Source organism: Nonomuraea sp. NPDC003707, assembly GCF_053587055.1.
This window is the reverse complement of sequence record NZ_JBSFNK010000035.1, coordinates 1-57,671: the sequence shown is the minus strand read 5'-3', so window position 1 is coordinate 57,671 and position 57,671 is coordinate 1. Positions and strand designations below refer to the sequence as shown.

The 57,671-nt window shown below is 67.9% G+C and carries 40 protein-coding genes (1 of these 40 running past the window's edge); 26 read left to right on the top strand and 14 right to left on the bottom strand.

Annotated elements, in window-relative coordinates; genetic code table 11:
* The 3 genes from ACWDRB_RS52845 to ACWDRB_RS52835 form a co-directional block, all read left to right on the top strand.
* Window positions 1-39: the 3' end of a TetR/AcrR family transcriptional regulator gene (locus ACWDRB_RS52845; protein ID WP_449907982.1), read on the top strand. It extends 456 nt beyond the left edge of the window; 39 of the gene's 495 nt are visible here — the last part of the coding sequence; its start codon lies off the left edge, out of view; it ends in the stop codon at window positions 37-39.
* A 642-nt stretch (window positions 40-681) separates the two neighbouring features.
* On the top strand, window positions 682-1,797 hold the full coding sequence (locus ACWDRB_RS52840) for a lectin (protein WP_449907980.1): 1,116 nt from the start codon (window positions 682-684) through the stop codon (window positions 1,795-1,797).
* A gap of 64 nt (window positions 1,798-1,861) precedes the next feature.
* A complete protein-coding gene (locus ACWDRB_RS52835; RefSeq protein ID WP_449907978.1) occupies window positions 1,862-3,433 on the top strand; it encodes an RICIN domain-containing protein in 1,572 nt (523 codons plus the stop codon).
* Between the two features lie 244 nt (window positions 3,434-3,677).
* Here the strand turns inward: ACWDRB_RS52835 and ACWDRB_RS52830 are convergent, their stop codons facing one another.
* The 3 genes from ACWDRB_RS52830 to ACWDRB_RS52820 form a co-directional block, all read right to left on the bottom strand.
* The gene (locus ACWDRB_RS52830) at window positions 3,678-4,739 is read right to left on the bottom strand and encodes a glycoside hydrolase family 43 protein (protein WP_449907976.1); all 1,062 of its coding nucleotides are present in this window, start codon (window positions 4,737-4,739) and stop codon (window positions 3,678-3,680) included.
* Window positions 4,740-5,009: 270 nt separating this feature from the next.
* Window positions 5,010-7,433 (bottom strand): glycoside hydrolase family 2 TIM barrel-domain containing protein, encoded by a 2,424-nt coding sequence (locus ACWDRB_RS52825; protein ID WP_449907974.1) that lies wholly within the window; start codon window positions 7,431-7,433, stop codon window positions 5,010-5,012.
* A gap of 194 nt (window positions 7,434-7,627) precedes the next feature.
* A complete protein-coding gene (locus ACWDRB_RS52820; protein ID WP_355211352.1) occupies window positions 7,628-8,623 on the bottom strand; it encodes a LacI family DNA-binding transcriptional regulator in 996 nt (331 codons plus the stop codon).
* A 329-nt stretch (window positions 8,624-8,952) separates the two neighbouring features.
* On the opposite strand from ACWDRB_RS52820, the gene ACWDRB_RS52815 reads away from it, so the two are divergent.
* From ACWDRB_RS52815 to ACWDRB_RS52795, 5 genes are read left to right on the top strand one after another with little or no spacing between them, the layout of a single operon-like run.
* Window positions 8,953-11,952: a glycoside hydrolase family 2 TIM barrel-domain containing protein gene (locus tag ACWDRB_RS52815; protein ID WP_449907971.1), complete on the top strand. Its 3,000-nt coding sequence runs from the start codon at window positions 8,953-8,955 to the stop codon at window positions 11,950-11,952.
* 7 nt (window positions 11,953-11,959) lie between these two features.
* The gene (locus tag ACWDRB_RS52810; RefSeq protein ID WP_350737697.1) at window positions 11,960-12,871 is read left to right on the top strand and encodes an ABC transporter permease; all 912 of its coding nucleotides are present in this window, start codon (window positions 11,960-11,962) and stop codon (window positions 12,869-12,871) included.
* Between the two features lie 8 nt (window positions 12,872-12,879).
* Window positions 12,880-13,800: a carbohydrate ABC transporter permease gene (locus ACWDRB_RS52805; RefSeq protein WP_449907969.1), complete on the top strand. Its 921-nt coding sequence runs from the start codon at window positions 12,880-12,882 to the stop codon at window positions 13,798-13,800.
* A gap of 38 nt (window positions 13,801-13,838) precedes the next feature.
* A complete protein-coding gene (locus ACWDRB_RS52800) occupies window positions 13,839-15,500 on the top strand; it encodes a hypothetical protein (protein WP_449907967.1) in 1,662 nt (553 codons plus the stop codon).
* An 8-nt stretch (window positions 15,501-15,508) separates the two neighbouring features.
* Window positions 15,509-17,812, top strand: a complete 2,304-nt coding sequence (locus ACWDRB_RS52795; protein ID WP_449907965.1) for a glycoside hydrolase family 95 protein — start codon at window positions 15,509-15,511, stop codon at window positions 17,810-17,812.
* Here the strand turns inward: ACWDRB_RS52795 and ACWDRB_RS52790 are convergent.
* A complete protein-coding gene (locus ACWDRB_RS52790; protein WP_449907963.1) occupies window positions 17,794-18,246 on the bottom strand; it encodes a DUF1801 domain-containing protein in 453 nt (150 codons plus the stop codon). The genes ACWDRB_RS52795 and ACWDRB_RS52790 overlap by 19 nt on opposite strands.
* Window positions 18,247-18,764: 518 nt before the next feature.
* Window positions 18,765-19,118 (bottom strand): winged helix-turn-helix transcriptional regulator, encoded by a 354-nt coding sequence (locus ACWDRB_RS52785; RefSeq protein WP_449907961.1) that lies wholly within the window; start codon window positions 19,116-19,118, stop codon window positions 18,765-18,767.
* Between the two features lie 156 nt (window positions 19,119-19,274).
* Here ACWDRB_RS52785 and ACWDRB_RS52780 point away from each other — a divergent pair, with 156 nt between their 5' ends.
* Window positions 19,275-20,165 (top strand): NAD(P)-dependent oxidoreductase, encoded by an 891-nt coding sequence (locus ACWDRB_RS52780; RefSeq protein WP_449907959.1) that lies wholly within the window; start codon window positions 19,275-19,277, stop codon window positions 20,163-20,165.
* Between the two features lie 68 nt (window positions 20,166-20,233).
* On the opposite strand, the gene ACWDRB_RS52775 is transcribed toward ACWDRB_RS52780, so the two are convergent.
* On the bottom strand, window positions 20,234-20,815 hold the full coding sequence (locus tag ACWDRB_RS52775; protein WP_449907957.1) for a TetR/AcrR family transcriptional regulator: 582 nt from the start codon (window positions 20,813-20,815) through the stop codon (window positions 20,234-20,236).
* Between the two features lie 93 nt (window positions 20,816-20,908).
* Between ACWDRB_RS52775 and ACWDRB_RS52770 the strand changes: the two genes are divergently transcribed.
* On the top strand, window positions 20,909-21,769 hold the full coding sequence (locus tag ACWDRB_RS52770) for an NAD(P)-dependent oxidoreductase (protein WP_449907955.1): 861 nt from the start codon (window positions 20,909-20,911) through the stop codon (window positions 21,767-21,769).
* Window positions 21,770-21,848: 79 nt separating this feature from the next.
* Here ACWDRB_RS52770 and ACWDRB_RS52765 read toward each other — a convergent pair whose 3' ends face one another.
* Window positions 21,849-22,250, bottom strand: coding sequence for a cellulose binding domain-containing protein (locus ACWDRB_RS52765; RefSeq protein WP_449907953.1), 402 nt, complete (start codon window positions 22,248-22,250; stop codon window positions 21,849-21,851).
* Between the two features lie 9 nt (window positions 22,251-22,259).
* Between ACWDRB_RS52765 and ACWDRB_RS52760 the strand changes: the two genes are divergently transcribed.
* Window positions 22,260-22,586, top strand: coding sequence for a ricin-type beta-trefoil lectin domain protein (locus ACWDRB_RS52760; RefSeq protein WP_449907951.1), 327 nt, complete (start codon window positions 22,260-22,262; stop codon window positions 22,584-22,586).
* An 80-nt stretch (window positions 22,587-22,666) separates the two neighbouring features.
* On the opposite strand, the gene ACWDRB_RS52755 is transcribed toward ACWDRB_RS52760, so the two are convergent.
* Window positions 22,667-25,363 (bottom strand): glycoside hydrolase family 3 C-terminal domain-containing protein, encoded by a 2,697-nt coding sequence (locus ACWDRB_RS52755; protein WP_449907949.1) that lies wholly within the window; start codon window positions 25,361-25,363, stop codon window positions 22,667-22,669.
* 310 nt (window positions 25,364-25,673) lie between these two features.
* Between ACWDRB_RS52755 and ACWDRB_RS52750 the strand changes: the two genes are divergently transcribed.
* The 9 genes from ACWDRB_RS52750 (at window position 25,674) to ACWDRB_RS52710 (ending at window position 36,573) form a co-directional block, all read left to right on the top strand.
* The gene (locus ACWDRB_RS52750; RefSeq protein WP_449907947.1) at window positions 25,674-27,338 is read left to right on the top strand and encodes a hypothetical protein; all 1,665 of its coding nucleotides are present in this window, start codon (window positions 25,674-25,676) and stop codon (window positions 27,336-27,338) included.
* Window positions 27,335-28,252: an ABC transporter permease gene (locus ACWDRB_RS52745; protein ID WP_397375510.1), complete on the top strand. Its 918-nt coding sequence runs from the start codon at window positions 27,335-27,337 to the stop codon at window positions 28,250-28,252. The genes ACWDRB_RS52750 and ACWDRB_RS52745 overlap by 4 nt, the downstream gene beginning before the upstream one ends.
* Window positions 28,249-29,208, top strand: a complete 960-nt coding sequence (locus ACWDRB_RS52740; RefSeq protein ID WP_449907944.1) for a carbohydrate ABC transporter permease — start codon at window positions 28,249-28,251, stop codon at window positions 29,206-29,208. Before ACWDRB_RS52745 ends, ACWDRB_RS52740 begins: the two co-directional genes overlap by 4 nt.
* Before the next feature lie 5 nt (window positions 29,209-29,213).
* The gene (locus ACWDRB_RS52735; protein WP_449907943.1) at window positions 29,214-30,248 is read left to right on the top strand and encodes a LacI family DNA-binding transcriptional regulator; all 1,035 of its coding nucleotides are present in this window, start codon (window positions 29,214-29,216) and stop codon (window positions 30,246-30,248) included.
* Window positions 30,249-30,354: 106 nt separating this feature from the next.
* Entirely contained in the window at window positions 30,355-31,239 is an 885-nt protein-coding gene (locus tag ACWDRB_RS52730; RefSeq protein WP_449908120.1) for a beta-galactosidase, read from the top strand.
* 258 nt (window positions 31,240-31,497) lie between these two features.
* Window positions 31,498-32,943 (top strand): glycoside hydrolase family 43 protein, encoded by a 1,446-nt coding sequence (locus ACWDRB_RS52725; protein WP_449907942.1) that lies wholly within the window; start codon window positions 31,498-31,500, stop codon window positions 32,941-32,943.
* 90 nt (window positions 32,944-33,033) lie between these two features.
* Window positions 33,034-34,725: a cellulase family glycosylhydrolase gene (locus ACWDRB_RS52720; protein ID WP_449907940.1), complete on the top strand. Its 1,692-nt coding sequence runs from the start codon at window positions 33,034-33,036 to the stop codon at window positions 34,723-34,725.
* Between the two features lie 73 nt (window positions 34,726-34,798).
* A complete protein-coding gene (locus tag ACWDRB_RS52715; RefSeq protein WP_449907938.1) occupies window positions 34,799-35,155 on the top strand; it encodes a hypothetical protein in 357 nt (118 codons plus the stop codon).
* A gap of 371 nt (window positions 35,156-35,526) precedes the next feature.
* The gene (locus ACWDRB_RS52710) at window positions 35,527-36,573 is read left to right on the top strand and encodes a LacI family DNA-binding transcriptional regulator (protein WP_449907936.1); all 1,047 of its coding nucleotides are present in this window, start codon (window positions 35,527-35,529) and stop codon (window positions 36,571-36,573) included.
* A gap of 125 nt (window positions 36,574-36,698) precedes the next feature.
* On the opposite strand, the gene ACWDRB_RS52705 is transcribed toward ACWDRB_RS52710, so the two are convergent.
* The 4 genes from ACWDRB_RS52705 to ACWDRB_RS52690 all read right to left on the bottom strand — a co-directional run bounded on the left by ACWDRB_RS52705 (window position 36,699) and on the right by ACWDRB_RS52690 (window position 44,162).
* On the bottom strand, window positions 36,699-37,721 hold the full coding sequence (locus ACWDRB_RS52705; RefSeq protein WP_449907934.1) for a LacI family DNA-binding transcriptional regulator: 1,023 nt from the start codon (window positions 37,719-37,721) through the stop codon (window positions 36,699-36,701).
* A gap of 169 nt (window positions 37,722-37,890) precedes the next feature.
* Window positions 37,891-39,345: a non-reducing end alpha-L-arabinofuranosidase family hydrolase gene (locus ACWDRB_RS52700; protein ID WP_449907932.1), complete on the bottom strand. Its 1,455-nt coding sequence runs from the start codon at window positions 39,343-39,345 to the stop codon at window positions 37,891-37,893.
* 72 nt (window positions 39,346-39,417) lie between these two features.
* Entirely contained in the window at window positions 39,418-41,439 is a 2,022-nt protein-coding gene (locus ACWDRB_RS52695; RefSeq protein WP_449907931.1) for a family 43 glycosylhydrolase, read from the bottom strand.
* On the bottom strand, window positions 41,436-44,162 hold the full coding sequence (locus ACWDRB_RS52690; protein ID WP_449907929.1) for a beta-L-arabinofuranosidase domain-containing protein: 2,727 nt from the start codon (window positions 44,160-44,162) through the stop codon (window positions 41,436-41,438). Before ACWDRB_RS52690 ends, ACWDRB_RS52695 begins: the two co-directional genes overlap by 4 nt.
* 1,334 nt (window positions 44,163-45,496) lie before the next feature.
* Between ACWDRB_RS52690 and ACWDRB_RS52685 the strand changes: the two genes are divergently transcribed.
* A complete protein-coding gene (locus ACWDRB_RS52685) occupies window positions 45,497-46,831 on the top strand; it encodes an extracellular catalytic domain type 1 short-chain-length polyhydroxyalkanoate depolymerase (RefSeq protein ID WP_449907927.1) in 1,335 nt (444 codons plus the stop codon).
* A 31-nt stretch (window positions 46,832-46,862) separates the two neighbouring features.
* A complete protein-coding gene (locus ACWDRB_RS52680) occupies window positions 46,863-48,557 on the top strand; it encodes a glycoside hydrolase family 43 protein (protein ID WP_449907925.1) in 1,695 nt (564 codons plus the stop codon).
* A gap of 398 nt (window positions 48,558-48,955) precedes the next feature.
* On the opposite strand, the gene ACWDRB_RS52675 is transcribed toward ACWDRB_RS52680, so the two are convergent.
* Together ACWDRB_RS52675 and ACWDRB_RS52670 are read right to left on the bottom strand one after the other, a co-directional pair.
* The gene (locus tag ACWDRB_RS52675) at window positions 48,956-49,717 is read right to left on the bottom strand and encodes an FHA domain-containing protein (protein ID WP_449907923.1); all 762 of its coding nucleotides are present in this window, start codon (window positions 49,715-49,717) and stop codon (window positions 48,956-48,958) included.
* A 76-nt stretch (window positions 49,718-49,793) separates the two neighbouring features.
* Complete coding sequence (locus ACWDRB_RS52670) at window positions 49,794-51,638, bottom strand: serine/threonine-protein kinase (RefSeq protein ID WP_449907922.1); 1,845 nt, start codon at window positions 51,636-51,638, stop codon at window positions 49,794-49,796.
* A 708-nt stretch (window positions 51,639-52,346) separates the two neighbouring features.
* Between ACWDRB_RS52670 and ACWDRB_RS52665 the strand changes: the two genes are divergently transcribed.
* Genes ACWDRB_RS52665 through ACWDRB_RS52650 form a run of 4 tightly spaced genes read left to right on the top strand, consistent with a single transcriptional unit; the run spans window position 52,347 to window position 57,500 of the window.
* Window positions 52,347-52,670, top strand: a complete 324-nt coding sequence (locus tag ACWDRB_RS52665) for a hypothetical protein (RefSeq protein WP_397375343.1) — start codon at window positions 52,347-52,349, stop codon at window positions 52,668-52,670.
* Window positions 52,667-55,150, top strand: a complete 2,484-nt coding sequence (locus tag ACWDRB_RS52660) for an Hsp70 family protein (RefSeq protein WP_449907919.1) — start codon at window positions 52,667-52,669, stop codon at window positions 55,148-55,150. Before ACWDRB_RS52665 ends, ACWDRB_RS52660 begins: the two co-directional genes overlap by 4 nt.
* Window positions 55,151-55,161: 11 nt before the next feature.
* Window positions 55,162-56,037, top strand: a complete 876-nt coding sequence (locus ACWDRB_RS52655; RefSeq protein ID WP_449907917.1) for an OmpA family protein — start codon at window positions 55,162-55,164, stop codon at window positions 56,035-56,037.
* Window positions 56,034-57,500 carry a hypothetical protein gene (locus ACWDRB_RS52650; RefSeq protein WP_449907915.1) on the top strand — a complete coding sequence of 489 codons (1,467 nt, stop codon included), beginning with the start codon at window positions 56,034-56,036 and terminating at the stop codon, window positions 57,498-57,500. The genes ACWDRB_RS52655 and ACWDRB_RS52650 overlap by 4 nt, the downstream gene beginning before the upstream one ends.
* The last annotated feature ends 171 nt before the right edge of the window (window positions 57,501-57,671 follow it).

Genomic DNA, 57,671 nt, shown 5'->3' with positions numbered 1-57,671 from the left:
GAACCCGCCTGGACCGCGGGTTGCACGGCCTTCCAATGAGACATCGGGGGAGGCAGCCGCGATCCACGACCGGTCCATCGCCGGACGCGTCACAGTCGAGGACTCCTGCCGTTCACCACCGACTCCGGCAGGAGGTAGCCGCCTTGCGGACTCAGTGTGGAAACGGCTACGAAACATGTCAAGACGTAGGCGAATCGGTTCGATCGGTGGTCGGCGCCCAGGAGGCCTGTGCGCTGGCGCGTCCTGGTCATGCCGCGCCGCCGCCGGATGAACGTTTCATCAGCTCGCCCGCCGTGACAGTGTGACCGCGCCGGGTCAGCTCTGATCAGGCCGCTTCGGCACGCGGCGGAAGAGAGCGGGCCCTTGACGGATCTTCTCGCGTCATGTTTGCTCCGCCACACCACCACCTCAGCAGGCCGGTGTGGAAGGAGTCCCGGATTGACCAAAGCAATGTTAACGCTAACAACGATATCGGGAGCCGCCGCCGGCATGCCGAAGGGGACAGCACCCGACCGTGCCCACCGTGGGCCGGTTACGGCGACCACTCAGCACGATCCCAAGTTGCCGATCCACCAAAAGGAGGTCCTCGTGTCCACAACAAGTGGGCCGGAGCGCAAGTGCGTTGGCGTGAACATTGCTACTCGATTCGATCCGCTTCCTGACCGCCGCGAGGGATTGAGCATGCGTACGTGGGGGCGATGGTGCGCCGCCACGCTGATGGCCGTGGCCTTGGTGGTAGCGGGTGCGGCGATGGGGGCGGGGGTAGCCGCCGCGGAGTCCAACGGCGGGGTGCGGGTCATGCCGCTGGGCGACTCGATCACCGAGGGCACGCAGGTGCCGGGCGGGTACCGGATCGGGTTATGGCAGCGCCTGGCCGCCGGCCGCTACACGGTCGACTTCGTCGGGTCGCAGTTCAACGGGCCGGGCAGCCTGGGTGACCACGATCACGAGGGTCATCCCGGGTGGCGGATCGACCAGATCGACGCGAACATCACCGGCTGGCTGCGTACGTACACACCGCGCACGGTGCTGCTGCACATCGGCACCAACGATGTCCTGCAGAACTACAACGTGGCCGGTGCCCCGCAGCGGCTGTCCACGCTGATCGACCACATCACCACAGCCGTGCCCGACGCGGACGTCTTCGTCGCCACCATCATCCCGCTGTCCAACTCCGGCCAGGAGTCGGTCGCCCGCACTTTCAATGCGGCGATCCCCGGCATCGTCCAGAGCAAGGTGAACAGTGGCAAACGTGTCCACCTGGTCGACATGCACAGCAAGTTGACGACCTCCGACCTGATCGACGGCATCCACCCCACCGCCGGTGGTTACGACAAGATGGCCGCCGCCTGGTACGGCGCGCTTCAATCGGTATCGGGCAGCATCGGCCAGCCGGGGAGCGGCACACCTGGTGCGGGCGCGATCAGGGGTGTGGGGTCGGGCAGGTGTCTTGATGTCTCCGGCGCCTCGCAGGCGAACGGCGCGCAGGCGCAGATCTGGGACTGCAACGGCCAGGCCAACCAGCAGTGGACGCCGACCGCGAGCGGTGAGCTGCGGGTCTATGGCGGCAAGTGTCTGGACGTTTACGGCGCCGGCACCGCCGACGGCGCCAACGTCATCATCTGGGACTGCAACGGCCAGACCAACCAGCAGTGGCGCTTCAACTCCGACGGCACCATCACCGCCGTGGGCGCGAACAAGTGCCTGGACGTGCCGAACTACTCCACCGCCAACGGCGTGAAACTCCAGATCTGGTCCTGCGGCGGCGCCGCCAACCAGCGCTGGACCCGCTCTTGACGCCTGACATCCCGGTGGATCGCCCGGAGATCTCCCCCGACACCCCGGTAGGTAGAGGAATCAGATGCGCAGAATCCTTGGCTTAGCAGTGGCGGCGGTACTCGCGGCCGGCTCCGTCGTCGCGATCGGCAGTGAGACGTCGCCGGCCGCCGCGCTGGACAACGGCCTGGCCCGCACGCCCCAGATGGGCTGGAACGACTGGAACAGCTTCGGCTGCAACGTCAACGACTCCCTGATCCGTCAGACGGCTGACGCCATGGTCTCCAGCGGCATGGCGGCGGCGGGCTACACCTACGTCAACATCGACGACTGCTGGTCCACCAAGAACCGCAACTCCAACGGTGACCTGGTGCCGGATCCGCAGAAGTTCCCCAACGGCATCAAGGCCGTGGCCGACTACGTCCACTCCAAGGGACTCAAGCTCGGCATCTACTCCTCGGCCGGAACCACGACGTGCGCGGGGTACCCGGCCAGCCTGGGCAACGAGCGACGGGACGCGGCCCTGTGGGCGTCCTGGGGGATCGACTACCTGAAGTACGACAACTGCGGTGATCACCGGGGCCAGAACGGGCAGCAGCGGTACACGGCCATGCGGGACGCACTGGCCGCCACCGGGCGTCCGATCGTGTACAGCCTGTGCAACTGGGGCCAGGAGAGCGTGTGGACCTGGGGGATGCCGGTAGGCAACTCCTGGCGTAACACCGGCGACATCGCGGCCAACTGGAACTCGATCACGGGCATCCTGGACCAGCAGGTCGGGCTCGACGCGTACTCGGGCCCCGGCGGGTGGAACGACCCGGACATGCTGGAGGTGGGCGTCGGCGGGGTGACGGGGACCGAAGGCCGCGCGCACTTCAGCCTGTGGTCGCTGCTGAACGCGCCGCTCATCGCCGGAAACGACATCCGTACGATGAGCGCCGACACGCGTACGATCCTCACCAACACCGAGGTCATCGCGGTCAACCAGGACTGGGGCGGCAGACAGGGCCACAAGATCAGCGACAACGGCAACCTGGAGGTCTGGCGCAAGCCGATGTCGAACGGCTCGGTCGCGGTCGTTCTGCTCAACCGGGGCACCTCGACCTCGACGGTCTCCACCACCGCCGCCGCCCTGGGGCTGGGGTCCGCGTCCTCCTACTCGGTGCGCGACCTGTGGGCGCACACGACGTCCTCCTCGTCCGGGACGATCAGCGCGTCGGTCCCCGGACACGGGGCGGCCATGTATGTCGTGACCGGAGGGGGCATCGTCACGCCCCCGCCCACCGGGACGATCAGGGGCGTGGGGTCGGGCAGGTGTCTTGATGTCTCGCAGGCGAACGGCGCGCAGGCGCAGATCTGGGACTGCAACGGCCAGGCCGGCCAGCAGTGGACGGCGACCGAGGGCGGCGAGCTGCGGGTTTACGGCGGCAAGTGCCTGGATGTGTACAACCGGGGCACCGCCGACGGCACCAACGTCATCATCTGGGACTGCAACGGCCAGGACAACCAGAAGTGGCGCTTCAACTCCGACGGCACCATCACCGCCGTCGGGGCGAACAAGTGTCTTGACGTGCCGAACAACGCCACCGCCAACGGCACCAAGCTGACCATCTGGTCGTGCAACGGCGGCGCCAACCAACGCTGGAGCCGCGCCTGAGCCTGGCGAAGGCGCCCAGGCCACAACGCACGATCTGTCCCCCACGTCAACCGGCGGAGCACCGTCCACTCCGTCGACCGACGGCCCTGCGCCGCGACCTGCCGCACCACCGACCTGTGGTCCGGCGGCTACCAGGGCGAGGGTCACGGTGATGGCTGTGGCCTGTGCGCGACGACGCCATGAACGGCCGCGTTGGGTGCACCGCTGTGGCGGTGCGCCCAATGCGCCTTGTCCGCCTGGAACCTCAGCGCCACCATGACCGGCGCGTGGCAAGGGGGCGGAGAGGACTGTGGTCGATCGTGCGTGATCGGGAATCGCTCTCTTGGCCGCCGTAAGCACTCAGCAGCCGGTCGTACTCCGCCCGGGTGAGGGGGAGTACCGAGCCGTGCTTGGCTCCAGGGGGCAGTTGGTAGCTCGTCGAGGGCATCCATTTTCCGGAGTCGAGATCGGTGGTCTCGAACGGGACGTAGTTGCGCCTCCCGAATTCGTCGATGAACATGTACCACCTCTCTTCGGTGTTCGACTTGAACACGGCCGGGCCTTCGCCACGGTCGATCTCCCCGTCGCCGATGCGGTCGGCCACGAAGTCATAGGTGGTGGAGGTCAGTTCTCGGGACTTCTCGGCGGTGATGAGCTTGGCGCTGGGCACGGAAGGCGTCTGGTCCCGCTCGTCCTTGGTGTAACGGTAGTAGACGCCGTCGTGCTTGATCACGGCCGAGTCGATGACCGCATGCCCTGGATCGTGCCAGCCCTTGGGTTCGCTGAACTTGCGGAAGTCGGTGGTGGTGGCGTACATCATCCGGTTGTAGGTCGTTCCGGTGTGGTCTGGGTCGTCCTGGGCGTAGAGCTTCGAGGCCCAGAAGACGACGTACTTGCCGAGTTCTTCGGCGTAGCACGCCTTCGGTGCCCAGGTGTTGCCCGCGGTGTCGCCGGACACCTTGATGAGGCGCTGACCGGTCCAGTTGACCAGGTCTGTGGAATCCCAGACCACGATCGACTTGCTGCCGGTGCGCTCGGCTCTGTCCCAGATGAGCTGTACCGGGTCCTCGTCGCCGCCGGACGTCAGCAGATCCGTGGCGATCAGGTGGAACCTGTCGCCCTCGGGGGAGCGGATCAGGAAAGGGTCGCGCACTCCCTTGGTGCCGAGGTCGGAGGTCAGGATCGGCTTTCCGGCATTCAACTCCCGGTAGTGCAACGGATCGTTGCCGAGGCTGAGCGCCATCCGGATCCGTTCGTCGTCGGCGGCGGGGCTGCCGACGAAGTAGACGAGCAGGTAGCCGGCGTAGACCGGTTTCGGCTGATGCACAAATGCTCCTGAGCAGAGGGAAAGGACGGGTGCGCAGGGAAAGTCGCCACCACGAAGTGCGGCATATGGCCGCTCCGCGAAAACGCATCCCGGCCGCTCCAGCACCGCCACCGAGGACGACGGCGCCCACGCTACCCGCCGCTCCTCGTTCCAGGTCGCCGCCGCACGAGTCGTCGACGGCAGACTGTACTGCGACCGCGACGAGCCCGTCCGGCTCGATCTGCCCTCCATGGCCTGAAGCGTGTTGGAGAAGGCTGTGATCAGGGGTGGTCAGCGACCATGGACTCTCACCTCCTTGACCTCGGCCGGAGCCTCTGGGAACACGAGTTTCACCGTGTGCAGAGCGCGGCCTCGCAGGTCGAACGACATCCGCCGCTCGGTGGTGCCGGCGGCCACCTCCTCGGCGGCCTGTCCGTCGGAGACCTCCAGCCGGTACGGCACGGCGTCCGGCTCGCCGAGGAGCACCGTGACGGTGTCCACTCGCCACAGGCCCTCGAGGTCGACGCGGATCCAGGCGCCCGGTCGGTTCGTGGCGCTGATCCAGCCCTCGCCGGTGGAGTAGTCGGTGATCAGGTGCGCCGGACGGTCGGCCAGTGAGCCGCTGCTGAAGACGGGCCGTTTGGCCGACAGCAGGCGCGGGGTGTCGGGGGAGCGCATGAACGAGCGCGTGGGCGGGCCGGGGGCCAGGCGGCGAGGCCGGCCACGCCACGGTTCCCCGCCGACGGCCTCGATGGTCAGCTCCGCAGGGGCCAGCCCGTCCGCGCCGGCCCGCAGCGTGTTGGGGCCGGCGAAGTAGGAGCGGAACTCGATCGCGCCGATCCCGTCGAGCAGGCCGCGGTTTTCGGGGGACAGCGTGATCGAGGTTCCGGTGGGGAAGACGCCGCCGCCCTCGACGACCTCGATGCGCACAGGGCGTTCGTCGGCGACGACGTGACCTGACGCGTCGAGGAGTTCCACCATGATCCGGGTGTCGTCGGTGCCGTCGGTGGCGATCGTCATGCGGTCCGCGCTCAACCGCAGGCCCGTCGCGGTGCCCGGGAGCGGCCACGGGGGTGGTTCGATGCCCCGAAGCTCTTGGCGGTACCAGTACCAGGATCGCAGGGGAAGGCGGAAATAGTCGATGAAGCCCATCCGGCCCATGTCGGGCACGATGCTGCCGTGGTGGATGCCGCACCACAGGGCGATGCCCGACCGCCAGGGGTGCGGGGTTTCGACGCCGTGGGCGTATCGCGGGCCGTAGGCGCCGGGGCGGTCCTCGACGAGGCTGCCGTACTCGGAGACCAGATTGGGCCACGGTGGCTTGTGGTAGAGCGAGGCCCCGTCGCCGTTGTAGCCGGCCACATCCCCGAGTTCGTCGAAGCCACGGCGCTGGGCGCCGCCCACCGCGGCCGGCCGGGTGGGGTCGAGCTCGTGCACCAGGTCGACCAGGCGACGGGTCAGGTCCTTGGCTTGCGGGATCACCTCGTCGTCGCTGAAGAACACCTCGTTGCCGGTGCTCCACGCGATGATGCTGGGGTGATTGCGGTTGACGCGGATCATCTCCGTCATCGCGCGAAGGCAGCTGTCCTCGAATTCCGCGCGGTCGGCTTCGTGCGGTGGGTAGGCGCTGGCGGTCCAGAACCCTTCGGCGCTCTCTCCGCCGATGCCCCAGAAGCACAGCTCCGACCAGAACAGCACGCCCTGGCGGTCGCACTCGGCGGCGAACTGCTCGTGGTGGGGGTAGTGCGAGCCGCGGATGAAGTTCATGCCGCTCTCGCGGATGAGCGCCACATCGCGGCGGATGCCGCTGTGGGTCGCCGCGTCGCACCACCCGGCACGGTCCTGGTGCACGTTGGCGCCGTGGATCGGCAGGTGCTCGCCGTTCAGGAAGAAGCCCTTGTCGGCGGTGAACTCGACGGTGCGCACCCCGAAGGTGGTGACGGTCTGGTCCAGGCAGCGCTCGTCCTGGATCAGGCGCTGCTCCAGCGTGTAGAGGTGCGGCGTGTCGGGGTGCCACAGTCGCGCGCGAGGCAGGGTGAACTCCTGATGGCACGTGCTGGTGGCTCCGGCCGGCACCGACACGTTTTGGTGTAACCGCAGGGTCGGTTCTCCGGCCAGGCGGATCTCGGCGGTCAGGTCGCCCTCGAAGTCCGTGTCGCCGTCGTTGACCAGCTCGGTGGCCACGTCGATGACGGCGTCGCCGTCCAGCAGCGATCGAGTGATGACGAACGTGCCGTACCAGGCGATGCGGGTGCGCTCGGCCACGATCAGCGCGACGTCGCGGTAGATGCCGCCGTTGAACGTGTGCTCTCCGGCGCGGGGCGCAAGCCGCGGATTCCATTCGTTGCTGACCCGTACGGCGAGCTGGTTGGTCCCGGCGCGCACAGCGGTGGAGATGTCGATCGCGAAGGCCGTGTAGCCGCCGAGGTGCCGGCCCACCTGACTCCCGTTGACGTACGCCTCGGCATCCTGGAACACGCCCTGGAACTCCAGCGCGAGATACTTGCCGAGATCCTCGGGACGTATGTCGAGGACCCGCCGGTAGACGCCGCGGCCGACGTAGAAGCCGGTATCCATGAAATACGGGATGCCGAAGGAGTGCGGCAGGCCGACGTCGTAGAGGTCTCCGTCGTCGAAGTCCTCGGCGACCGCGCCGGCGGGGTCGCCGTAGGCGAACTTCCACGCCCTGTTGATGAGCTCCCGACGACGGGTCATGACGCGTCCGTCCCGGTCTTGACGGCGGTCAGGCGCACGTGCGGGAAAACCCGATGCGCGCGACGGACTGTGCTGTAGGGCAAGGGCACGATGAACAGCTCTCCAGGGGGGAATCATGGTGGCCGTGAACGTTCACGGCAACCGTGCGAAGCCTCACCGTAAAGATCGGGTGCCCATGTGTCAATGAGCGTGCGTCAAGCGGATTCGCGCCACAGCATGCGTGGGCGCACCGTACGCCGCATGGACGGCAGCTCGCCGAAGTCGGCGGCGGCCAGCGCGTCGGCGATGTCCAGTGCGTTGCTCACCAGCGCGTGGCGATCGATGGACATCGTCGTCAACGTCGGATGCACGGCCTCGCCCAGGGTGAGACCGTCGATGCCGCAGATCCGCACCTGGCCGGGGACGTCGATGCCGAGGGCGTGCGAGGCCTGCACCGCGCCGATCGCCATGAGGTCGTTGAAGACCAGTACCGCGTCCATCTCCGGATGGGCGCCGACGAGTTCGGCGAACGCCCGGCCGCCACCGGCCATCGACTCCTCGCCGATGACGATCATGTCCGCCGATTCGGCCCCGGCGAACTCCTCGAAGTACCCGCGCCGCGGGGAAGGCGCGTAGGTGGGGGAGAAGCGCAGGGAGTAGGCGGAATCGATCATGCCGATGCGCCGCGCTCCCTTGCCGCGCAGGGCCTCGATCGCTTCACGCACGCCTTCGCGGATGTCGACCTCGACGGAGTGCATGCCGGGCAGGCTGCCGGTCCGCTCCAGCATCACGAGCGGGATGCCGCGGCTGGTCTTGACGAGATCGTCGTCGTCCTGGCCGAAGTGCCCGACGAACAGGTCCACCTGGCCTGACAGCATGTCGAGCGCGCTCGCCTCGTCCTCCGTCTCCGTCGAGGCCATCACCACGTGCCAGCCGCGCTCGGCCGCGGTGTTGAGCAGGTCGCCGGCGATCTCGGTGAAGTACGGGTTGCGGAAGGAGGCCACCAAATAGCCCATCGCGCGGGTCTTCTTCCGCACGACCAGGTTGCGGGCGAACCGGCTCGGCCGGTATCCGAGCCGCTGGCAGGCTTCAAGCACGCGCTGCTTGGTCTGTTCGTTGATCTCCCCCATGTCGTTGATGGCCCGGGTCACGGTCTGCCGGGAGACCCCGGCGGCCTGGGCCACGTCGTTGATCGTCACGCGTTTCGCCATCGCCGTCCTAGGTTCGTTGCCTGGATCGATCGTACTGACGGGACAGGGCCACAAGCCGTCGTCGCTCGCGACAACCTGCGGAATCTGCCCGAATACCGACTATTGACAGCCAAACCACCGATGTTTAGGTTGTGTTTCACGCCAATGTCGTGAACGTTCACGGTACCTGCTTCGTGAACCTTCACGGCGCTGGTCCCGCCCCTGCAACCTGTGCCACGGCATCAAGACGAGACTGCGCCCCGGTGCTCTCCCCGCCCGAAAGGGTCGTTTACCAGGTAGCGGGCGAGCGTGCGGATCCCATCCATCATCTTTCATGGGCCGGTGGAACATTGTCCTTCAGCGAAGCAGACCGTAACGTCTCATCCTTCGAGCCAGGCGCAGGCCGACTGAAACCCCGCGCCAGCTCGGCCGGCAGCGCCCGCTCCATCCCCCTGGCCGGTTATTGGACATTTCACCTGGCTGCCCGCCTTCGGGAAATGAGTGACGGCTTCGAGAGTCCTGACTTCGACGATTCCGCCTGGGCCGCGCTGCGGGTGCCCGGGTCGTGGCAGATGGAAGGCCTCCGCGGTCCTGACGGCACCCTGCTGGAGCGCGGGCAGGCGCAATGGGGAAGACCCGCGTACACCAATGTGATCTACCCGTTCCCGATCGACCCGCCTCACCCGCCGGACGCCAACCCGACGGGGGAGTACCGCCGGACCTTCGAGATGGACAGGCCTGGAGTCACCAGCTGGGTGTTGCGGTTCGAAGGCGTGGATTCGCACTTCACGGTGTGGCTCAACGGAGTGGAGCTCGGTTGGGGGACGGGCAGCAGGCTGCCGACCGAGTTCGACGTGACGCACGCCCTGCGGGAGGGGCCGAACGTCCTGGCCGTCCGGGTGCACCAGTGGTCGGCGGCGAGTTACCTGGAAGACCAGGACATGTGGTGGCTCTCGGGGATCTTCCGCTCGGTCTCCCTCCTGGAACGTCCAGTGGGTGCGATCGGCGACCACTTCGTCCAAGCCGACTTCGATCACGAGGCAGGGGAAGGCATCCTCCGCGTCGAGACGGACGTCCCGGCCGTCGTCGACATCCCGGAGCTGGGCGTCACCGGCCTGCCGGCGGGCGAGAGCCTCCGCATACCCGACGTCGGCCCATGGAGCGCCGAGACCCCGAGGTTGTACGCCGGGGTGCTCAGAAGCGAGGGGGAGTCCATCGAGCTCCGGATCGGATTCCGGACCGTTCGGGTCGTGGACGGGCTCATCACCGTCAACGGGTCGCCGGTACGCTTCCGCGGCGTCAACCGGCACGAGTGGCATCCGGAGACGGGCCGCACGCTCGACCCGGAGACGATGCTGGCCGATGTCCTGCTGATGAAGCAGCACAACATCAACGCGGTGCGGACCAGCCACTACCCGCCGGACAGCCGCTTCCTCGACCTGTGTGACGAGTACGGCCTGTGGGTCATCGATGAATGCGATCTCGAGACCCATGGCTTCGTCCAGGTCGGCTGGGAGCGCAACCCTTCCGCGGACCCGCGGTGGAGACCTGCCTACCTGGATCGGGTCGAGCGCATGGTCGAGCGCGACAAGAACCATCCGTCCGTGATCATGTGGTCGATGGGTAACGAGTGCGGCGTCGGCGACAACCTGCGGGCGATGGCCGAATGGGCCCGCCGCCGCGACAGCACCCGGCTGATTCACTACGAGGGCGACTACGACAGCTCTTACGTCGACGTCTACAGCCGGATGTACGTGGACATCGGCGAACTGGAGCTCATCGGCAAGGGCGCCGACGAGCGCACGGTGGATGCCCAAGCGGATGCCCATCGTCGCGCGCTTCCGGTCATCCTCTGCGAGTACGCCCACGCGATGGGCAACGGCCCGGGCGGCCTGGCGGAGTACGAGGAACTGTTCGACCGGTACCCGCGGCTGCACGGTGGATTCGTCTGGGAGTGGATCGACCACGGCATCCTGCAGCGCGCGACCGAGGGTCCCAACGCCGGGCAACCGTTCTACGCCTACGGCGGGGATTTCGGGGAGGTCGTGCACGACGGCAACTTCATCGCCGACGGCCTCGTCTTCCCGGATCGAACTCCGTCTCCCGGGCTGCTGGAGTACAAGGCCGCGATCGCGCCGGTCGTCCTGTCCATCGACGACGACAGCACGCTGACCGTCCGGAGCAGGTTCGATCACATCGACACCTCCGGCCTGGACTTCCGATGGCTCCTCGAAGAGGATGGCGCCGAGCTGGGCCGCGGCATCGTCGAAGTCCCACCGGTTCCTCCGCGCGGCACGACCCGGGTCCGGCTCGACGACACCATCGCCGAGCTGGCCGGCGACGCCTCGGGCGAGGTCGTCCTCACCGTTCAAGCGTCGCGGGCCAAGGAACGTGACGGCGTGCCCGCGGGCCACGAGATCGCCTTCGCCCAGCGGATCCTGGCCGAAGCCCGGCGGCAGGAGCACGGCTTCACCGAGGGCCTTCCGATCGAGGTGTCCCACCACGGGTACCGCCTGGGCACCGCCGAATTCGACTCCGACGGGCGACTTGTCATGCTCGGCGAGCTGCCCGTGCTCGGCCCTCGGCTGGATCTCTGGCGTGCGCCCACCGACAATGACCGGGCCTGGCTGGGACAGGCGAAAGCCTGGCGTGATCTCGGCCTGGACCGGCTCGAACACCGTACCGCCCGGGTGCAGCCAGGGGATGGCGAACTTGTCGTCGAGACGGTGAGCATGGCCGCTGGACGGGAGGCCGGGATGCGGACACAGATGATCTGGTCCGCGAGTCCTGAGGGCGACCTCCAACTGCGCCTCCACCTGAGCCCGGTAGGCCGGTTCGACACCGATCTGGCCGCGCTCATGCACGACTCCAGCCGTGTGAAGCGAGGCGCCGTACCTCGCCTGGGCCTACGCATCGGGCTCCCCGGCGGTGACGGAACTCTCGAATGGTACGGACTCGGCCCGGGGGAGAACTATCGCGACAGCCGGCTGGCGGCCCGGCTCGGCCGTCACCGGGCCAAGGTGGCAGAACTGCAGACCCCTTACGTCTTTCCCCAGGAGAACGGCAACCGCGGCGCCGTCCGATCCGCGGAGATCTCCTGGCAGACCGGCGAACGATTGCGTATCACCGCACCCTCCGGCGTTGACGTGACATTGCGGCCCTGGACCAGCGAAGCGCTGGACGCGGCGCGGCACACCACCGACCTGGTCCCGGACGGCAGGCTCTGGCTCAACCTCGACATCGCCCACTACGGGCTCGGCTCGGCCTCCTGCGGCCCCGACGCATGGCCGGCCCACCGGTTGTACCCCCACACCTGCTCACTCCTGGTCCGCCTCGCCCAGGTGCGGTGACGCGGCTATGAAGTGGAGTGCCGCCAGGCGGAGTTTCCGGCGCTATTGGCAGCTCTACCTGCTGATCGTCGTGCCGCTGGCCTACTTCGTGATCTTCAAGTACATCCCGATGACGAACGCGGTCATCGCGTTCAAGGACTACAGCGTCGTCGACGGGATCTGGGGCAGCGAGTGGGTCGGTCTCAAGCACTTCTCGGCATTCTTCGCCAACCCCGTCTTCTGGAAGCTGGTCGAGAACACCTTCCTGCTGTCGGTGTACTTCCTCCTGGCCGGCTTCCCCATCCCGATCATCCTGGCCCTCGCGCTGAACGAGGTCCGGCTGCGTGCCTTCAAACGCACGGTCCAGCTGGTCACCTACGCGCCCTACTTCATCTCCACCGTGGTCGTCGTCTCCATGGTGATTCTGATCCTGTCGCCACGGATCGGGCTCATGGACAGAGCCTTCGGCTTCTTCGGCGTGGACGCGCCCGACCTCCTGGGTGACGCGGACTACTTCCGCCACATCTACGTGTGGAGCGATATCTGGCAGACGGCGGGCTATTCGGCCGTCGTCTACATGGCCGCACTGTCGGGCATCGACCCCAGCCTGTACGAGGCGGCCCGAGTCGACGGAGCGACGCGCCTGCAGAAGATCGTCCATGTCGACATCCCGGGCATCATGCCGACGGCGATCATCATCCTGATCCTGGGCGTGGGCAACATCATGGCGGTCGGGTTCGAGAAGGCGTTCCTCCTGCAGAACCCGCTCAACCTCGGCAACTCAGAGATCATCGCCACTTATGTCTACAAGGTCGGCCTGCTGAACGCCGACTTCAGCCAGGCCACCGCGGTGGGACTGTTCAACTCGGTGATCAACCTGCTGCTTCTCATCGGGGTCAACTTCATCGCCAAGCGTGTTTCCGGGAGTGGTCTGTGGTGACCGGCACAATGACGCGGACCGCGGAGAAGAGGCGCCTGCGCCCCGGCCGGGTCAGGGACTCCGGTGTCGACCGGCTCTTCATGGCCTGCGTCTTCCTGCTGCTCGCCACGTTCCTCGCGGTCGTCCTCCTGCCGTTGATGTACATCGTGGCGAGCTCCTTCAGCAGCCCGAACGCCGTCTCGTCCGGCCGGGTGTGGCTGTGGCCGGTCGATTTCTCGATCCGGGGCTACGAGGTGGCGCTGGGCAATCCGCAGATCGTGACGGGGTTCGCCAACTCGCTCTTCTACACCGTCGTGGGAACGCTCGTCAGCGTCGTGCTCACGATCGCCATCGCCTATCCGCTCTCCCGCAAGGATTTCTACGGCCGCAACGTCATCACCGCGTTCATCGTCTTCACGATGATCTTCGCGGGCGGGCTCATCCCCACCTACCTCGTCGTACAGAAACTCGGCCTGCTCGACACCCGCTTGGCGCTGATCGTGCCGGGGGCGATCGGCGTCTGGCAGGTCATCATCGCCCGCGCCTACCTGCGCAACAGCATTCCCGACTCGCTCTACGAGGCCGCCGAGATCGACGGTGCGAGCAGCCTGCGCGTGCTCTGGTCGGTGGTGCTGCCGCTGGCCAAGCCCATGATCGCGGTAGTCGCCCTGATGTACGCGATCGGGCAGTGGAACGCGTACTTCGACGCGCTGCTCTACCTCAAGAGCGACGAGCTGTATCCGCTCCAGCTCGTACTCCGCAACCTGATCATCCTCAACACCCAGGCCGGCGGCCAGATGGACGCCGCCGTCATGATGCAGCGGCAGCAGCTCGCCGACCTGCTCAAATACTCCCTGATCGTCATCTCCACGGTTCCCGTGCTGCTGATCTACCCGTTCGTCGCCCGCTACTTCACCAAGGGAATCATGATCGGCGCGATCAAGGGCTAGCCCGGCGGCCGTCCTTCACCCCCCGAAAGGCATGACCCATGTCCACCCTGCCCAGAAAGCAAGCGGCCCTGCTCGCCGCACTGTCGCTGGCCGCCCTGCCCATTGCCGCCTGCTCGTCGTCCGGCGAGAAGTCCGCAGGCTCGGCAAGCCAGGGAGGAATGACCGAGCTCACGGTCTTCATTCCGCAAGGCGCCGACCAGAATCTCCAGACCAACGCCTACACCAAGCTGCTCAGCGGCAAATTCAAGATCAATTTTGTGTTCCAGACGACGACCTACGACGCCGCCCCTGCGGCGGAGAAGCGGCAGATCTCGCTGGCCAGCGGCGACTACCCCGACCTCTACCTGCTTGTCCCATGGGTGGATCAGTTCGCCCGGCCCGAGTTGCTCAAGCTCTCTAGGCAGGGCGTGATCCTGCCGCTCAACGACCTGATCGCCAAGTACGCGCCCAACATCCAGAAGGCACTGGAGACGACCCCCGCCTACAAGACGATGGCCACCGCGCCCGACGGCAAGATCTACGGCCTGCCGGAGTGGAACGACTGCTACCACTGCTCCTACCAGGCCAAACTCTGGCTCAACACGGCCTGGCTGAAAAAACTCGGACTGTCCATGCCGAAGACGACCGAGGAGATGCGCACCGTCCTGCGGGCCTTCAAGACCAAGGACCCCAACGGCAACGGCAAGGCCGACGAGATCCCGCTCACGGCCGCCACCGGCGATCCGCTCCTGACCTACTTCATGAACGCCTTCATCTACGACCCGCGCGGGGCCGGCGTCGCCGCCTCGACGCTCGCGTTGAACAACGGCAAGGTCCAGCTCCAGGCCGCGCAGGCCAAATGGCGTGAGGGACTGCGCTACATCGCCTCCCTCTACAAGGAGGGACTCATCGACCCGGGTGCCTTCACCCAGAACGGGGACGCGCTGAAGGCCAAGGGGGACAACGCCGACGCAGTGATCGTCGGGGCCGGGACCATGCTCCACCCGGCGCTCATGGTCACCCTGGGCCAGAAGGACGGGCGGGACAAGGACTACGACGCGGTGCCCCCGCTGACCGGCCCCGAAGGAGTCGGCTACACGTCCTACAGCTCGCCCAGCCTTCCGGGCGCCACGTTCGTCCTGACGAACAAGGCCACCGAGCAGGACCAGATCGCCGCCATCAAGATGCTCGACTACATCTTCACCGACGAGGGGCAAGTGCAAGGCCAATTCGGCCAGGAGGGCGTCGGCTGGAAGAAACCGGATGGCGGCGACGTGGCCCTCGACAAGAACCTGAAGCCCCTGTACAAAGTGCTCCCCGCCAAGCCGGGTGCGGCGCCCTCCAACGCCGGATGGGGAGCGCTCACGCAGTACAACAGCACCAGGGCGTTCCGCGACGCCCAGGTCCAGCCGACCGACACCGACAAACCGGAAGGCTACGAGCGAAGGCTTTTCGACGCCACCAAGCTGTATGAGGGCAAGGTGCCGAAGGACCAGATCTTCCCGTCCTGGAACCTGTGGCTCGGCACCGACGTCACCGCCGAGGCCGCGACGCTGCAGACCAACATCCAGAACTACGTGGGCCAGTCCAACCTGGAGTTCGTGACCGGCAAGAAGAACATCGACAGCGACCAGGACTGGACCGCTTACCTGGACGGTCTCAACGGCCTCGGCCTGCAGCGATACCTGCAGATCCAGCAGCAGGCATACGACGCTCAGTGAGAAACGACATGGACGAACGACACCGCATCCGGCTGGCCGCTCCCGCCGCCGCGTTCCACGACGCCTTCCTCCTGGGGAACGGCAGTCTGGGCGCGACGGTGCACGGGCGGGCCGGGGTCGAGCGCGTCGACCTCAACCTCGACACCGTCTGGTCGGGCGGTCCCGGGAGCCCGGAGAGCGGCCCTCCGGCCGGCGAGCTGCTTCCCGAGCTGCGGCAGGCGATCCGTGAGCGCGACCACCTGCGCGCCGACCAGCTCGCCCGCTCCCTGCAGGGGCCCGGCTACACCCAGTCCTACCAGCCACTCGGGTGGCTGGAATGGGGTTACGCCGCGGACCGTCCCCTTGACGGCTACCTCCGCGAGCTCGACCTGGCCGAGGCGGTCACGACCACGACCTATGGGCCGGTGCGGGTGGGGAGCTTCGTCTCGGCACCCGACGGAGTCCTCGTGATGTCGGCCACGGGTGGGGACGAGGTCGCCGCGCCCGCGTTCCGCTCGGAGCACCCGACCATGGAGATCGAGCAGCGGGAGGAGAAAGGCGTCCACTGGCTCGTGGCCACCGGGCGCGCGCCGGCACACGTGCTGCCGAACTACGTCGATGCGGAGCCGGCCGTCGTCTACGCGACCGAGGAGGGGATGGGGTTCGCCGTGGCCGTGGCGGTGCACCGGACCGGCCCCGGAGAGGTGCGGCTCATCGCCGCCGCGGCGAGCGGTTTCCGCGGCTACGACCAGCGGCCCAGCACCGATCGCCGGTCGATAGCCGCCGAGGCCGAGCAGCGGGTCGCGCGAGCCCTGTCCATCGAGACGTCGAAGCTGCGCGCGCGACATCGCGAGGACTACCGCGGCTACTTCGACCGGGCTGATCTGGACCTCTCGGGATCCGGGTCCGAGGCAGCCGGGGCCGAGCTTTTCTTCCACCTCGGCCGGTACCTGCTGATCTCGAGCTCACGCCCGGGTACCCAGGCGGCCAACCTCCAAGGCATCTGGAACGTCGACGTCCGTCCCGGCTGGAGCTGCAACTACACCACCAACATCAACCTCCAGATGAACTACTGGGCGGCGGAGTCCACCGGGCTCCCCGAACTGCACGAGCCGCTGTTCCGGCTGACGCGCGAGCTCGCCCGGAGCGGAGAGCAGACGGCCCGCCGGTACTACGCGGCCCGCGGCTCGGTCGTGCATCACAACACCGACCTCTGGCGGTTCTCCACGCCGGTGTCCGGCGATCCCCAGTGGGCCAACTGGCCGTCGGGGCTCCTGTGGCTGTCGGCTCACCTCTGGGACCACCTCGACTACGGGGCGGACGACGAGTTCGCCGCGGAGACCGCTCTGCCGGTGTTCCGGGCGGCGGCGCGATTCGCACTGGACATGCTGGTCCCGGACGGGCGAGGCGAGCTCGTGATGAGCCCCTCCACCTCGCCCGAGCACCACTTCCTCGTCAGCGCCTCGGCTCACGCGGCCGTGTCCGAGGGAACGGCGATGGACCAGGAACTGGTCCGCGAGGTGCTGGCGCGATACGTGAGCCTGGCCCGGCGCCACTCCTCTGAGGAGGAAGACCAGGTGGAGCGGGCCCGGACCGCGCTGGCCGACCTGCGCGACGTGGCGGTCGGATCGGGTGGCGAGCTGCTCGAGTGGTACGACGAGCGACCACCGCGCGAGCCGGGCCACCGCCACCTGTCCCACCTGTACGGCCTGTATCCAGGCACCCGCATCACCGAAGCGGCCACACCGGACCACTTCGCGGCCGCTCGCCGGGCGCTGCGGCACCGTCTGGAACACGGCAGCGGCTACACCGGATGGAGCCAGGCGTGGACCCTCTGCCTGGCCGCCCGCCTGCGTGACGCGGAGCTCGCCGAGCGGGCGATCTCGGTCCTGCTCAACGAGCTGAGCTCGGAATCTCTGCTCGATCTGCACCCGCATGGCGACTGGCCCGGCGGCAACATCTTCCAGATCGACGGCAACCTGGGCGGTGCCGCCGGGATGACCGAGCTGCTCGTGCAGAGCCATGAGGGAGCGATCAGCCTGCTCAAGGCGCTGCCGCCGAGCTGGCACACCGGATCAGCACGAGGCATCCGCTGCCGCGGCGGACATCAGGTCGAGCTCGCCTGGCGGGCGGGGACCCTGGCCCGTGTGGACGTCACGGCCGGCCGGCCCGGAAGGATAGTCGTCGAAATACCCGGGGACACCCCGCCCTTGAACGTCGTCGACGCAAACGGCACGCAAGTGCCTCTTGCCGAGGTGGGGGGAGCGATCCCCGGTCGGCTCCGCCTGGCGTGGAACGGCCTGCCCGGCCGTCGTTACACGGCCCGCACCTGATTGGTGGCCCGGTCAACGCCCTTGTGCACCCGCACCGTGCGGTCGATGAGCTCGCGCAGCGCGCTCTCGTCGACGTCGTCGAGTCGCTTCAGGTAGAGGCATCCCTTTCCGGTCCTGTGCGGACCGAGCCGGGCCAGCACAGATGCGTGCCGCTCCTCGAACCCGCCCACCAAATAGACGACGAGTTGCTGCTTGCGTGGTGAGAAGCCCGCCAAGGGCCAGTCGCCCGTGCGCCCACTCGCGTAGGTGTAGCGGTAGCTGCCGAAGCCGACGATGCTGGGGCCCCACATCACCGCAGGCTCACCGGTCACCTCGCACAGAATCGCGCGGAGGCGCTCCGCGTCGGCCCGTCGGCGTTCGTCAGAGACTGCGGCCAGGAAATCGTCCACGCTGGCGTCAGTCGGGACCGTCACCGGCTGTTTCGAGGTCACCATGACGTCATGCTCCCACGCCGGTGTGACAAATAGTGGTGGGCACAGGGGACCCCGATCCCGGCCGTCGCGAACCCCAGTACCACGGGCGTACACCTGCTCCCAAGAGCGTAAAGCGAGGACGAAATCCGTCAGCTCAACCTGAACACCGACAACTACGAGCGAATGCCGACAGCTTCAACTGCAACCGACAGTTTTTGTCCCTTCCAGATGAAGTTGGCGGAACAGACACGTGTTGAACTGCGACACGACACCTAGGCTTGGACGACTTCGAGCGGAGCTGTTCAGGTCTTCCTGCCGGCGAGAATGCCTCAAGGCCGGTGGTCGTGGCCAGGTCAAAGCACCGTCGAGGGCGTAATGGGCCGTGCGACCAGAGCGGCCGCAGGCGGTGGTGTGGTCAAAGGAAGCGTGAGTCCTGATCGTCTCGCCGAGTCGGAAGCCAGGTGCGTGGCGGTATCGACGGCGGGTGGCAGGAGTGTGTAGCCAGGCGGTGATGAGGCATGCCGATCCATTCGCGCAGTTCACCCCACCTGATCCCTCGAGAGGGCCTCGATGCGCTCGATGTGCTCCTCGCCCCACTCCCCGAGCGGCGCCATCGCGGTGTTGAGTGAATGACCGAACTCGGTGAGCGAGTATTCCACCTTCGGCGGGACCTGGTGATAGACCTCACGATGCAGCAGCCCGGCGGCCTCCATCTCCCGCAACTGCAGGATCAGCACCCGCTCGCTGATGCCGGGCACCGCGCGCCGCAGCTCCCCGAAGCGCAGGGGACCATCCTGGAGCGCGAAAAGGATCAGTCCCTTCCACTTGCCTCCCATGACGGCGATGGCTGCGTCGAGACCACAGGTGAATGTCCGCTTCTTCGTCTCCTTCACCGACTCATACTCACATTTATGTCAGTACCCGGCAAGAAAGTAGGTACTTGAGAGAATGTGGGTGCTCAAGCCAGCATGAATCAGGCCCGCGCCAAGACCAGGACGGTCTCCAACGCGGCGCGCTCGCCTCCTCATCTCTGTGGCTGGAGTATGCATATGACTGCAATGAACGGGACACCGGTGACCGTCATCGGACTGGGCTCGATGGGCACAGCACTGGCCGAGGCCTTCATCAAGGCCGGACACCCGACCACCGTCTGGAACAGGACCGCCGCCAAAGCCGCGCCCCTCATCACCATGGGAGCCAGGCATGCGCAGGCCATTGAGGACGCGGTGGCGGCAAGTCCCCTGGTCATCGCCTGTCTGACCACCTTCGAGGACACCCGGCTGGCACTGCGGCCGGCCGGCGCGTCGCTGCGTGGGCGGGCCCTGGTCACCCTCAACAGCGGTTCCCCGGCCGGCGGCCGCGAGACGGCGGCCTGGGCCATCGACCATGGCGCCCGGTTTCTGGCCGGGGCGGTCAAGAACGTGCCCTCGGCCGTGGGAGCCCCGGACACCCTGCTGTACTACAGCGGCGACAAGACGGTCTTCGAGGAGTTCGGGACCACTCTGAAAGCGCTGGGCGGCGACACCGTCCACCTCGGCGACGAAGCCGACCTGGCTGCCCTGTATGAGATGGCGGTGGGCGCCATGCTGCTGCCGGCACTCGTCGGCTTTTTCCAGGGCGCCGCCGCGGTCCAGGCGCGCGGGCTGGAGGTGAACACGATGGTGCGCTTCGCCGGCAAGTGGCTGGACATGATCAAGTCCCTGCTGCCGATCTACGCCAAGGAGATCGACGGCGGCGACTACACCGACGCCGCCTCCTCCGTGAACCTCTTCCTGGCGGGGGTGGTCCACGACGAGGACCTGGCCAAGGAGACGAACGTCGACACGGCCTGGCTCGCCCCGCTCCATGACCTGGTGAGGCGGGCAGCCGAGGCAGGCCACGGCGATCACAGCATCTCGGCCCTCACCGAGGTGCTCAGAAAGTCGGCGCGACAGCCATAAGCCGGACGGGGCCCGGACGAAGCGTCCCATCAAGGCCGCACCTGACGAACTGGCCGGACCGGCTCACCTCATCGGTAGGAGTCGATAAGCCGTGCGAGGTGCCTGCCGGCGATCTCCAGCGGCGCCTCGCTCTGGGACACCTGCGCCGACAGTTCCGCGCCCTCCAGCATGTTGATCACGCTGTGGGCGAGGTCGTGCGCCACGTCGTCGGCGAAGCCGGAGCGACTGAGTTTGTCGCGGACCAGCAGGCGCCAGCTCTCGTAGGCGTCCTCTGCTGCCTGCTGGATCTCGGGCACCCGGCCGGCGCTCTCCAACGCCGTGGTGGTGACGGGACAACCGTCCAGCCAGCCGGACTCGCGCAGCCCCTTGGCCAGGTCGCGGGTGCAGGCGACGATCGCCGCGGCCGGATCGTCCTCCTGGTCGAACGCCGCACGCAGGAATTCCGCGAACTCTCTGTCCCCATGGCGTACCGCCTCGACCGCCAGTTCCCGCTTGCCGCCCGGGAAGAAGTGGTAGACCGAGCCGAGTGTGGCCTGCGCCTCCTGGGAGATCTGCTTGAGGCCCGTCGCCTCGTACCCCTGCCGCTGCATCAGGCGAGAGGTCGTCCGGACGATCCGCTCCCGGGTGCCGATCTCGTGCTGGGTCCGCATGGCTCCCATCGTACTGAATAGAGCGCTCGTTCTAGTCGTGTGCTAGCGTGCCGTCTAGATAGAGCGTTCGTTCTAGTGGTCAGGAGAGCGTGGATGAAGTCTGTGACGGTGATCGGGTTGGGCCCCATGGGACACGCCATGGCAGGCGCCTACCTCGACAGCGGCTACGAGGTGACCGTGTGGAACCGTACTCCTGCCAGGGCAGACGAACTGGTGGCGCGGGGCGCGAGGAGAGCGGGATCCGTCGAGGCGGCGCTCACCGCCAACGAGCTGGTGGTGCTGAGCCTGACCGACTATGACGCGATGGATGCCATCCTGGCGCAGGCCCCGCGTACCGCCCTGGTCGGACGTACCCTGGTCAATCTCACCTCCGACGCCCCGGACAGGGCACGTCAGGCGGCCGTGTGGCTGGCCGACCGCGGGGCCGTCCAGATCACCGGGGGCGTGCAGGTGCCGCCTCCGGGCATCGGCACGCCGGACGCGATGACGTACTACAGCGGCCCCAAGGACGCCATCGAGGCGCGCCGGCCCGCCCTTGAGGTGCTGACCGGGATCGACTACCTCGGCGAAGACCCGGGATTGGCGGCGCTGTACTACCAGATCGGGATCGACATGTTCTGGACGGCGCTGGCAGGCTACCTGCACGGCCAGGCGGTGGCGGAGGCCAATGGCATCTCGGCGGAGGATTTTCTGCCGCACGCGGTGAAGACCATGGACCTCCGCTATTTCCTGGAGTTCTACGCGCCGCGCATCACAGCAGGCAACCAAGAGGGGGACGTCGACCGAATCTCCATGGGCGTGGCGAGCCTGGAACACGTGCTGCGCACCACTCAGGTATCCGGCGTTGATGACTCACTTCCCGCCGCAGTCTTGAAGATCTTCCGCCAAGGCGTCACCGCCGGCCACAGCCAGAACAGCCTCACGAGCTTGATCGGCGTGCTAAAGCGGCGCTGATGTGCTTCCACGCGCGCTTGCCTGCTCGTCGGACGGGGCCGTCATCTTGACCGGGTGCACCTCTATCAGACGTACGACGCTACGTGGCGAGGGTGCAGGCCGTGCCATTGAGGGCGAATTGCGTGGGTGCCGAGTTCGTGCCGCTGTAGGTGGCCTGGAAGCCGAAGGTGACGGCGGTTCCCGCGGCGATGGTCGCGTTGTAGGGGGCGTTGCGCGCGGTCACCTGGGCGCCTTGCTGGCTGACGGTGGCGTTCCAGGAGTTGGTGATCTGCTGGTTGCCCGGCCAGCTCCAGGTGAGCGTCCATCCGCTGACGGAGGCCGTGCCGGTGTTGGCGATGGTGACGGCGGCGGTGAACCCGTTGTTCCAGGGGTCGGGTGTGTACGTGGCCCGGCAGGCGCCGGCCGGGGGAGTCGGCGTGCTGGTGGGGCCGCCGCCGGTGAGGCCGAAGAACTGGACGGCGGCGGCGGCCATGCCGCTCATGGGCAGGCTGTGCCCGGCGCCCTGGATGCTGTAAGCCTCGACCTTGACCGTTCCGGCGGGGTCGGCGTAGCGGCGGCGGTTCCAGTTGGCCTGTGGCGTGTCGGTGCCGGTGGGCGTCTGGCTCAGGCCGAAGACGTTCGTCCACTGGTCGATCTCCTGCTGGAGGAGGGCAACGGGCGGGACAACCAGAAATGGCGGTTCAACGCCGATGGCAGCATCACCGCCGTCGGAGCGAACAAGTGCGTGGACGTCAGCGGCGCCGGCACCGCCAACGGCACCAAGGTGCAGATCTGGGCATGCAACGGCCAGAACAACCAGAAGTGGACCCGCGTCTGAACGCCATGTGACGTCCGTCCGGACCCTGGAGCCGGCCCGCTCTCCTGTGGCGGCTCCAGCGGTCTGGACGGCCGCTTATTTCAGGCGGTCGAGCCGAAGCGGAACGCCGCGAGCCGAACGTCGCCGTGCACGTTCACCTGCAGATCATGGACGCCGTCCGGCGACGTCGTCAGGTCGCCGGCCACGGTCATCCATGCGTAGCGGCTCCCGGTGGCCGGCACCGATATCTCCGCCAGCAGCCGGTCACCTGCCAGGAACTCCAGCTTCCCTGGACACACACCGGCGACCTCGGCCTCGACCCGGACCGCGCCGGACAGCTCGACGGAGCGGAACAGCAGGGTCGCGGGCTGCTCGTGCTTCGCGGGAGCGACCGCGTCGCCGGTGGTACGGGTGGCGTCGACCAGGGTGATGGCCGCGTGGTCGTCGAAGTCGACGGCCGGCGTGCGCCTGTCGACGACGACGCGCGGCCCGGGGGCGGGACCGCTCACTGTGATCGGCGCCGTCAGGGTGATGTCACCGGCGGAGCGGCCCACCAGCACCTCATAGTCGCCGGGGTCAACGGTGAAGGCCCCGCCGGCCACGTCCCAGTGGGCGAGGTGCTCGGCTGACAGCCGGAACGTGAGATCCAGCCTGTCGCCCGGAGACAGCGCGACCTTGCGGAAGTCGGCGAGCCGGAGCGAAGGGGCCTCGTAGCGGGCGTTCAACGCCCGGACGTAGAGCTGCACCACCTCAGATCCCTGCCGGGTTCCGGTGTTGGTCAGCGTGAGCGAGACCTCAACCGTACCGTCCTGGGGCAAAGTTCCCGAGGACAGCCGCAGGTCGCCGTAGGCGAACTCCGTGTAGGAGAGCCCGTGGCCGAAGGGGTACAGCGGAGCGGCCCGGTGGTACTGGTAGGTCCAGCCCGCCTTGATGATGTCGTAGTCCAGGGGGTGCGGAAGCTCGTCGTCGCCGCGATACCAGGTCTGCGGCAACCGCCCGCTCGGTTCGGCCTCGCCGAGCAGGACGGCGGCCACCGCCCGGCCGGTTTCCTGCCCGCCGTGGGACGTCCACACCACGGCGGGCAGGTGCTCGTCGGCCCAGTCCAGGGCGTAGGGGTAGCTGCTCATGGTGACGAGCACGGTTTCGGGGCGCACCTCGGCGACCGCGCGCAGCAGCGCTTCCTGCCCCTCGGGCAGCGCGAGGTCCCGGCGATCTTCCGTCTCGCGGCCGTTGATCAGCGGGTGGTTGCCGAGCACCACGACGGCGACGTCTGCGTCCTCGGCCGCGGACCGGGCCGCTGCCGTACCGTCATGGAGCAGTTCCCGCTCCCAGCACTCGGCGTCGGCGGGAGTTTCGGCGGTGACGCTGACCCGCCCGTCAACGGGGTCGACGACGGCGTACCGGCCGGTGCGAACGTTGCGCAGCACCACGCCATCGGCGACCGGTTCAAGGTAGAAAGTTTCGTTGATGTGCCAGGTCTTGAGCACCTCCCGATCTGCGGCGAGCGAGCCGTCTGCCTGGAGGCTGAGGTAGCGGCCGTTGGCGGCGTCACGCAGCGTGGACGCCCCGCCGCCCCAGTCGACGACGTCGAAGGAGGACTTGCCCAGCAGTTCACCGGTGGAGCGTGAACGCAGGGCGATCCGGTCGGCGCCTTCCACTCGCACGACCTCGCCGAGCGCCGCCTCCAGCCCGGCGGCGACGCTGATCTGGTACGGCATGGTGCCGCTGTACCAGTCCTCGAACAACGTGTCCGCGAGCGGTCCGATGACGGCGACTCGCGGGTTGCGCTCCAGGGGCAGCAGGCCGTCGTTCTTGAGCAGCACCACCGACTCGGTCGCGGCGCGCAGGGCGAGAGCCCGGTGTTCGGCGCAGTCGATCACTTCGGGGCCGATGGCGGCGTACGGGTCGAGGTCCGGATCGAACTCCCCGAGCCGGAAGCGCAGCGAAAGTTGCCGTCGCACCGCGCGGTCGATGTCGTCCTCGTCGATCAGTCCTCGATCCAGCGCCTCGCGCAGCCTGCCGACCGGAGTCCCGCTGTCCTCACCGTGGTCGGTGAAACTGTCGATCCCGGCCTTGAGCGCGGCGGCATGGGATTCGGCGTGATCGTCGAAGTAATGCTCCAGGTCGACCAGGTTGGAGGGCGCCTCCGCGTCGCTGACCACGAACAGCTCGTGTCCGGTCGGCTCGGCCCAGCGCCGCAGCTCCGTCTCGATGAGCGGGCTGACGTGGCAGGGACGGCCGTTGACCAGGTTGTACGCGGCCATCGCGCCGGTGGCCAGGCCCGAGGCGACCACTGGCCGGAACGCTGCCAGATCGTATTCGTGCAGCACCCGGGGACGAACGCCGGAGGAGGTGACGCATCGGTCGTCCTCGTTGTTGTACGCGAGGAAGTGCTTGAGCACCGGGGCCGCACGAAGGAAGGCCGGATGATCGCCGGCCAGGCCCCGGCAGTAGGCGACGCCGAGCCGTGCGGTGTGCACCGGGTCCTCGGAGTAGCCCTCCTCGTTGCGCCCCCAGCGCGGGTCGCGCAACGGGTTCACCACGGGAGCCCACGCCTGCAGGCTGTTGGCGCCGGAGCCGATCACGGGCGGGCGGTGGCGGTGGAAGGCGCGCAGCTCGACCGAGACGGCCTCGGCGACCAGCCGCACCAACTCCTCGTCCCACGTCGCACCCAGGCCAACTGCCTGCGGAAATACCGTCGCCACCCCCAGCCACGCCACGCCGTGCAGGGCTTCGCTCCCGGTGCGGAACGAGGCGATGCCCAGGCGCGGTACAGCAGGCGCGTACTGGTGCAGCATCGCGATTCTTTCGTCGAATGTTAACCGTTCGAGTAGGTCGTCGACGCGCTTGTGAATCGGTAGCGCGGGGTCCCTGAAGGGAAACGTGTCGGCTGCGGACGGAGGCGGGAAGCTCACGTGTCAGACCTCTAAGCAGGCTTGATGGGAGGGGGTCAGCGAAGCGCATCGACGCTGTCACGAGCCTGCCGGAGTGTCAACGCCTCACAGGAGGGAAACTTTCGTTTAATACTTGCCCTTGTGCCGCCAGAAACATGTCATTAGTCTCACGGCAACATAGAAGCGCTTCGACGACTTCGAAGGGTAACCCCCCATGAGACCCGAGTTGAACCGCAGAGCCTTCGTCGGTGCCGCGGCGATGGTTCCTCTCCTCGCCGCCTGCAGCAACGCGCCCCAGCGGAAGATCGGCACGAACACCAAGACCGGGCTCCAGGCGGCGCTTCCGTCGTACGTGCCGAGCACCGCCGTCAAGGCGGACATCCCGTCCGTGCCAGGGCCGGCCGGAGCGGCGACCGACCCCGCCTTTCTGGCCTACCCGTCCCCGTCCACTGCGGTCAGGACCGTCTCGGCAATGCCGGGCAAGGGCGGCAGCTACAGCGCCGTCACTCCGCTCTGGGGCACGGTCCCGCCGGCGGGGAACTCCTTCTACGAGGCCATGAACAAGGCCCTGGGCGTCACCCTCACCATGAAGCCGGCGGACGGCAACAACTACAACACCATCGTCCCGCCGATGGCGGCCGCCAAGCGCCTCCCCGACTGGATCCAGCTGCCGACCTGGTGGAACACCGCGTTCAACATCGGCGGGCTGGTCGGGACCCAGCTCGCCGACCTGACCCCCTACCTGGCCGGCGACAAGATCAAGAAGTATCCCAACCTCGCCGCCATCCCCACCGGCGCCTGGCAGGCCGGCGCGTGGGGCGACAAGCTGTACGGCATCCCCTGCTTCTCCAGCAACTTCGTCGTCGCCGGGTGCGTCTACTACCGGCGGGACATCCTGGAGGCGCGGGGAATCACCGCCGACCAGGTGAAGTCCGTCGATGACATGATGAACCTGGGCAAGGAGCTGACCGACGCCAAGCGCGGCGTGTGGGCCTTCGACGACGTGTTCACCTACCTCTTCACCGCCTGGGACATCCCGTCCAACTGGAAGGTCGAGGGGGGCAAGCTGCTCCACAAGTACGAGCTGCCGCAGTTCCTCGAGGCGCTCGACTGGCACTACCGGATGGCGAAGGCCGGCTACCTCCACCCGGACACGATCGCAGGCCAGAACGCCTCCGGCACCACCCGGTTCTACTCGGGCAAGGTGCTGATCCAGGGCGGCGGCACCGGCGGCTGGAACCTCACCGACCACGAGTCGGGCACCGCCGCCGACAAGAGCTACCGGCGCGCCGCGTTCAACTACTTCACCCACGACGGCGCGGGCAAGCCGCAGGTCTTCATGGGCGCCTCCACGAGCGTCATCAGCTATCTCAACGCCGGCCTGAAGCCCCAGCAGATCGAGGAGTTGCTCGCGGTCGCCAACTATCTGGCCGCACCGTACGGGTCCGCCGAGTACACGATGGTCAACTTCGGGGTGGAGGGCGTCCACTACACGATGAAGGACGGGGTGCCGACCGCGAACGAGGACGGCAAGAAGTTCGTCCAGCCGCAGACCTTCCCGTTTCTGGCCGCGCCGCCCGGCGTGATCAGCAATCCCGGCGCCGACCAGGTCACGAAGGACTACGCGGCCTGGCAGGCCGCAAATGTTAACGCTCTCTACAAGCCGGTGTTCTGGAACATGAACATCAACATGCCCCAGCAACTGTCCATGGCCAACGCGCCGCAGTCCATCGACGACGCCATCAAGGACTGCTACCACGGCAAGAAGAAGGTCTCCGAGGTCCAGGCGGTCATCGACACCTGGAAGAAGAGCAGTCTGGACCGGCTCAAGGGGTGGATGACCGAGAACGTGCTGAACAAGTACGGCACGGGCCAGTGAACGAGGGCCTGACCTGGTGGGGCAGGCTGCGCCGCGACCGGTCACTATTGATCATGGTGGCGCCCGCGGTCGTCCTGCTCCTGATCTTCAACTACGCCCCGATGGTCGGGGTCATCACCGCCTTCCAGTACTACGACCCGCTGGTGGGGATCTGGAGCAGTGACTGGGCAGGACTCGACCAGTTCCGCCAGCTCTTCACCGACCCGCTGTTCTGGGGCGCGCTGAAGAACACGCTCTACCTGAGTTTCGTCCAGCTCGTCCTGTTTTTCCCCGTCCCGATCGCGCTGGCGATCCTCCTCAACTCGGTGCTCAGCGAGCGGGTGCGCAACTTCGTCCAGTCGGTCGTCTACCTGCCGCACTTCTTCTCGTGGGTGCTGGTCATCACGATCTTCCAGCAGATGCTGGGCGGCGCGGGCGCGCTCAACCAGTTCCTGCGCTCGCATGACCTCCAGACCTGGGACGTGATGACGAACCCGGACACGTTCGCGCTCCTGGTCACCTTCCAGGGGGTGTGGAAGGAGGCCGGCTGGGGGATCATCGTCTTCCTGGCCGCGCTGGCCGCCATCAACCCCGGCCTCTATGAGGCGGCGGCCGCGGACGGCGCCGGGCCCTTCCGGCGGATATGGCACATCACCCTGCCGGGCCTGCGGGGAGTCATCGTGCTGATGCTGGTGCTCCGGCTCGGTGGAGCGCTCTCCGTCGGGTTCGAGCAGTTCCTCATCCAGCGGGACGCGGTCGGCCACGAGAGCGCGGAGGTGCTCGACACCTACGCCTTCTACTACGGCGTCGCCACGGCCAACTACAGCTTCGGCGCGGCGGCCGGGCTCTTCAAGAGCGTGATCTCGCTCCTGCTCATCTGGGGCGCCAACAGGTTGGCGCACTCCTTCGGCGAGGACGGGTTGTACCGGAAATGACCAAGGTATTCACCATCGGAGGCGCCAGGCGCGCGGCGCGGGCACCGCGAGCGCGGCGGGCGACACGCCCGAGCTGGCAGGAACCGCCGACTGCCGCCGGTCAGTCGGCCAAGGGCATCACCCTCGGCGGTGTGCTGCTGGTCGTGCTGGTCCCCCTGTGGATCGTCGTGGTGACCAGCCTGTCCACCCGCGGCGCCATCGGCCGGGCAGGCGGCCTGGTGATCTGGCCGGATGGCCTGACCTTCCAGGCATATGAGGAGATGCTGACCGACTCGACCGTACGTACCGCGCTGCTGGTGAGCCTCGGCATCACTATCGTCGGCACGGCTCTGTCCATGGTGGTGTCGGTCCTGTGCGCGTACGGCCTGTCGCGGCCGCGTTCGCTCGGGCACCGCTTCATCCTGGTGCTGCTGATCGTCACGATGTTCGTGGGCGGCGGCCTCATCCCGACCTTCCTGGTGGTGACCGGGCTCGGCGGCTATGGCCAGTGGTGGGCGCTGATCCTCCCGAGCGCGGTCTCGGTCTTCAACATCCTGGTGCTCCGCTCCTTCTACTCCAGCACCGCGGGCGAGCTGATCGACGCGGCGCGGATGGACGGCGCGTCGGACTGGCGGATCCTCTTGTCCGTCGTCCTGCCCACCTCGCGGGCGGTGACCGCGGTGATCGCGCTGTTCTACGCCGTCGGCTACTGGAACTCCTTCTTCAACGTCATGCTCTACATGCCGACAGAGAGCGAGAAGTGGCCGCTGCAGTACGTCCTGCTGACCTACGTCAACCGCGGAGTCGGCATGCCCGGCATGGTCAACGCCGGCTTCGGCATGGCACACGCGCAGACCGCCCCCCTGTCGCTGCAGATGGCCGTGGTGGTCCTCACCCTGGTGCCGCTCGTGCTCGTCTACCCGTTCGTTCAGAAGCACTTCCGCACCGGCGTCCTGACCGGCGCCATCAAGGGCTGAACCCGATGGTGACCATCGCCGATGTGGCCAAGGCGGCGGGCGTCTCCCCGAGCACCGTCAGCTATACGCTCAGCGGCAAGCGCCGCGTCTCCGCCGAGACCCGGCGGCGCGTCGAGCGGTGCGTGATCGAGCTCGGATACCACCCGAACGCGGGCGCCCGGGCGCTGGCGGGCAAGCGCTCGCACATCCTCGCTCTGGCAGTGCCGCTCCGCAGCGACGTGTACGTGCCGATCATGATGGAAATCGCCACCTCCGTCACCGTGGCCGCCCGCAAGCACAGCTACGACGTCCTGCTGATCACCAATGACGAGGGCCCCGACGGTATCCGCCGCCTCGCCGCCAGCGGCCTGGCCGACGGCGTCATCCTCATGGACGTCGAGCTGGACGACAAGCGCATCCCGACGCTGGGGGACCTGCGCACCCAGGCGGCGCTCATCGGCCTGCCCGAAGATCCCCGAGGGCTGTCCTGCGTCGACCACGACTTCTCCGCCGCCGGCGCGCTGTGCGCGGATCATCTGGCCGACCAGGGCCACCGCGACATCGCCTTCATCGGCTACGGCTCCGGCATCTACCGGCGGCACGCAGGATACGCCGAGCGCACCCTGGCGGGGTTCCGCGCGCGTGCGGAGGAACGCGGTCTGCGCTTCCTGCACCGCCCTTGCGAGGGCACCTATGAGAGCACGGCCGGTGCGCTCGGACGGATCCTGTCGGACAGGCCCAACACCACTGGCTTCGTGGTGCAGAACGAGGGAGCCATCGGGCCGCTGCTCGACCTCCTGCGCACCAGCGGGCGGACGGTTCCCGAGGACGCGTCGGTGATCGCCCTGTGCCCCGAACATCTGCCCGAACGGTACGCGCCCGCCCTCACAGCGGTAACCGGCCCCGCGAAGGAGCTCGGCCGGATCGCCGTCGAGCAGGTCATGTCACGGATCACCGCGTCCACGCGCGGCGAGCAGCCCACCGACGAACTGGTGCTGCTCGCCCCCACCCTGACCATCCGCGAGAGCACCGGCCCGGCCCCCCGGCACAGCCTCATCTAGGAGCACTCCATATGTCCCCCCGTTTTCGTGACCCCGAGGCCTGGCGCATCGAGGACGCTTTCCTGCGCGACGGGGCCCGGCTCCCGATCAGGGCGGAGGAAGCGTGATGTTCTTCGGCGGCGACTACAACCCCGAGCAGTGGGACGAAGCGGTCTGGAAGGAAGACGACGCGCTGATGCGCCGCGCCAGGGTCAACCTGGCGACGGTCGGCGTCTTCTCCTGGGCGCTGCTGGAGCCGGAGGAGGGCCGCTACGACTTCGCCTGGCTCGACGCCCATCTCGACCGGCTCCACGCCAACGGCGTCTCGGTGGACCTGGCGACTCCCACGGCCTCCCCGCCACCGTGGTTCACCCTGGCCCATCCCGACGCCATGCCCGTCACACGAGACGGCGCCCGGCACATTCACGGCAGCCGGGACACCTATTGCCTGGCCTCCCCCGCCTACCGCACTGCTGCGCGAAACATCGCAAGAGCACTCGCGGAGCGGTACGGCGAGCATCCGGCGGTCGTGATGTGGCACGTGCACAACGAGTACGTCACGCTCTGCTGGTGCGACCACACCGCCGCCGCGTTCCGCGACTGGTTGCGTGACCGTCACGGGTCGCTTGAGGCGCTCAACGAGGCGTGGGGGACGGCGTTCTGGAGTCAGCGGTACGGCTCCTGGGAGCAGGTGCTGCCGCCGCGTGCCACCAACTGGCACCAGAACCCGGGCCAGCACCTGGACTTCCGGCGGTTCTGGTCCGACCTGGTGCTGGCGGCCTTCCGGCGGCATGCGCTCCGACCACGCCCTGCTCTCCCGGCTCCAACTGCAGTCCACCAGCGACCAGCAGAACCTCCAGCTCTACGCGCCCATCGCGGCCTCGGCCCCCCACCGCCGTCCCGCCCGAGCAGGGCGCCGTCTGGGCCTATCCGCAGCCTGGGGACTCCCCGGACGAGGTGGCGTTCACCATGGCCGGCGCGCTGCTCGGCCGGATCCACCTGTCCGGCCTGATCACGGAACTCGGCCCCGAAGCCCGCGACCTCGTCCACGAGGCCGTGACCGTCTACAAGGACCTCCGGGCCGACCTGCCGCAGGCCGTACCCGCCTGGCCGCTCGGCCTGCCGGCCTGGGACGACCCGTGGATCGTGCTGGCTATGCACGCCCCGACCGCCACCTATCTCACCCTCTGTCGACGCGGCAGCGAAGAAACCCTCTGCCCACCGCTCCGTCCGCAGCGTTGCTCCGCCTCCGATGAAAGGACCACGCGGCGTGTCCAACCCTCATCCGGTTATCGCCGGATTCCATCCCGACCCCAGTATCTGCCGCGTCGGCGACGACTACTACCTCGTCTGCTCCAGCTTCGAATACTTCCCCGGCGTGCCCGTCTTCCACAGCCGCGACCTCGTGCGCTGGACGCAGATCGGCAACGCGCTGGAGCGGCCGAGCCAGTTGCGCCTGTCCGCCGGCACCCTCTCGTCGGCCGGGGTCTACGCGCCCACGCTCCGCCACCACGACGGCCGGTTCTGGCTGATCGTCACCGTCGTGGCCGATGGCGGCGGCAACATGCTGTTCACCGCCACCGACCCGGCCGGGCCGTGGTCCGACCCGATCCGGCTGCCCGGCGTCCCCGGCATCGACCCCGATCTGGCCTGGGACGACGACGGCACCTGCTGGTGTACGGTCGCCGGGATCGTGCAGGTGCGTATCGACCCGCGGACGGGAGAGACGTTCGGGGAGCCGCACAAGCTCTGGTCGGGCACGCCGGGCGCCGCCGCCCCGGAGGCGCCGCATCTCTACCGGATCGGTGACTACTGGTACTTGCTCATCGCCGAGGGCGGCACCGAGCGGGGCCACGGCGTGTCGATCGCCCGCGGGCCCGCGCCCGACGGGCCGTTCGAGCCGTGCCCGGCCAACCCGATCCTGACGCACCGCAGCACCGGCCATCCGGTCCAGAACACCGGCCACGCGGATCTCGTCCAGGCTCCCGACGGCTCCTGGTGGATGGCCTTTCTCGGCGTTCGGCCCGGCGGAGGCACCCCCGGCTGGCATGTCCTCGGCCGTGAAACCTTCCTCGCCCCGGTGACCTGGGAGGAGGGCTGGCCGGTCGTCGGCGAGATCGTCTCCGGCTCGCCGTCCGGATCATTCATGGACGACTTCGACCTGGCTGAGCTTCAGGCTTGCTGGATCTCGATGCGGAGCCGCCCGGCGGACCTGTACACCACCAAGGAGCGGGCCGGATCGCTGACACTCCGCGCCGACGGCGCCTCCCTCGACGAGCACGACGTGACCTTCCTCGGCCGCCGCGCGCAGCACCTGAGGTGGCGGGCCAGGACCCTGATCGACTCCGCGCAGGGGCGCGGCGGCCTGGCGGTCCGGCTCGACGAGCACCACCACTACGAGATCGAGGCGGGCGACGGCCGGGTCCAGGTCATCGCCCGCCTCGGCTCGGTACGGAGCGTGGTCGCGGAACAGGCCGTCCCCGCCGGTCCGCTGGTGCTCGCGGTCCAGGCCGGCGACCCGCGGTCTCCCGGTGATCCGCGCTCGGCGCCCGACACGCTCTCGTTCAGCGTCGGGGGCTCCACCGTGCTCGCCTCCCTCGACGGCCGCTACCTGTCCACCGAGGTGGCGGGCGGCTTCACCGGCCGGGTGATCGGCATGTACGCCGCGACCGGCACTGTCCACTTCGACTGGTTCGACTACGAGGTCACGCCATGAACTCCCTGCTGAAGCCGGCCGCCTGATCCTCACGCACCGCATCCACCCCACGGCGCAGCAGGCGCAGTGGCGACTCATGGAAGGGAAGAAATGAGGAGAACCCCCCTCTCGCGCGCGGCGAGCCTTCTCATCGCGCTGATCACCGTACTGGGGCTGGCCAGCAGTCCCACCGCGGCCTCGACCGACAAGGGCGTCCGCAGCGCGATGGATGTCGTGGCGGCCATGCAGCCCGGCTGGAACCTGGGCAACACGCTGGACGCGATCCCCGACGAGACCTCATGGGGTAACCCGCGGGCCACCAAGGCTCTGTTCGAAACCATCCGTGCCCAGGGCTTCCGCAGCGTCCGCATCCCCGTCACCTGGACCGACCACCAGTCCGCCACCGCGCCGTACACCATCGACGCGAAGTGGATGAACCGGGTCAAGGAGGTCGTCGACCTGGCGCTCGCCTCCGACCTCTATGTCCTGATCAACGTCCACCACGACTCGTGGCAGTGGATCGCCAAGATGGCCACCGACCGCGACCAGGTGGTCGCCCGCTTCAACGCCTCCTGGACCCAGATCGCCGCCGCGTTCCGCGACGCGCCGCGCAAGGTGCTCTTCGAGAGCGTCAACGAACCCCAGTTCGACAACGCCACCGAGGGGGAGGCGACCAAGCTCCTGGCCGAGCTCAACCGCTCCTTCCACGGCATCGTCCGCGCCTCCGGCGGCCAGAACGCCGACCGCATCCTGGTGCTGCCGACCCTTCACACCAACGCCACCCAGAATTTCCTGGACGCCCTGTACGGTGAGATCACCTCGCTGAACGACAAGAACCTGGCCGTGACCATCCACCACTACGGCTACTGGCCGTTCAGCGTGAACATCGCCGGAGTCACCACCTTCAACGAAGAGTCCCAGCAGGAACTCATCGGCTACTACGACAGGACGGCCCAGACTTTCATCTCCCGCGGCATCCCGGCGATCCTCGGTGAGTACGGCCTGCTCAGTTTCGACGTGGACGTGAACGCCGTCCAGCGGGGTGAGAAGCTGAAGTTCTTCGAACTGCTGGGCTACCAGGCGCGGATCAAGAAACTGACCACGATGTGGTGGGACAACGGCCAGCACCTCAACCGGGAGACCCTGCGGTGGAAGGACCCGGGGCTGTTCGCCCAGATCAAGTCCAGCTTCACCACCCGTTCCGGTACGGCTTCCACTGATTCGATCTTCGTGTCGAAGTCGGGCGCGATCGAGGCCCAGTCGCTCACCCTGAACCTGAACGGGACCTCGTTCCGTGGACTCTGGCATGGCGATGCCAGGCTTGCCCCGGGCCGGGACTACACGGTGTCCGGCGACAAGCTCACGCTCACGGCGGCCGCCCTCACCCGGCTGGCGGGCGATCGCGCCCACGGCGTCAACGCGACGATCCAGGCCCGGTTCTCCCAGGGCATCCCGTGGCAGATCAACGTGATCAGCTACGAGACGCCGGTGTTGTCGGGCGCGGCCGGCACCACTGAGTCCCTGACCGTCCCGGCCCAGTTCCGGGGTGACCGGGTGGCCACGATGGAGGCCAAGTACGCCGACGGCACCAACGCCGCTCCCCACGAGTGGACGTCCTACAAGGAGTACGGCAGGACCTTCTCTCCCGACTACTCCGGCAACTCCATCCGCCTCCTCAAGGACTTCCTCGGCGTCATGCGCGAGGGCGCGCCGCTGACGCTCACCTTCCACTTCTGGAGTGGCGCGAAGGTCACCTACCAGGTGACCAGGTCCGGCGACACGGTCACCGGCACGGCGTCGTGACTCTTCTGATCTGACGCCACCGCCCCGCGCATACGCGGGGCGGTGGCTCTTTGTTCAGGACGTCGTCGACAGGATGAAGGCGAAGTCGGCGGCTCAGCGGCTCGGGGACCAGGTCGGTCTGGCGCCGGGCCGCTGCGAGGTGCCGGTCGCTCCAGCGCCGGGCGGCGAGACCGAACAGCGGGCCGCCCTCGACGCGGATTCCCGCGCCCGCCCGGTCGGTGGACCGCCCGACTCGATGACGACCGGTTTCGACGCGCGGGTGCTGTTCGCACAGCCGCATGCATTCCGCCAGGCCGCCGGGGCCGTTGCCCATCGCGTGCGCGAACTCGGTGTAGGCGAAGGGCTTGCTGTCGTCCGGCTCGTCGAGTCCCGTCTGGAGAAACGGAACGCCCAGTCGCCGTTCAGGTCGGGTGAGAAGTCTTCGAAATAGCGAAGGGCATGCCTTTTTCAGCGCAGCGCGAAAGTTTCTCGCGAAACCGTACTATCGAACATCTCGTGCGGGAAGCCCTGCCGGTACCAGCGATGACAGCCATGCCTGGCTCTGCATGCCGACCGCTGCGACGTTCGCCCGCATGGTGCGCAAGGCGGAACCACCGTTTGCCGTCAGTGACGGAGTCCTGGCAGCAGGAAAGTTTTCGTCGGACTTGCTCTATAGTTTCCTTGGTGTAAGTGATGATTCCTGGCCTGCCGCCCCCGTGGACAGGACGCATGGCCTACGGTCCGGCCGCCCTCGCGGTGGGCGGCGCGAGAATGGCCGGGGACAAGCCGTGGCGGACCCGCCGCTGATGAGGAAGGGTGAACGTGACGGACAACCGATCGGGCGAACCGGCGGCCGACGAGCAGAGCCCGCGTGGTGACGGACCGGCGTCGGTCACCATCGCGTACATCGCCGAGTCCGCGGGCGTCTCGATCCCCACGGTGTCGAAAGTGCTCAACGGACGTTCGGGAGTATCGGAGCAGACTCGTGCCCGTGTCGAAGAACTGATCAACCGGCACGGATACCGCAGGCCCTCGGCCAGCCGGAGCAATGTCGTGGAACTCGTGTTCCGCGAGCTTGAGCACATGTGGGCCGTGGAGATCATCCGCGGTGTGGAGCAGGTGGCGCGAAAGAGCCGCGTCGGGGTCATGGTTTCGGAGTTCGGCCTCCACGGCACGCCTACGATGTCCATCGACGACACGGTCGGCCGGCGGCCTAGCTGCGTCTTGTCAGTGGCCCAGCTCTCGCCGTCCGAGCGTGACAAGTTGAAGGCGAAAGGCATCCCGTTCGTCGTCTTCGACCCGATCGAAGAGTTGCCGGACGGCGTCCCCTTCGTGGGCGCCACCAACTGGAGGGGTGGCCAGACGGCGACCCGGCACCTGCTCGAACTGGGGCACCGCCGCATCGCCATGATCAGCGGTCCGGATCATGCCTTCTGCCGCGCCAGAGTGGCCGGCTACCTCTCCGCGCTGGCTGAAGCCGACGTGCCCGCGGATCCCGAACTCCTGGTCAGGACCCTTCTCACCCGCGATGACGGCTGCGCCGCGGCGCGCGAACTCCTGTCCAGGCCTGACCGGCCGACCGCGATCTTCACCGCGAACGACATGCAGGCGCTCGGCGTCTACCAAGCCGCTCGCGAGCTCGGGCTGTCCATCCCCGGGGACCTGAGCGTGGTGGGCTTCGACGATGTTCCGGTCGTGGCCTGGGTCGATCCGCCTCTGACCACGGTCCACCAGCCACTGAGCGAGATGGCGGTCGCCGCCACCGAACTGGCGCTGGCCATCGGCCGCGGAGAGTCGGTCCCCCAAGCGGGGATGGAGATCGCGACAACTCTCACGATCCGCGAGAGCACAGCACCGCCGAGGGACTGAGCTGTTTCGGTGGAGCAGATCCACCAAGGTGTCCACGACCGGGGACGACCTGCTCGGCGAGGGGGAGCCCTCGGGGCGCCTGCTGGTGAACTCGGCCCGTTGACCCTTGGATGCCGCGCTCCGGCTCAGGCGGGCGGGAGCATGGGAGGCCCGGTGCTCTCGCGTACGACGAGTTCGGTGGCCAGCTCGACGCGGCTCTGCGGCAGTTGCTCGCCATGGGCCAGTGTCAGCAGCATCGAGGTTGCCGCGGCGGCCATCTCGGTGAGGGGCTGGCGGATGGTGGTCAGCGGTGGAACGGCCCACCGCACCGACGGCATGTCATCGAAGCCGATCACGCTGAGATCATCCGGGATGCGCAGGCCGAGCTGATGGGCCGCGTGGTAGACGCCGATGGCCTGGCCGTCGTTCGTGGCGAAGATCGCGGTTGGCCGGTCGGGCAGGCGCAGCATGCGGTGCGCTTGGGCCAGACCGCCCTCGATGAAGAAGTCCCCCCGGCCGATCAGCTCCGGGTCGACGGGTACGCCGGCCATGTCGAGGGCGGTGCGGTAGCCGTCGAGACGGGCCCGGCTGGACAGCGCGGAGTCGGGCCCCGTGATGATGGCGATACGGCGATGCCCGAGCTCCAGGAGGTGGTGGGTGGCCGTGAGCCCGCCGTTCCAGTTGCCGGCGCCGACCGATGGGATGTTCCGCGCGGGAGTGTCGGCCGGATCCAGCAGGACCAGCGGGATCTCGCGGCGGGCGAGTTGTTCGTGCTGGGTCTCGGTCAGGCCGGAGAACACCGCGATCACGCCGCTCGGGCGGCGCCGCAGCACGCTCTCCAGCCAGACGTCTCCGGCGGTGTGGTCACGGTGCAGGTCCGATATCCCCACCATGAGGTCGTGCTGACGGGCGACCTCCGCCACACCTTTGGTGATCTCGACGGGATAGTCGCCCTCCAGAGCGTGGAAGACGAGCTCCACCAGGGCCGTAGGCATGGAGCGGCGGCGCTGGCGGCGGTAGCCGTGCCGGCGGATGAGCTCCTCCACGGCGGCGCGGGTTTCGGACGACACCTCAGAACGGCCGTTCACGACCTTGGAGACCGTCGCGGTGGAAACTCCGGCCAGCTCGGCGAGCTGAGCGAGGGTGAGAGGAGACGACTCCGTGGGCATGGCGGCAGTTTAGTCACGGAATGCGGGGAGACGGGCAGCCGCTGACGGGGGGCGGCCCGGATCGCCGGGCCGCCCCGAAACGGTGTTCCGAGCCGGAGGCCGTCTCGCGGAAGGGCGCGAGCAGGGAGGCTCTGCCACGCCGGCTCCGAGCCGGACCCGTGTCACGTCATCAGCGTTGCAGGGTCAGCAGACCGGGCCGGTAGGGCAGGAGGCCGTAGTCGCCGCCGGAGTTGGGGTTGCGTCCCTGGTAGAGCAGCTGCAGGTTGCAGGGATCAACGGTCATGGTCTGATCGGCGCCGGCGCGGACCAGCTCGCCGTGGCTGATGTCGTTGGTCCAGGTGGCGCCGCTGTTGGCCTTGCCTGCGAAGGGGTTGCTCTCGGTGGCGGCCTGGGGTGTCCACGAACCGTTCAGACTGGTGGCGGTGAACGAGCGGAAGTAGCGGCCCTGCGAGCCGATCGCCTCGACGAGCATGAGGTATTTGTTCTGGCCCTGGAGCTTGTAGACCTGAACGGCCTCGAACAGGTTGTTCGTCGTGTCGCTCATGATCACCGTCGAGGTCGCGCCGAAACTGCCCGGGAAGTTTCCGATGGGCATACTGGCCCGGTAGATCTTGCCGTTGTCCCCGGCGAAGAACAGGTACATGTTCGTGCTGTCACCGATGAGTGTCTGGTCGATGGGGCCTGTTCCGGAGCCGGAGATGCTTCCGGAGAAGAGCACCTGCTGCGATGACCAGCCATTCGGATTGGTGGGGTCGCTCGACGTCCGGTAGGAGAACGCGGTCCCACCCCACTGGTAGGCGAGCACCCAGATGTTCTTCGGGGCGAAGTAGAGGAGCGTGGGCGCGACAGTGGAGGAGGACATCGTGTTCTGGCTGGCCGAGGCCATGTCGGACCAGTTGGTGAAGAGGCCGAAGTTCATCGAACCCCAACTCGTTCCCATGTCGTGCGTCGTGGCGTAGACGAGGTGCCTGCCGTTGTAGGGGGCGACGGTGAAGTCCTTGAGCGAGACCCACCCCGACTTCGGGTTCGCCAGCGCGCCGGTCGATGTCCAGCGGTACGTCGACGGAAGATCGCACTGACCGGGGTTGCCGCCGCCGTCCACCCGGACGAGCTGCCACTGCTGGTTGTTGCCGCCCCAGTCGTCGTACTGGACGATGTTGGCGCCGTCGGCGGTGGAGGCGCCCTGGACCTCCAGGGCTTTGTTGCTGTGGCGCGAGATGAACCTGACATAGCCGTCCGAGCTGTCGGCCAGTCGCCACTGCTGGTTGGTGCCGTTGCCGTCGGCCCATTGCACGATCGCGCCGCCGTTGGCGGTGGAGAAGTTGTAGACGTCGAGCACCTTGCCGGAGTGGCGGGACTTGATGCGGTAGTAGCCGCCGCCGGAGTCGACGAACTGCCATTGCTGCTGGTTCTGGTTGTTCCTGGTCCACTGGGTGATGCGGCCGCCGTCGGCGGTCGAGAGGTTGTAGACGTCCAGGGCCTTGCCGCTGTTGCGGTTGACCAGGACGTACCAGGCGTTGGTGTCGACGGTGGCCGCGTTGGCGGACTGAGTCTGAAGGGCGACGAACAGGCTCGCCAGTAAGGTGACCACCGTCGCGAGGACGGATAGGGATCTGAATTTCATGATGCGCTCCGATTTATCCGACTTCGGCGAGTTGCCATTGCTGGTTGGTGCCTTCCCGTGTCGACGTGTGCGTCAGGGGGTGGTGAGGTCGAAGCGGCGTACGGTGACCGCGCCGCCGAGGGACTGGGTGGCGTAGTTGAAGATCCCGAAGCGGTAGCCCATGAAGAACTGCCAGGCGTTGTTCAGGGTGAAGGCCGGGCCGAGGCTGACGAAGTTGCTGCCGTCGGTGCTGTAGGAGAAGCGGGCCTGCCTGCCGGAGCCGGGCCTGATGTCGGCGTTGACCCGCAACCAGATCCGGCCGCCTGAGATGTTGGCGCCGGCCGCCTCGGTGCCGGTGCCGGTGGTCTGCCAGGAGCTGTTCATGGTCAGCCCGTTGGTCATCACGACCCGGTTGACGCCGTTGTCGCGTTTGACGCCGATCCAGGCCGACTGGTCGCGCAGCATCGCCAGCCCGGCGCGGTCGCCGTTGGCCAGCTGCGAGTAGTCGAGCTCGATCGTCGCCGTCGACGACGGGCCCTGGATGCGGTGGGTCAAAGTATTCCGGGCGTTGTAGAGGTCGTTGGTGACCGTCGCGGTCTGCAGGCGCAGGCCGTTGCCGGTGGAGAAGCGGCTGGTGTCAGGGTTGTGGTTCCACTCCCAGCGGTGGCCAAGGCTGCCTGAGGTGAAGGTGTCGGGGCCGATCATGGAGGCCACGGTCCGGCTGGTCTGGATGTCCGGCTTCGGGTAGTTGACGCCCCACCCGCCGTTGACGGTCTGGACGGTCGGCCAGTCGTCGGTCCAGGTGATCGGCGCGAGCGCCGGGACCCGGCCGCCGGGGTAGGCGTCGACGAACGACATGTAGTACCAGGCGCCGTTCTGGGTCTGGACGAGCCCGCCCTGGTGGGGCACGCCGCCGCCGGAGATGGGCCCGGGCATGTTGAGCAGGACCTGGCGCATCTCGTACGGGCCCCATGGCGACGTGGAGCGGAGCACGTACTGGCCGTTGGCGGGGCGGGTCAGCCAGATGTAGTAGTAGCCGTTGCGCTTGTAGAAGCGGGAGCCCTCCAGGGTGCCGACGTTGCTCGGGGTCTGGAACACCTGCTGGGAGCGCACCTGGCTGAGCCCGTCGGCCGAGAGCTGGGCCACGCTGATGGTGCTGTTGCCGTAGGCGACGTACATGGTGTCGTTGGTGTCGATCAGCAGGCCGGCGTCGTAGTAGCAGTTGTTGATCTGGGAGCGCTTGGTCCACGTGCCGTCGACGGCTGAGGCGGTGTAGACGTAGGTCCGGTTGAACTCGACGCAGCCGATCCAGTAGTAGGTGCTGTTGCTGGGCCGGTAGTTCAGGGTCGAGGCCCAGATGCCCTTCACGTACGCCCGGCCGCCGTTGAGGTCGTAGGCGGCGGAGTTGAAGTCGAGTCTCGGGACCGAATGTCCGGCGTACTCCCAGTCGACCAGGTTGTAGGAGCGCAGGATCGGCGCGCCCGGCGAGTAGTGCATCGTCGAGGCCGAGTAGTAGTAGGCGTCGCCGACCCGGATGATGTCGCCATCGGCGAAGTCCTGCCAGACGACCGGGTTGGTGTAGTCGCCACCCGGGTTCGGGTCGCTGCCGATCGGGACGAGTTGCCACTGCTGGTTGTCGCCGCCCCAGTCGTCGTACTGGACGATGCTGGCGTTGTCGGCGGTGGAGGCGTTCTGGACCTCCAGGGCCTTGGCGCTGTTGCGGTTGATCAGGCGTACGTAGCCGCCCGCCGAGTCGGCCAGGCGCCACTGCTGGTTGGTGCCGTTGTGGTCGGCCCACTGGACGATCGCGCCGCCGTTGGCGGTGGAGGAGTTGCTGACGTCCAGGACCTTGCCGCTGTTACGGGACTTGAGGCGGTAGTAGCCGCCGCCGGAGTCGACGAACTGCCATTGCTGCTGGTTCTGGTTGTTGCGGGTCCACTGGGTGATCCGGCCGCCGTCGGCGGTGGATGCGTTGTAGACGTCCAGGGCCTTGCCGCTGTTGCGGTTGACCAGGACGTACCACGCGTTGGTGTCGACCGTGGCGGCCGACGCCGTGGGCGTGAGGAGCACGCCCACGAGAAGCAGGGACGAGAGCACCGCGAGCACGCGCCTCACAGGAACCTCCAGAGGTTGTTGTTCGAGCCGTTGTCGTCGGCGAGCACGACCTGCGAGCCCTGGGACGTCCCACCGAGCCCGAGGACCCGGCCGCCGTTGGCGCACTGGACGCGGAAGGCGGCACCCGACCCGTAGCGCAGCCGCCAGCGGTGGTCGTCGGTGCCGCTGTCGGCCCACTGCGTGACGCGCGAGCCGGAGGCGGTGCCACCGTTCTCCACACCCAGCACCTTCTGGCTGTTGGAGTTGCGCAGCCGCAGGTAGCCGCCGGTGTCGACGATCGCCGTCCACAGGTGGTCGGCGGTGCCGGTGTCGCCCCACTGGACGACGAGCGCGCCGTCGGCCGTGGACATGCCGGTGACGCCGAGCACCATCCCGGTGCCCGCGTTCTGGATACGCCGCGCACCGTTCGGCACGAACCGCCACTGGTTGTCCGCGCTGCCGTTGTCGGAGTCCTGGACCACCGGGGCCCCGTTGGCGGTCGAGCCGTTCTGGATGCCGAGCAGCTTGGAGCTGTGGACATTACGGATCTTGACGGAGCCGTCGCCGACGTCGCTGATCGTCCAGCGGTGGTCGGCGGTGCCGGTGTCGCCCCACTGGAGCACCCGGGCGTTGTCGGCGGTCGACATGTTCTCGACGCCGAGCACCTTGCCACTGTGCACGTTGCGGAACCGCAGGCCATCACTGTCGACGACCGGGACCCAGTCGTGGTCGGCGGTGCCGTTGTCGGTCCACTGGAGGGCCAGGCCGCCGTCGGCGGTGGACATGTTCTGGATGCCGAGGGCCAGCCCGCTGGCCGCGTTGAGCAGCCGGAAGCTCGCCGCGCCGGTACCGCCCTGACCACCGGTGTTCCAGTAGACGACGTAGTTGTGGTCATGGGCGTCGTAGAACGGCCCCAGCTGCACCGACGCCCCGTTGGCCGTGGCCGTGAAGGCCAGGGACGAGGTGCTGGTCCGGGTGATCGATGAGGACGTCAGGGCCGGGGCCGACGAAAGGCTGGTGTTGCCGTAGTTGCCCGACAACACGACAGGTCCGTAGGTGACGGCTTGCACGCCGGGGCTGTCGTTGGCGGCCTTCGTGGCCACCCGCATGGGCAGCCGCACGGTCACGGTGTCGCCCGACGTCCACGAGCGGGTGAGGTCGGCGTAGGTGCCTGGCGTGGTGGCGATGGTCTGCTGGACTCCGTTGACGCTGACCGTCGCGCCCTGGGTCCAGGCCGGGATGCGGATGCGCATCGTCCACGATCCGCTCACGTTGCCGGTGACCTGCAGCGACGTGGTGTCGTCGACCGGGTAGGAGGTCGTCTGGGTGACCGTGATGCCGCGTTGGCTCCAGTTGAGCGTGGAGGGCGCGAACAGGTTCACGAACAGCGTGGTGCCGTTGTGGAAGTAGATCGAGTCCATCAGCTTGGTGTTGGTCTCGATGCCGGTGCCCTGGCAGCACCAGAAGGAGTTGTAGTCCGTGCTCCAGGTGCCGCCGCCCCAGGCCGGGCCGACGCCCCGGCGTCCGCCCGGGTTGAGCGGGGTGAAGTAGGTGACGTGCCCGCGCGTGTCGGCTGGATTCTGCTGCCCGATCAGGTGGTTGAGCAGGGCGTTCTCGTAGTAGTCGAAGTAGTCGGCCCGGGTCGGCGACAGCAGCCACAGCTCCCGGGTGAGCTTGAGCATGTTGTAGGTGTTGCACGCCTCGCCGGTGTCTCTGGTCAGGTGGGCGGCGATCGCGTTGGGGGCGCGGAAGTGCTCGGCCTGGCTGTTGGAGCCGTTGGCGTACGTGTGCGCGCCGACGGTGATGGACCAGGCGTTGGCGGCGATGTCGCGGTAGCGGGTCGTGCCCGTGGCCTTGTACTCGCGGGCCGCTCCGATCCACTTGGGCACCTGCGTGTTGGCGTGCAACCCGTTGAGCTGGTCCTGGCCGGCGGCCAGCGGGTTGAATACGGCCGCGTGGTCGAACCGCTGGGCCGTGGTCAGCCAGCGGGAGTCACCGGTCATCTGGTACACGTCCGTCAGCACGGCGTTCATGCCGCCGAACTCGGTGCCGAGCATGGCCTGCATCTGGCTCGAGCTGAGCCGCGACGTGCGGGTGTCCACCCACGCGGCCAGGGCCAGCAGCACGGTCCGGGCCTGGGTGTTGCCGATCAGCCGCCACACGTCCAGCAGCCCGGCCAGGGTCTTGTGGATGCAGTAGTACGGCACGTTGCCATTGGTCAGGGTGCGGTTCTCCACGGCCGTGATGTCCGACTCGGGAAAACCGGACAGGTAGCCGCTGGTGAATCCGGCAGCGCCGTTGTTGGCCTGGCATTTGGCCAGTTCCGCCACCATGTAGTTGGCCTTGTCCCGGCAGGTGGTGTCGCCGAGCACCGCGTAGGCCTGCGCCCACGCCGTCAGGAAATGGCCCTGCATGTGGGACCGGAACGGGAAGCTGGGCGCGTCCCAGCCGCCGTTGGCCGCCGCGCCGTTGGTGGACAGGCGATGGTTGGCCCGGAAGACGTACAGCAGCCGGTCGACATCGACGAAGCGCAGGTAATTCAGGGTGCGGTTCTGGTTGTCCAGCCAACGGCCGGTGGTCAGCCGGACCTGGCCGAGGTCGAACTCGTAGGCCGAGACGCCGATGTCGGATCTGGCCCAGGGGAGTGCGGCCAGAGCGGAGGACGTGCCGATTACCTGGCCGGCGGCCGAGAACGCGACGGTCGCGCCCGCGGCCTGTAAGAGCCGGCGACGGCTCAAGGACATGGGGGCTCCTTGGAGGTGGGGGGCGGTGACCGGCGTCCGCCGGTCACGTGTTCACCAGGTCAGGCCCTCGAAGGCCGTTCTTGGGCCATGTGTTAGCGCTAACACATCGCCGGTGAGCGAACCGTAGCCGTCATGGCTCCTGTGTCGTCGTGGGGGACGAGAGAGGACATCCAGGCCTCCGTTACTGAATCGCAGAGGGCAACCTGTTAGCGCTAACAGTCGATCCTTGGCCTACTCCGTTGAGCGCGTTGTCGCGGAGTACATCCGACGGTCAGGCCCGGCGTCAACGAGGGGCGCCCTCGCCGACCTGGGCGTTGCCGTCGGAACGCCTTCCCGCCTGGAGTTTTGCCTGCAGGGAGATCGCGCCGCACTGCTCGTGCATGTGAAAGTTTCACAGAAGTTACGCGTTGGCAATAGGGTAACTTGCGACAGATCGCGAATTAAGTTGCTGACCTGGAGCCGAGGCGCGGACGATCGCCTTGGGCCTGGCGCTGCGCTCAGGTCGCCGCTCATCGGCAACATGCTGCCGGCCTATGGCTGCGCTACCGGCGCGGCCGGCACCCTGATTGATCTTAGTTAAGTTTCGTCCCTGAGCGGTTCGCGACCACCGGGAACCAGCAGTTCTCGGTGCTGCCCGCGGCGATGGCGGTGCCGAAGTAGCGGCCGCTCTGCGCGGCTGCCGCGCCGGGCGTGGCTCCGCACCACAAGGGCGTCGTTACAGCGCCCCTGTCGCGCACCACCGATCTGACAGGGAAATCGCCTCGGGAACTCAGTGTGGGAATCGCACCGAAATTTGTCAATGGAACGTTGAAAATTTTCGGCGACGCCGTCCGACGCTTATGCCCCTTGTAGTGGTACTACGGTCGATCAGGTGGACCTGAAAGTTTCGGTCTGACTGGCCGTGCGAGACCTCAGCTGAAAGTTTCATGGCGACGCCCTCGTCGATCGACTGCGGCCTTGCCCGGGAAACGCCAGGTGAGCGCGCTCGGCCTCCGTCTCCTTTGATCCGCTGCCGACCCGGAGGCTCTTGACATTACCTTTCTGTCTCGTATTTGCTCCGTGAGGCCACCGCCTCCCACCGGCCCTCCGAGGAGGAGTTCGACGAGCAAGCTGCTTGTTAGCGCTAACAACTGGCATTGGCCGAGCGGGCGCTGACGACCGCAGCCGAGCGAGATCCGCGCAGGCACCACACACCAGGCCGCCGGACGCTCCGTGGCCGCTTTCCGTCCCGTATCGGCGCAGTCGGCTCGCGAGCGTCGGCGACTCGGAGGTAGGGGCCGTCCGACGTGTCCGCTCCAAGACGGCAGCCCCATAGTTGAAGAGAAGGGCAGCGAATGAAACCGCGTCCTAAGGCGTACGCCACCATCGGAGCCGGCGTGGCGGCTCTGATCGCTGTCGTAACCGCCGCACTGTCCATGTTCCTCACCGTTGCCCCGCGAGCGTCGGCGGCGGCCCTGACCGAAGTGACGAACTTCGGAGCCAACCCCGGCGGCCTGCGGATGTACCTCTACGTCCCCGACAGAGTGGCCTCCCGGCCCGGCGTGCTGGTGGCGATGCACGGCTGCAACGGCTGGGCCCCGGGCTTCCACCAGGGCACCGAGTTCGCCTCACTCGCCGACCGGTACGGTTTCATCGTCATCTACCCGCAGGCGAACAAGAGCGCCAACGGCATGTCGAACTGCTTCGACGTGTGGTCGAACGAGGCCCTGCGCCACGGTGGCGGCAGTGATCCGGTGTCGATCGTCTCCATGACGGCCTACGTGCTGCAGCGCTACAACGGTGACCCGGAGCGGGTGTTCGCCACCGGCTTCTCCTCCGGCGCGATGGAGACCAACAACCTGCTCGCCACGTATCCGGACGTGTTCAAGGCCGGCGCGCCGTTCTCCGGAGTTCCTTACGGCTGCCTCGGGCCCGCCGGATGCGGGGACAAGACGCCGCAGCAGTGGGGCGATTTAGTCAGGAACGCCTACCCCGGCTACACCGGGCCCCGGCCGCGCGTGATGGCCTGGCACGGCACCGCCGACTCCGTGCTGCCGTACACGATGCTGCAGGAAGAGGTCGACCAGTGGACCAACGTGCATGGACTGACCCAGACTCCGGCCCCCACTGACAGCCCGCAATCCGGATGGACTCGGCGAGTCTTCGGCTCCGGGCAGGTCGAGGCGTACACCATCACCGGCGCCGGCCACGATCTGCCGCACGCCGGGATGGCCGTCTACGCCATCCGCTTCTTCGGGCTGGACGGCGGCTCGTCCACTCCGACGTCGACTCCCACCGTGCCCGGTGACGGCACCGGGCCCATCAGGGGAGTGGGTTCCGGACGTTGCCTGGACGTTCCGAACGCTGCCACCGCGGATGGCACCGCAGTGCAGTTGTGGGACTGCAACGGGCGGGACAACCAGCAATGGACCGCCACTTCGGCCGGCGAGATCAGGGTCTATGGCAACAAGTGCCTCGACGCGGCCGGGACCGGCAACGGTGCCAGGATCCAGATCTACTCCTGCTGGGGCGGAGACAACCAGAAGTGGCGCGTGAACTCCGACGGCTCCATCACCGGCGTGCAGTCCGGGCTGTGCCTGGACGCCGTGGGCCAGGGCACCGCGAACGGCACCCGGCTCCAGCTCTACACCTGCCACGGCGGCGCCAACCAGCGCTGGACCCGTACCTGACGCGCCGCGGTCCGCAATCCGGAAGGTGATCATGAAACTTCGGTTCGAAGTCTTACCCGGGCGCGGCGCGCTTGTGATCATGGCGCTGCTCTGCCTCGTGACGATGATCCCTGGCACGGCCAGGGCGGACAACCCGATCGTCCAGACCATCTACACTGCCGACCCCGCTCCGCTGGTGCACAACGGCCGGGTTTATCTCTATACGGGACACGACGAGGACGGCTCGACGTACTTCACCATGAAGGAATGGCGGGTCTGGTCGTCCGCGGACATGGTGAACTGGACCGACCACGGCTCGCCGATGAGTGTCGCCACCTTCAGCTGGGCGAGCGCGGACGCGTGGGCCGGCCAGGCCGTCTACAGAAACGGCAAGTTCTACTGGTACGTACCGGTGAAAGACCGGGCGAGCGGTCAGATGGCCATCGGCGTCGGGGTCTCGAACAGCCCCACCGGGCCTTTCACCGACGCCATCGGGCGCCCGCTGGTCAGGAACGGTGAGATCGATCCCACCGTCTTCATCGACGACAACGGGCAGGCCTATCTGTATTGGGGCAATCCCAGCCTGTGGTACGTCAGGCTCAACCCAGACATGATCTCGTACTCGGGCAGCCCCACACAGATCCCCCTCACCACCGCGGGCTTCGGCACCCGCACCGGCAACACGAGCCGACCGACCCTGTACGAAGAGGGACCCTGGGTCTACAAGCGCAACGGCCTGTACTACAACGTCTTCGCGGCGAAATGCTGCTCAGAGTTCATCGGCTACTCGACGGCCCCCGGCCCCACCGGGCCCTGGACCTACCGCGGGACGGTCATGCCCACGCAGGGCAGCAGCTTCACCAACCACCCCGGAATCATCGACTTCAACGGCGGATCGTACTTCTTCTACCACAACGGCGCCCTGCCGGGCGGCGGCGGCTTCACCCGCTCGGTCGCCGTGGAGAAATTCACCTACAACGCCGACGGCACCATCCCCATGATCAACATGACCACGACCGGAGCACCCCAGGTGGGCACGCTGAACCCCTACGTCCGCCAGGAGGCCGAGACGATCGCCGGGGAGTCAGGCGTGGAGACCGAGCCCTCCAGCGAGGGCGGCATGAACGTCGGCTGGATCGAGAACGGCGACCACATCAAGGTCAAGGGCGTCGCCTTCGGCTCCGGCGCAACGTCCTTCACCGCGCGGGTGGCCTCCGCGACCAGCGGCGGCCGGATCGAGCTCCACCTCGACGGTGTCAACGGCACGCTGGTGGGGACCTGCACCGTGCCGGGAACCGGCGGCTGGCAGGCGTGGACGACCGTCACCTGCCCGGTGAACGGCGCGACGGGCACCCATGACCTGTACTTCAAGTACACCGGCGGGAGCGGCAATCTCTTCAACGTCAACGGGTGGCAGTTCACCGGCGGCACTGCTGCCGGCGGGAACCTGCAGACCAACGGCGACATGGAGAGCACGACGGGCTGGGGCGCGTCCGGCGGAGCCCCGTCGTCTGTCACCGGTGGAGGAAAGTGCGGCGCAAGGTCCGGCACCCGCCAGGACCTCAATCCCACGGTGACCGGCCGCGGTCGTCGAACTCCCCGATGCCGAACGCCCCTCGGCCATGTCTCGTCCACCTTCACCCTGACGCCTACACCGGCGTCTACCCAGAGGTGGCCCGCGCCGCCGCGGAATCCACCGCCGCCCTCGTCAGCACCGCAGCCGCAGGCGCCCAGACCTCCCGGCTGATCACTCTGCCGACCCAAGCCGGCGACGCCACAACCTGAACCACCGAACCCGGCAGGCCCGTCGTTTCTTCGGCGGGCCTGCGTCTTTGTCCTCAGCGCTGTCGTGCAGGTGATGCAGCCGATCAATCCCTAGCCCGTCCTGTAAACAGAGCCGAAAGGATCCCCGCGAGAAGCAGCGGATCCTTTGTTGCTCATCACCGGGGTCTGAGTTGACGATGGCCGCCTAAACGATCTACCGCGATACACGGTCCGTACACAAGAGCAACCGCCGAGCAACCATGATCAAAAACGAGCTCAGAGGCCGGCGGGCGGGTGGAACTTGAACCACCGACCCACGGATTATGAAGTGATGCAGGGCCTGCTTGACGTGCATGGATGTGGTTTTCGGCAGGCGCAGAGTCATAGGTCGGATTCCAGGAGGTTCAGGTCCGGCGGGACCAGGGTCGTCGACTCCACCAGGCCCCTGAAGAGGTTGTGCAGGAGCTGGTTGTCGTACGGCCGGCCGGCGTCCTTGTCGTGGAGCAGCGGGTACGGGAAGCCGCCGGCGTCGAGGCGGTGGCGGACGATCTCGATCCTGTTCTCGATGGTGCGTGCTCGCCAGCCCTCCTCCGGGCGGAGGTAGGCCAGCCGCTCCGCGGCCTGCTTGTACGTCAACGGCCGGGGCGACTCCTCGTACAGCAGATAGTGCTCGCCCAGGACCACCAGGAGCAGGCGTTCCGCGTCGCTCAGATCCCAGATCCTGGGCGGGATGGTCTCGGCCCGGTGCCGGTTCGTCTGGGGCTCGCCGTCCTCGCCGGTGACGTAGAGCTCCACCAGGTGCTGCCGGTAGCCGGAGCCCCTGATGAACAGCGGGGTGTAGCCGTCGGCCAGCGGGATGGGATCGGTCGAGGAGTGCACCAGCCGGCCGCGTGGCAGGCGCAGGAGCTGCCAGCCCACGTTACGCAGCCACCACCGTTCGTCCCGGTAGGTCACCTCGGCGTGCAGGCGGCTCACCGACTGGTCGTCCACGCCGACGCTCAGGTCGACGTCGGGGCGTTCGGCGCGGCCGAAGCGCACGTTGCGACCGGGGGTAGGTCGTACCCTGATACCGCCCATGATCGTACGGGCGTGCAGCGTGCCGGGCAGGGCCGAGCCCACGCCGTGCGCGAGGCTGCCACTCATCGTTTCGCCTCCATCGGCGCTGGTCGGATGTGCGCACAAGCAGGATCTCAGGGTTCGTCCGGACCGGTCCCAGAGGTCACGATCCGCGGAGCTGGGCAGCGGCGGAGCGAGCGAGGTCGGTGGCCATCCGGCACAGCCGGTCCGTGGGGAGCGAGCCGTCGACCACGATCCGCACCTTCTCCACGGCGGTCTCGCCGCGCTGGTCAGTGTACGACCGGTAGACCACCTGGAGCAGGCAGGTCCCGCCGCCCTCGCCCTTCGGCGTGACGAAGGCCCGGTAGCCGTTGACGCGGGTGGGCGTCCCGTCGTCCTCGGTGTTTCGCAGGAGTTCGCGGTCGAACTGCAGATACACCGACGTGTCGTCGGTGGTGCTGTCCCAGGAGCACTGCCATCCACCGAACCCGGGATCGAGGTTGGCGGCGTCGATGTGTGCGTCGCCGCGCAGCAGCGCGCAGGCGTCCTTCTGGACCAGGGAGCCGGCGGGCGGTGGCGGGGAGCGGCGTTTGATCGGGCCGCCGGCGAGCACTTGGGCCGCCGTGGTGGTGGCGGCGTCGGCGATGGCGCACAGGTCGGCTGCGCCGTCCTCCACCATGTCCGCGAAGACCTTCACGACGGTGTCATGGACGCCGGGCAGCAAGAGCGTGCGTGAGCACCCCGTGCTCTCGGCGGGGTCGTGGACGATCTCGATCGGGCCCACGGTCCTGGCCGGCCGGGCCCGCTCGGGCGGCGGGTCACGGTCGAGCAGCACTTTGACGTCGACGACGCCCTTGGCGGGAGGGAGCACGATGACGTCGCACCGGTCGAAGTTGCCGTAGTCGACGTCGAGCTCCGTCCTGCCGAACCGGCTGAGCGCGGCGGGGTCGGTCAGGGCGCACGGGTCGGCGGTGCGCGGGTCACCGATCAGGGAAGCCGATGGGCTGACCGATGGGGAGACCGTGCCGGCCGGGTGCCCTGCCGGGCCGGCTGAGGGCCTGGCCGAACTGGCCGAGCTTGCTGTGAGCGCGTCTGGGTTCCTTTCGCCCGGCGGCCCGCTCACCGTGTGATACACCGCGTAAGCGGCGACGACAACGACCAGCGCCGCGCCCGCCACGATGAACGGCCACCGCCGGGGACGGGCCGCCGCGGATCCCTCGATCTTCTCCAACCGCCGCTGGACCTCAGCGGCGCTCGGCCGCTCCACCGGCTCACGCTGCAGCATGTCCGCCAGCAGGCTCTCCAGCGGCCCGACGTCGGCCGTCATATCGACGGCGCCACGCGCGGCCTCCCACGCCGTGACGTACGAATCGGACTCCTCCTCGTCCGCCCCCGGCCGCGGCGGCCGCCCGGCGACCAGCGCATACAGGGTGGCGCCGAGGGAGAAGACATCCGAGACCGGCTCCGGCCGCCCCAGGACCACCTCGGGTGAGGCGTAGTCGACGGTGTAGCTGATGGCGCCGTTGGGCGTGATCGTCTCCCTGCCGCCGACCCGGTACGCGGCGCCGAAGTCGGCCAGCTTGGTCACACCGTCGTCGGTAAGGATGATGTTGCCCGGCTTCACGTCCAGGTGCACGATGCCCTTGCCGTGCAGGGCGGCCAGCGCGCCGGCGATCTGCGCGCCGAGCCGAGCCGCCTGCTGCGGCGGCATGGGCGGGTGTTCGTCGAGGCTTCCGCCGGGCACGTGCTCCATCACCATCCACGATGCCGCCTCGTCCTCGTCCTGCACGGCGTCGTACAGGGTGACCACGTGCGGGTGGTTGAAGGCGGCCAGGGCGCGGGCCTCGGCCTGTAAACGGCTGAAGCCGGCGTTGTCCACGAGCATGCGTTTGAGCACGACATCCCGGTTGAGCAGCAGGTCGCGGGCCACCCAGACCTCTGTGGCGCGGCTGCTGACAAGGCAGGTCTCCTGGCGGTAGCGCCCGCCGACCGTCCTGCCCTGGCGCACCGTCCGTTCTCCCCTCGCCGATCACCGGGAACCTCGAATTTACTGGGTGAGCGGGGAAATACACAGCGTCTTGGTCACCCGTTTGACGGCCTATGTCACCCGAAGTCAGCCCGGTACAGCCCAGACTGCTACGCCGGCCTCGACCTGCACCAGCTGCGCCACAGCGCCGCCACCCACCTCGGCGAAGCCAAAGTGCCCCTGCAGGTCATCATGGGCAAGACCCCCCACAAGAACCCCCGCACCGCCATGTGCTACGTCCAACCCGGCGCTGAGGCCAACACCAAGGCCACCGAGCCTGACATCACCGCGGTGCAGACGCCGCCGCGGACGCCGAGGGCGAACTGCCCTGCTGAGCGCTGGGTCCGGATGGTGGGAGTCGAGACAGCACCGCGATTCCCCCTCATCGGCCGTACGGAACACCGCGCGCTCCAAACTTACGGACGTCCATGGTCGAGGAGTCAGACGCAAGACGGGACCGGTCCCGAATGTGTGGCGCTACCTTGCGTCGAACAGCGGCGATCAAGCGGGAAGGGACGTGCGGACGTGGGACTGCTGAGTTCCATAAGGGCGCAGGTACGGCAGCTACGTCACTCGAGGGAATTCCGCATCCACGCTGCGGCCTGGCCTGAGGATGCCCTGGTGGCGTTCGAGCGTCTCGTGAGGGACCGGCCCACGGAGACTCCGGACGACACTCTCCCAGGGCGCTCGGTGGCCGAGGTGGTGACGAGTATCTGGCGGCTCGATCGCCGGGTGCGGCGGCTCCCGGGGGAGACGCGGGCCGTGACCCGCTACCTGGAGATGGCCTGGGATACCTTCACCCAGGCCGGCATCAAGATCCAGGAGCACTTGAACGATCCGTTCGACCCGGGGCTCGCGATCGAGGTGCTGTCCTACCAGCCCGCGCTCGGACTCGACCGTGACCGGGTGGTGGAGACCATCCGGCCGAGCATCTACCTGAACGATCATGTGATTCAGCGAGGAGAGGTGATCGTGGGAACCCCCGACCCCGTCGCGAAGGAAGCCACCCCGTGACCAGGACCACGATCGGCTACGGGATCGACCTCGGTACCACCAACAGCTCGATCGCCGTGCTGAACGGCGTCGATGTCGAGGTGGTCAAGAACAACCGCCAATCAGAGATCACTCCTTCCGCCATCTGGATCGACCGAGCGGAACGGCTCCACGTCGGCGACGTCGCCAAGAAGCGCAGCGAGTTGGATCACGAGAACACCTGCATCGAGTTCAAGGCCAGGATGGGCATGACAGACCAGCCCAAGGTCTTCGCCGACGGCGGCCTGTCGATGACGCCGGAGGAGATGTCCGCTGAAGTGCTGAAGTCACTGAAGGGCGACGTAGCGCAGCGGACCGGCGATGATCTGCGGGCGGCGGTCATCACGGTGCCGGCGGCCTTCCAGTTGAGCGCTTGCGAGGCGACCAAGCAGGCCGCCAAGCTCGCCGGGCTGGAGCACGCGCCGCTGCTGCAGGAGCCCACCGCGGCCGCGCTGGCGTACGGGTTCCAGAGCACGGCTGACAACGCCTTCTGGCTGGTGTACGACCTGGGAGGCGGGACGTTCGACGCGGCCGTGGTCAATATCAGGGACGGCGAGTTCACCGTCGTCAACCACCGGGGTGACAACACCCTCGGCGGGAAGCTGATCGACTGGAAGATCGTCGAGGAACTGTTCGTCCCGGCCCTGACGAGGGAGTACCGGTTCGCCGATCTCAGCCGGGGCAACCCGAGCTCACTCGCGACCATCAGCCAGCTCAAGCGGGCCGCGGAAGAGGCCAAGATCGAGCTGTCGCGGAGCGATTCCGCGTCGATCTCCCTCTTGCTGAAGGACGACCGTGGCGACGATATCGACTTCTTCTACGACCTGGGGCGGGTGGAGCTGGAGCGGCTCACCGAGCCGCTCATCGTGCGCTCGGTGAACCTCTGCAAGAAGGCCCTGGAGGAGCGCGGGCTCGGCGCGGCCGACATCGGGAAGGTCCTGCTGGTGGGCGGCCCCACACTGTCGCCGTACCTCCGGGAACGGCTTGCCGACCCCCGGGAGGGGCTCGGGATCCCGCTCGACCACAGCAAGGACCCCATCACGGCCGTGGCCACGGGCGCCGCCATCTTCGCCGGAACCCAACGCCTGGACGCCATGGAGCCGCTGTCCGTCCCGCCCGCCGGTGAGTACGTAGTGGATCTGGCCTACCAGCCGGTGGGGGCGGACACCGAGCCGCTCATCGGAGGCCGGGTGTCGGGGGCGGACACAGCGGGGTTCGCGATCGAGCTGGTCAACCCGGAGGCCCGGCCGGAGTGGCGGAGCGGCAAGATCGCGCTGGACGCCGGCGGGACGTTCACCACCACACTGTGGGCCGAGCGCGGGCGGGCCAACACGTTCCGCGTCGAGCTCACCGACGGCTCGGGAACCCGGCGCAAGGTGACCCCCGACCGGCTGACCTACACTGTCGGAGCCGTCGACTCCCAACCCACGCTCACCAACGCGATCGGCGTATGGCTGGAGGACCAAGGCGTGGCCTGGCTGCTCCCGAGGGGGACGCCGCTCCCGGCGCGGCGCAGGCACACGCTGCGCACCACGATCGCGCTCAGCCGGAGCCGTCTCGAGGGCTACATCCGCATCCCGATCGTGGAGGGCGAGCATTCGCGCGCCGACCGCAACCGGCGGGTCGGCCGGTTGCAGATCGATGCTGGCCAGGTCACCCGTGACGTGCCGGCGGGCAGCGAAGTGGAGTTCTCCGTGGTGGTCGACGAATCCCGGCTGGTCGTCGCCCGTGCCTACATCCCGCTCCTTGACGAGGAGTTCGAGCACGTAGTCAACCTGCGTACCGAGACGACTCCCACGCACGACGAGCTGAACAGGAAGGTGCATGCGGAAAAGCACCGGCTGCACGAGCTGCGCACGGAGGCCGGCGACCTCGGCGACGCCAGGGCCGAGACGCTGCTCGCCAGGATCGACGCGGAAGGGACCGCCAAGGACCTCGACCGGCTTGTCGATGCGGCCCGCGCCGATCCGAACGCCGCCACGGAGTGCGGCAAGCGTCTGCTCGATCTCCAGGTTGCCATTGACGAGGTCGAGGAGATGGTGGAGTGGCCCAAGCTGGTCCAGGAGGCGAAGGACACGATGGCCGGCGTCCGGGACATCGTGCTGAGCATGGGCGACATGAACGACCAGCGGACCCTGACCACGCTCGAGTCCGCGATGCGGGAGGCGATCAACGCTCATGACGCCGACCTGCTCAGGAGACGTGTCGACGACCTGTACGGACTGGCAGCGGAAGTGCTGGAGAGAACGGACGAGCTCCCCCGCATCCGGTTCGACCATCTCCGGAGCCTGCTGCCTGACATGCGTGACAGGCGCGAGGCCGCCCAGCTCATCGACACGGGCAGGAAGGCGATGGAGCGGGGCGACATGAGGACGGTACGCGACGTGAACCGCGAACTGGAGAGCATGCTGCCCGCGCCGCCACCGCTCGATCTGTCCAGCACCGTCGTACGCGGGTCATGAAGCAGGTGACCATGTCCCTTTCCATCACCCGCGAGCTGGTCCTGGCCCAGGCCAGGACCCTGGCACGGAGCGGTCGCCACGGCGAGGCCGTGGAGCTGCTGGAAGATCTCCAGGAGGAGCCCAGCGTGACCGTGCTGGACCTGCTGGCTCGCATCCACGCCCAGCAGGGCGACCTCGACCGGGCGGACCAGTGCTGGGCCGAGGCGGAGCGGCTGGCCCCAGGCGGGGCGGAGATCGCCGCCGGGCGGCGGCGGATCGCGGCCATGCGCCCCGCCGCCCGGCGGCGCGGGCTCGGCAAGGGCCTGCTCGCCACGTGCGCGGTGCTGGTCACAGGTGCGGTGCTCGTCCTGCTCGTCGATATCCGCCTGGAGACCGCCGGACTGCGGATGTCCCAGCAGCCCGCGGCCCTGCCGACGGGCCAGGAGGTCGCCGCCCCACCGACAGTCGTGACGATCTCGCCGCCGGAGAAGCCCGACGTGCTCGCCCGCATGAGACTCGATGTGCCGGGAATCCGGGTGAGGCGGTCGCCGGGGGAGATCTCCATCGTCTTCGAAGAGGCCCTGTTCAGCCAGGGCACCGAGCTGACTCGCCGCGGCCAGGCCGTGCTCGACGGCCTGGGCAGGCGCCTGCGCCCGTACGCCAACGAGATAGACGTGGCCGTCGTCGGCCACACGGACCGCGACGCGCTCCTGCCGGGCGGCGAGTACGTCAGCAACACCGACCTCGGCCTGGCCAGGGCTACCTACGTTCGCGAGATCCTCCGCACCACGTCGCGGATCCCCACGACCAGGTTCGCGCTGTCGTCCCTGGGCGGGGTCATGCCGCCGTACCGCGACGACGCTCGGAATCGTACGGTCACCCTGCGGATCTCCGGAGCCGCCGGATGAAGCTGGTGGGGCTGCGGCCGGACCTGTACCGGGAGAACGCCTTCCGGATCACGGGGCTCCCGGTGCGCGCGACGACACGCGACATCCGGAGGCACACAGAGAAACTGCGCCTCATGGAGAGCCTCGGCAGGGCCGGTGCGAGCGAGGGGATACTGCCGCCCGCGCAACCCCCTGACGAGGACGCGCGGCAACGGGCCGCACAGCGGCTCAGGGATCCGGTGTCCCGGCTGGTGGACGAGCTGTTCTGGCTGTGGCCGATGGCCGACGGCGAGACCGACGCCGCCATGGCCGCCCTGCTCAAGGGCGAGCCGTACGACGCGCTCCGCGTGTGGGAGCGCACGACGAAGCGGCCCGCCAAGGCCATCGCGGTGCACAACATCGCGGTGTTGTCACACGTTTGGGCGCTTGACGCGGACGGGCTGGACGCCGACGCCATACGGCTGTGGAAGCGGGCTTACAAGTGCTGGGCCGAGGTGATTGCCGACGACTCCTTCTGGGACCTGATGCGGGCACGGGCCAAGGAACTCGACGATCCGCGGCTGACCGCGGGCACGGTCCGCCGGATACGCGAGGATCTGCCTGCTGCCCTGCTGGCAATCAACGCCCAACTGGCGGTCGCAGCCGCACGGGACGGGCAGCTCAAGGACTCACGCGGGCACATCAGCGGCATGCGTGCGTCCGGATTCGCGTCCGAGCTGGTCGACGAGGCCCTGCACGGCGCGGTGGAGCATGAGAAGTCCAGGATCAAGACGCTGTGCGAGAACGCGGGGCAGGCCATCAGAGCGGCCCCTGGGCGTGGGGACGAGCTGGCCGAGCGGTTCCTCGATGAGGCCAAGCCCCTTCTCAGAGTGGTGGCCGGCGTGCTGCCCGACGATCACCGGGTGGTGCGGGACACCGGTGACGACATGGCCCTGACAGTTCTCGGCTGCGTCGTGGCCTACGTCAACACGGCCAAGGGGTATCAGCGATCTTTGGACCTTCTCCAGCCCGCCCTCGCCCTGGCGAACACGGAATCGGTCCGTGACCGCGTACAGGAGAACGTCGACATCATTCGCGACAACCTCGCCTATGCCTCCTGCTTCTTCTGCGGACAGGACGCCGACAAGGCGTGCGCGCTGAAACTGCCTATGCACGGTGACGTCAACCGCGAGACCGCGTACTACCAGACTCGGATAACCTGGCGGACGGTTACGGTCCACGTGCCGCGCTGCCGCCGGTGCAGGAGGAAGCGCGGCTGGAGAATCGCCGGGTCCGTGCTGATCGGACCCTTGGCCGCGGTTACGGTCGTCGCGTTCTTGATGGACGCCATCGCCCTGGGCACCGTCCTGATCGTGGTCGGAATCTTCGTGACGAGCTGGCTGATCGCGGGTTCGCGCCGCGACCTCACCGAGTTCGGGCCGGTCAAGGAGCTGTACGCCAAGGGTTGGCGGCCCGGTGACCGTCCGTCGGAGGCCAGACGCTAGCCAACCATGCCGGCTACCTACGGGACAGAGCCGTTGACCTGGACACGCCCGCGCGGCGGGGTTGCCGAACTGGGGGGTGTCCAGTCAGTGGCTCTGGCCCACTTTCGGTGGTGACGGAGTGTGGTTAGCCGAGCAGGATGCGGTGGCGAAGGAGAACGAACCCGGCGCGGC

What these genes read in the sequence shown, in the direction of transcription:
- ACWDRB_RS52740 (WP_449907944.1), top strand. Translation starts at nt 28,249, where the DNA reads ATGACCAAGGTATTCACCATCGGAGGCGCCAGGCGCGCGGCGCGGGCA.
- ACWDRB_RS52795 (WP_449907965.1), top strand. Translation starts at nt 15,509, where the DNA reads ATGGACGAACGACACCGCATCCGGCTGGCCGCTCCCGCCGCCGCGTTC.
- ACWDRB_RS52700 (WP_449907932.1), bottom strand. Translation starts at nt 39,345, where the DNA reads ATGAAATTCAGATCCCTATCCGTCCTCGCGACGGTGGTCACCTTACTG.
- ACWDRB_RS52800 (WP_449907967.1), top strand. Translation starts at nt 13,839, where the DNA reads ATGTCCACCCTGCCCAGAAAGCAAGCGGCCCTGCTCGCCGCACTGTCG.
- ACWDRB_RS52720 (WP_449907940.1), top strand. Translation starts at nt 33,034, where the DNA reads ATGAGGAGAACCCCCCTCTCGCGCGCGGCGAGCCTTCTCATCGCGCTG.
- ACWDRB_RS52770 (WP_449907955.1), top strand. Translation starts at nt 20,909, where the DNA reads ATGAAGTCTGTGACGGTGATCGGGTTGGGCCCCATGGGACACGCCATG.
- ACWDRB_RS52650 (WP_449907915.1), top strand. Translation starts at nt 56,034, where the DNA reads ATGAAGCTGGTGGGGCTGCGGCCGGACCTGTACCGGGAGAACGCCTTC.
- ACWDRB_RS52685 (WP_449907927.1), top strand. Translation starts at nt 45,497, where the DNA reads ATGAAACCGCGTCCTAAGGCGTACGCCACCATCGGAGCCGGCGTGGCG.
- ACWDRB_RS52730 (WP_449908120.1), top strand. Translation starts at nt 30,355, where the DNA reads ATGTTCTTCGGCGGCGACTACAACCCCGAGCAGTGGGACGAAGCGGTC.
- ACWDRB_RS52835 (WP_449907978.1), top strand. Translation starts at nt 1,862, where the DNA reads ATGCGCAGAATCCTTGGCTTAGCAGTGGCGGCGGTACTCGCGGCCGGC.
- ACWDRB_RS52790 (WP_449907963.1), bottom strand. Translation starts at nt 18,246, where the DNA reads ATGGTGACCTCGAAACAGCCGGTGACGGTCCCGACTGACGCCAGCGTG.
- ACWDRB_RS52805 (WP_449907969.1), top strand. Translation starts at nt 12,880, where the DNA reads ATGACGCGGACCGCGGAGAAGAGGCGCCTGCGCCCCGGCCGGGTCAGG.
- ACWDRB_RS52705 (WP_449907934.1), bottom strand. Translation starts at nt 37,721, where the DNA reads ATGCCCACGGAGTCGTCTCCTCTCACCCTCGCTCAGCTCGCCGAGCTG.
- ACWDRB_RS52775 (WP_449907957.1), bottom strand. Translation starts at nt 20,815, where the DNA reads ATGCGGACCCAGCACGAGATCGGCACCCGGGAGCGGATCGTCCGGACG.
- ACWDRB_RS52765 (WP_449907953.1), bottom strand. Translation starts at nt 22,250, where the DNA reads ATGAGCGGCATGGCCGCCGCCGCCGTCCAGTTCTTCGGCCTCACCGGC.
- ACWDRB_RS52825 (WP_449907974.1), bottom strand. Translation starts at nt 7,433, where the DNA reads ATGACCCGTCGTCGGGAGCTCATCAACAGGGCGTGGAAGTTCGCCTAC.
- ACWDRB_RS52680 (WP_449907925.1), top strand. Translation starts at nt 46,863, where the DNA reads ATGAAACTTCGGTTCGAAGTCTTACCCGGGCGCGGCGCGCTTGTGATC.
- ACWDRB_RS52690 (WP_449907929.1), bottom strand. Translation starts at nt 44,162, where the DNA reads ATGTCCTTGAGCCGTCGCCGGCTCTTACAGGCCGCGGGCGCGACCGTC.
- ACWDRB_RS52655 (WP_449907917.1), top strand. Translation starts at nt 55,162, where the DNA reads ATGTCCCTTTCCATCACCCGCGAGCTGGTCCTGGCCCAGGCCAGGACC.
- ACWDRB_RS52820 (WP_355211352.1), bottom strand. Translation starts at nt 8,623, where the DNA reads ATGGCGAAACGCGTGACGATCAACGACGTGGCCCAGGCCGCCGGGGTC.
- ACWDRB_RS52780 (WP_449907959.1), top strand. Translation starts at nt 19,275, where the DNA reads ATGACTGCAATGAACGGGACACCGGTGACCGTCATCGGACTGGGCTCG.
- ACWDRB_RS52750 (WP_449907947.1), top strand. Translation starts at nt 25,674, where the DNA reads ATGAGACCCGAGTTGAACCGCAGAGCCTTCGTCGGTGCCGCGGCGATG.
- ACWDRB_RS52810 (WP_350737697.1), top strand. Translation starts at nt 11,960, where the DNA reads ATGAAGTGGAGTGCCGCCAGGCGGAGTTTCCGGCGCTATTGGCAGCTC.
- ACWDRB_RS52840 (WP_449907980.1), top strand. Translation starts at nt 682, where the DNA reads ATGCGTACGTGGGGGCGATGGTGCGCCGCCACGCTGATGGCCGTGGCC.
- ACWDRB_RS52735 (WP_449907943.1), top strand. Translation starts at nt 29,214, where the DNA reads ATGGTGACCATCGCCGATGTGGCCAAGGCGGCGGGCGTCTCCCCGAGC.
- ACWDRB_RS52675 (WP_449907923.1), bottom strand. Translation starts at nt 49,717, where the DNA reads ATGAGTGGCAGCCTCGCGCACGGCGTGGGCTCGGCCCTGCCCGGCACG.
- ACWDRB_RS52715 (WP_449907938.1), top strand. Translation starts at nt 34,799, where the DNA reads ATGAAGGCGAAGTCGGCGGCTCAGCGGCTCGGGGACCAGGTCGGTCTG.
- ACWDRB_RS52755 (WP_449907949.1), bottom strand. Translation starts at nt 25,363, where the DNA reads ATGCTGCACCAGTACGCGCCTGCTGTACCGCGCCTGGGCATCGCCTCG.